56 protein-coding genes and 2 tRNA genes (1 of these 58 running past the window's edge) are annotated in these 56,432 nt (G+C 68.4%); 23 read left to right on the top strand and 35 right to left on the bottom strand.

Annotation, left to right across the window (positions count from 1 at the left end):
- Positions 1-27 carry the 3' portion of a GTP-binding protein gene (locus QL987_RS08150; RefSeq protein WP_290157122.1) on the top strand. The gene continues 960 nt to the left of window position 1, outside the view, so 27 of the gene's 987 nt are visible here — the last part of the coding sequence; the start codon falls outside the window, past its left edge; it ends in the stop codon at positions 25-27.
- A 103-nt stretch (positions 28-130) separates the two neighbouring features.
- On the opposite strand, the gene QL987_RS08145 is transcribed toward QL987_RS08150, so the two are convergent.
- The gene (locus tag QL987_RS08145) at positions 131-343 is read right to left on the bottom strand and encodes a hypothetical protein (protein WP_253465790.1); all 213 of its coding nucleotides are present in this window, start codon (positions 341-343) and stop codon (positions 131-133) included.
- Between the two features lie 205 nt (positions 344-548).
- Here QL987_RS08145 and QL987_RS08140 point away from each other — a divergent pair, with 205 nt between their 5' ends.
- Positions 549-956 carry a hypothetical protein gene (locus QL987_RS08140; RefSeq protein WP_253465793.1) on the top strand — a complete coding sequence of 136 codons (408 nt, stop codon included), beginning with the start codon at positions 549-551 and terminating at the stop codon, positions 954-956.
- 62 nt (positions 957-1,018) lie between these two features.
- Here QL987_RS08140 and QL987_RS08135 read toward each other — a convergent pair whose 3' ends face one another.
- The 3 genes from QL987_RS08135 to QL987_RS08125 form a co-directional block, all read right to left on the bottom strand.
- Positions 1,019-2,413 carry an MFS transporter gene (locus tag QL987_RS08135; RefSeq protein ID WP_290157120.1) on the bottom strand — a complete coding sequence of 465 codons (1,395 nt, stop codon included), beginning with the start codon at positions 2,411-2,413 and terminating at the stop codon, positions 1,019-1,021.
- Positions 2,410-2,964 (bottom strand): helix-turn-helix domain-containing protein, encoded by a 555-nt coding sequence (locus QL987_RS08130; protein WP_290157118.1) that lies wholly within the window; start codon positions 2,962-2,964, stop codon positions 2,410-2,412. The genes QL987_RS08135 and QL987_RS08130 overlap by 4 nt, the downstream gene beginning before the upstream one ends.
- A gap of 363 nt (positions 2,965-3,327) precedes the next feature.
- Complete coding sequence (locus tag QL987_RS08125) at positions 3,328-3,738, bottom strand: DUF3021 domain-containing protein (protein ID WP_290157117.1); 411 nt, start codon at positions 3,736-3,738, stop codon at positions 3,328-3,330.
- 234 nt (positions 3,739-3,972) lie between these two features.
- Here QL987_RS08125 and QL987_RS08120 point away from each other — a divergent pair, with 234 nt between their 5' ends.
- Entirely contained in the window at positions 3,973-4,407 is a 435-nt protein-coding gene (locus QL987_RS08120) for a GNAT family N-acetyltransferase (protein WP_290157116.1), read from the top strand.
- Between the two features lie 8 nt (positions 4,408-4,415).
- On the opposite strand, the gene QL987_RS08115 is transcribed toward QL987_RS08120, so the two are convergent.
- Both QL987_RS08115 and QL987_RS08110 read right to left on the bottom strand, forming a co-directional pair.
- Positions 4,416-4,937 (bottom strand): DUF4265 domain-containing protein, encoded by a 522-nt coding sequence (locus QL987_RS08115; protein ID WP_204607068.1) that lies wholly within the window; start codon positions 4,935-4,937, stop codon positions 4,416-4,418.
- A 112-nt stretch (positions 4,938-5,049) separates the two neighbouring features.
- Positions 5,050-5,301 (bottom strand): hypothetical protein, encoded by a 252-nt coding sequence (locus tag QL987_RS08110; protein WP_056124895.1) that lies wholly within the window; start codon positions 5,299-5,301, stop codon positions 5,050-5,052.
- A 182-nt stretch (positions 5,302-5,483) separates the two neighbouring features.
- On the opposite strand from QL987_RS08110, the gene QL987_RS08105 reads away from it, so the two are divergent.
- Entirely contained in the window at positions 5,484-6,002 is a 519-nt protein-coding gene (locus QL987_RS08105) for a hypothetical protein (RefSeq protein ID WP_290157112.1), read from the top strand.
- An 8-nt stretch (positions 6,003-6,010) separates the two neighbouring features.
- On the opposite strand, the gene QL987_RS08100 is transcribed toward QL987_RS08105, so the two are convergent.
- From QL987_RS08100 to QL987_RS08090, 3 genes are all read right to left on the bottom strand, one after another.
- Entirely contained in the window at positions 6,011-6,586 is a 576-nt protein-coding gene (locus tag QL987_RS08100; protein WP_290157111.1) for an AAA family ATPase, read from the bottom strand.
- On the bottom strand, positions 6,579-7,436 hold the full coding sequence (locus QL987_RS08095) for an alpha/beta hydrolase-fold protein (RefSeq protein WP_290157110.1): 858 nt from the start codon (positions 7,434-7,436) through the stop codon (positions 6,579-6,581). Before QL987_RS08095 ends, QL987_RS08100 begins: the two co-directional genes overlap by 8 nt.
- A gap of 142 nt (positions 7,437-7,578) precedes the next feature.
- Positions 7,579-8,229 (bottom strand): GNAT family protein, encoded by a 651-nt coding sequence (locus QL987_RS08090; RefSeq protein WP_140449157.1) that lies wholly within the window; start codon positions 8,227-8,229, stop codon positions 7,579-7,581.
- A 154-nt stretch (positions 8,230-8,383) separates the two neighbouring features.
- Here QL987_RS08090 and QL987_RS08085 point away from each other — a divergent pair, with 154 nt between their 5' ends.
- Positions 8,384-9,064, top strand: coding sequence for an HAD family hydrolase (locus tag QL987_RS08085; RefSeq protein WP_290157107.1), 681 nt, complete (start codon positions 8,384-8,386; stop codon positions 9,062-9,064).
- Positions 9,065-9,138: 74 nt separating this feature from the next.
- On the opposite strand, the gene QL987_RS08080 is transcribed toward QL987_RS08085, so the two are convergent.
- The gene (locus QL987_RS08080) at positions 9,139-9,663 is read right to left on the bottom strand and encodes a hypothetical protein (protein WP_290157106.1); all 525 of its coding nucleotides are present in this window, start codon (positions 9,661-9,663) and stop codon (positions 9,139-9,141) included.
- A gap of 180 nt (positions 9,664-9,843) precedes the next feature.
- Between QL987_RS08080 and QL987_RS08075 the strand changes: the two genes are divergently transcribed.
- Together QL987_RS08075 and QL987_RS08070 are read left to right on the top strand one after the other, a co-directional pair.
- Positions 9,844-10,143: a hypothetical protein gene (locus QL987_RS08075; protein ID WP_290157105.1), complete on the top strand. Its 300-nt coding sequence runs from the start codon at positions 9,844-9,846 to the stop codon at positions 10,141-10,143.
- 60 nt (positions 10,144-10,203) lie between these two features.
- Complete coding sequence (locus tag QL987_RS08070) at positions 10,204-10,671, top strand: GNAT family N-acetyltransferase (RefSeq protein ID WP_290157104.1); 468 nt, start codon at positions 10,204-10,206, stop codon at positions 10,669-10,671.
- Positions 10,672-10,715: 44 nt separating this feature from the next.
- Here the strand turns inward: QL987_RS08070 and QL987_RS08065 are convergent, their stop codons facing one another.
- The 17 genes from QL987_RS08065 to QL987_RS07985 form a co-directional block, all read right to left on the bottom strand.
- On the bottom strand, positions 10,716-10,862 hold the full coding sequence (locus QL987_RS08065; protein WP_290157103.1) for an LPXTG cell wall anchor domain-containing protein: 147 nt from the start codon (positions 10,860-10,862) through the stop codon (positions 10,716-10,718).
- 414 nt (positions 10,863-11,276) lie between these two features.
- The gene (gene dnaB / locus QL987_RS08060; protein ID WP_111075290.1) at positions 11,277-12,641 is read right to left on the bottom strand and encodes a replicative DNA helicase; all 1,365 of its coding nucleotides are present in this window, start codon (positions 12,639-12,641) and stop codon (positions 11,277-11,279) included.
- Positions 12,642-13,083: 442 nt separating this feature from the next.
- Positions 13,084-17,841, bottom strand: coding sequence for an FtsK/SpoIIIE domain-containing protein (locus tag QL987_RS08055; RefSeq protein WP_290157102.1), 4,758 nt, complete (start codon positions 17,839-17,841; stop codon positions 13,084-13,086).
- The gene (locus tag QL987_RS08050; RefSeq protein WP_290157100.1) at positions 17,841-18,779 is read right to left on the bottom strand and encodes a hypothetical protein; all 939 of its coding nucleotides are present in this window, start codon (positions 18,777-18,779) and stop codon (positions 17,841-17,843) included. The genes QL987_RS08055 and QL987_RS08050 overlap by 1 nt, the downstream gene beginning before the upstream one ends.
- The gene (locus tag QL987_RS08045) at positions 18,776-19,519 is read right to left on the bottom strand and encodes a hypothetical protein (RefSeq protein WP_290157099.1); all 744 of its coding nucleotides are present in this window, start codon (positions 19,517-19,519) and stop codon (positions 18,776-18,778) included. Before QL987_RS08045 ends, QL987_RS08050 begins: the two co-directional genes overlap by 4 nt.
- Entirely contained in the window at positions 19,516-20,121 is a 606-nt protein-coding gene (locus tag QL987_RS08040) for a hypothetical protein (RefSeq protein ID WP_290157098.1), read from the bottom strand. Before QL987_RS08040 ends, QL987_RS08045 begins: the two co-directional genes overlap by 4 nt.
- Before the next feature lie 10 nt (positions 20,122-20,131).
- Positions 20,132-21,781 carry a hypothetical protein gene (locus tag QL987_RS08035; protein WP_290157097.1) on the bottom strand — a complete coding sequence of 550 codons (1,650 nt, stop codon included), beginning with the start codon at positions 21,779-21,781 and terminating at the stop codon, positions 20,132-20,134.
- A complete protein-coding gene (locus QL987_RS08030; RefSeq protein ID WP_111075296.1) occupies positions 21,781-22,089 on the bottom strand; it encodes a hypothetical protein in 309 nt (102 codons plus the stop codon). The genes QL987_RS08035 and QL987_RS08030 overlap by 1 nt, the downstream gene beginning before the upstream one ends.
- 77 nt (positions 22,090-22,166) lie before the next feature.
- A complete protein-coding gene (locus tag QL987_RS08025; protein ID WP_111075297.1) occupies positions 22,167-22,460 on the bottom strand; it encodes a WXG100 family type VII secretion target in 294 nt (97 codons plus the stop codon).
- A 317-nt stretch (positions 22,461-22,777) separates the two neighbouring features.
- A complete protein-coding gene (locus tag QL987_RS08020; RefSeq protein ID WP_111075298.1) occupies positions 22,778-24,217 on the bottom strand; it encodes a hypothetical protein in 1,440 nt (479 codons plus the stop codon).
- Entirely contained in the window at positions 24,217-24,528 is a 312-nt protein-coding gene (locus QL987_RS08015) for a hypothetical protein (RefSeq protein WP_253465832.1), read from the bottom strand. Before QL987_RS08015 ends, QL987_RS08020 begins: the two co-directional genes overlap by 1 nt.
- Positions 24,529-24,603: 75 nt before the next feature.
- Entirely contained in the window at positions 24,604-24,897 is a 294-nt protein-coding gene (locus QL987_RS08010) for a WXG100 family type VII secretion target (protein WP_111075300.1), read from the bottom strand.
- A 228-nt stretch (positions 24,898-25,125) separates the two neighbouring features.
- Positions 25,126-25,578, bottom strand: coding sequence for a 50S ribosomal protein L9 (gene rplI, locus QL987_RS08005; RefSeq protein ID WP_166780573.1), 453 nt, complete (start codon positions 25,576-25,578; stop codon positions 25,126-25,128).
- Positions 25,579-25,592: 14 nt separating this feature from the next.
- Positions 25,593-25,850 carry a 30S ribosomal protein S18 gene (rpsR, locus tag QL987_RS08000; protein WP_056121021.1) on the bottom strand — a complete coding sequence of 86 codons (258 nt, stop codon included), beginning with the start codon at positions 25,848-25,850 and terminating at the stop codon, positions 25,593-25,595.
- Positions 25,851-25,897: 47 nt separating this feature from the next.
- Positions 25,898-26,488 (bottom strand): single-stranded DNA-binding protein, encoded by a 591-nt coding sequence (locus QL987_RS07995; protein WP_111075302.1) that lies wholly within the window; start codon positions 26,486-26,488, stop codon positions 25,898-25,900.
- Positions 26,489-26,491: 3 nt separating this feature from the next.
- Complete coding sequence (gene rpsF / locus QL987_RS07990) at positions 26,492-26,881, bottom strand: 30S ribosomal protein S6 (RefSeq protein ID WP_111075303.1); 390 nt, start codon at positions 26,879-26,881, stop codon at positions 26,492-26,494.
- A gap of 145 nt (positions 26,882-27,026) precedes the next feature.
- A complete protein-coding gene (locus tag QL987_RS07985; protein ID WP_111075402.1) occupies positions 27,027-28,460 on the bottom strand; it encodes a CCA tRNA nucleotidyltransferase in 1,434 nt (477 codons plus the stop codon).
- A gap of 110 nt (positions 28,461-28,570) precedes the next feature.
- Here QL987_RS07985 and QL987_RS07980 point away from each other — a divergent pair, with 110 nt between their 5' ends.
- The 6 genes from QL987_RS07980 to QL987_RS07955 all read left to right on the top strand — a co-directional run bounded on the left by QL987_RS07980 (position 28,571) and on the right by QL987_RS07955 (position 37,384).
- On the top strand, positions 28,571-32,782 hold the full coding sequence (locus QL987_RS07980) for a DUF6049 family protein (protein ID WP_290157096.1): 4,212 nt from the start codon (positions 28,571-28,573) through the stop codon (positions 32,780-32,782).
- Positions 32,783-32,861: 79 nt separating this feature from the next.
- The gene (gene trxB / locus QL987_RS07975) at positions 32,862-33,857 is read left to right on the top strand and encodes a thioredoxin-disulfide reductase (protein ID WP_111075305.1); all 996 of its coding nucleotides are present in this window, start codon (positions 32,862-32,864) and stop codon (positions 33,855-33,857) included.
- An 83-nt stretch (positions 33,858-33,940) separates the two neighbouring features.
- Complete coding sequence (gene trxA / locus QL987_RS07970; protein WP_110902894.1) at positions 33,941-34,267, top strand: thioredoxin; 327 nt, start codon at positions 33,941-33,943, stop codon at positions 34,265-34,267.
- Positions 34,268-34,487: 220 nt separating this feature from the next.
- Positions 34,488-35,789, top strand: coding sequence for a PLP-dependent aminotransferase family protein (locus QL987_RS07965; protein WP_290157095.1), 1,302 nt, complete (start codon positions 34,488-34,490; stop codon positions 35,787-35,789).
- Between the two features lie 45 nt (positions 35,790-35,834).
- A complete protein-coding gene (locus QL987_RS07960; protein WP_253465837.1) occupies positions 35,835-36,797 on the top strand; it encodes a D-alanine--D-alanine ligase in 963 nt (320 codons plus the stop codon).
- 137 nt (positions 36,798-36,934) lie between these two features.
- Positions 36,935-37,384 carry an RES family NAD+ phosphorylase gene (locus tag QL987_RS07955; RefSeq protein ID WP_290157094.1) on the top strand — a complete coding sequence of 150 codons (450 nt, stop codon included), beginning with the start codon at positions 36,935-36,937 and terminating at the stop codon, positions 37,382-37,384.
- A 1,576-nt stretch (positions 37,385-38,960) separates the two neighbouring features.
- Here the strand turns inward: QL987_RS07955 and QL987_RS07950 are convergent.
- The 8 genes from QL987_RS07950 to rpmH all read right to left on the bottom strand — a co-directional run bounded on the left by QL987_RS07950 (position 38,961) and on the right by rpmH (position 44,024).
- Positions 38,961-39,938: a ParB/RepB/Spo0J family partition protein gene (locus QL987_RS07950; RefSeq protein WP_253465843.1), complete on the bottom strand. Its 978-nt coding sequence runs from the start codon at positions 39,936-39,938 to the stop codon at positions 38,961-38,963.
- Positions 39,938-40,870, bottom strand: a complete 933-nt coding sequence (locus tag QL987_RS07945) for a ParA family protein (RefSeq protein ID WP_166780580.1) — start codon at positions 40,868-40,870, stop codon at positions 39,938-39,940. Before QL987_RS07945 ends, QL987_RS07950 begins: the two co-directional genes overlap by 1 nt.
- Positions 40,871-40,965: 95 nt before the next feature.
- Positions 40,966-41,628 carry a 16S rRNA (guanine(527)-N(7))-methyltransferase RsmG gene (gene rsmG, locus QL987_RS07940; RefSeq protein ID WP_290157093.1) on the bottom strand — a complete coding sequence of 221 codons (663 nt, stop codon included), beginning with the start codon at positions 41,626-41,628 and terminating at the stop codon, positions 40,966-40,968.
- Positions 41,625-42,176 carry a R3H domain-containing nucleic acid-binding protein gene (locus QL987_RS07935; protein WP_290157091.1) on the bottom strand — a complete coding sequence of 184 codons (552 nt, stop codon included), beginning with the start codon at positions 42,174-42,176 and terminating at the stop codon, positions 41,625-41,627. The genes rsmG and QL987_RS07935 overlap by 4 nt, the downstream gene beginning before the upstream one ends.
- Complete coding sequence (gene yidC / locus QL987_RS07930; protein WP_111075403.1) at positions 42,173-43,147, bottom strand: membrane protein insertase YidC; 975 nt, start codon at positions 43,145-43,147, stop codon at positions 42,173-42,175. Before yidC ends, QL987_RS07935 begins: the two co-directional genes overlap by 4 nt.
- Positions 43,148-43,155: 8 nt before the next feature.
- Positions 43,156-43,521, bottom strand: a complete 366-nt coding sequence (gene yidD, locus QL987_RS07925) for a membrane protein insertion efficiency factor YidD (protein ID WP_253465848.1) — start codon at positions 43,519-43,521, stop codon at positions 43,156-43,158.
- Positions 43,518-43,868: a ribonuclease P protein component gene (rnpA, locus tag QL987_RS07920; RefSeq protein ID WP_111075313.1), complete on the bottom strand. Its 351-nt coding sequence runs from the start codon at positions 43,866-43,868 to the stop codon at positions 43,518-43,520. The genes yidD and rnpA overlap by 4 nt, the downstream gene beginning before the upstream one ends.
- 18 nt (positions 43,869-43,886) lie before the next feature.
- Complete coding sequence (rpmH, locus tag QL987_RS07915; protein ID WP_043595303.1) at positions 43,887-44,024, bottom strand: 50S ribosomal protein L34; 138 nt, start codon at positions 44,022-44,024, stop codon at positions 43,887-43,889.
- Positions 44,025-44,501: 477 nt separating this feature from the next.
- Between rpmH and dnaA the strand changes: the two genes are divergently transcribed.
- The 10 genes from dnaA (at position 44,502) to QL987_RS07865 (ending at position 55,907) form a co-directional block, all read left to right on the top strand.
- Positions 44,502-45,953 (top strand): chromosomal replication initiator protein DnaA, encoded by a 1,452-nt coding sequence (gene dnaA, locus QL987_RS07910; RefSeq protein WP_253468018.1) that lies wholly within the window; start codon positions 44,502-44,504, stop codon positions 45,951-45,953.
- A gap of 456 nt (positions 45,954-46,409) precedes the next feature.
- Positions 46,410-47,570 carry a DNA polymerase III subunit beta gene (dnaN, locus tag QL987_RS07905; protein ID WP_111075315.1) on the top strand — a complete coding sequence of 387 codons (1,161 nt, stop codon included), beginning with the start codon at positions 46,410-46,412 and terminating at the stop codon, positions 47,568-47,570.
- Between the two features lie 70 nt (positions 47,571-47,640).
- Complete coding sequence (gene gnd, locus QL987_RS07900; protein ID WP_111075316.1) at positions 47,641-48,525, top strand: phosphogluconate dehydrogenase (NAD(+)-dependent, decarboxylating); 885 nt, start codon at positions 47,641-47,643, stop codon at positions 48,523-48,525.
- Positions 48,526-48,562: 37 nt separating this feature from the next.
- Positions 48,563-49,780 (top strand): DNA replication/repair protein RecF, encoded by a 1,218-nt coding sequence (gene recF / locus QL987_RS07895; protein WP_290157083.1) that lies wholly within the window; start codon positions 48,563-48,565, stop codon positions 49,778-49,780.
- Complete coding sequence (locus QL987_RS07890; RefSeq protein ID WP_204610591.1) at positions 49,780-50,280, top strand: DciA family protein; 501 nt, start codon at positions 49,780-49,782, stop codon at positions 50,278-50,280. The genes recF and QL987_RS07890 overlap by 1 nt, the downstream gene beginning before the upstream one ends.
- Before the next feature lie 133 nt (positions 50,281-50,413).
- Positions 50,414-52,435, top strand: coding sequence for a DNA topoisomerase (ATP-hydrolyzing) subunit B (gyrB, locus tag QL987_RS07885; protein WP_221849359.1), 2,022 nt, complete (start codon positions 50,414-50,416; stop codon positions 52,433-52,435).
- Between the two features lie 112 nt (positions 52,436-52,547).
- Positions 52,548-55,232, top strand: coding sequence for a DNA gyrase subunit A (gyrA, locus tag QL987_RS07880; protein WP_290157078.1), 2,685 nt, complete (start codon positions 52,548-52,550; stop codon positions 55,230-55,232).
- On the top strand, positions 55,225-55,632 hold the full coding sequence (locus tag QL987_RS07875; protein ID WP_110902908.1) for a DUF3566 domain-containing protein: 408 nt from the start codon (positions 55,225-55,227) through the stop codon (positions 55,630-55,632). The genes gyrA and QL987_RS07875 overlap by 8 nt, the downstream gene beginning before the upstream one ends.
- Before the next feature lie 72 nt (positions 55,633-55,704).
- Positions 55,705-55,781, top strand: a tRNA-Ile gene (locus tag QL987_RS07870).
- Positions 55,782-55,834: 53 nt separating this feature from the next.
- Positions 55,835-55,907: transfer RNA gene (locus QL987_RS07865), tRNA-Ala, on the top strand.
- Positions 55,908-56,432 lie beyond the last annotated feature (525 nt).

The following is a 56,432-nucleotide window of genomic DNA, read 5'->3' as shown; positions in this document are numbered from 1 at the left end:
CGGAGACTGTTGCGGCTCAGCCGGTGAGAGCTGTTCTCGAATGCCTACTTCAGACCGGACCAATGCGCGAAGTCGGAGTTCACGGCGCCGTACACGATCGAGGCGATGACCGGGTTGATCGCGAACGTGTTCAGCAAGTCGTCCCGGTGTCGTTGAACGTGAACGAGAAGTTCCCGGTGGAGCCGAGCGCTGACACCGAGTCCAAATTGTTTCCGAGCGTCGGGATCTTGCCGAAAGGCTCCAGCATGCTGGTTCCGCCGTTGTGACCGTGACGCTCGAGGATCCATTCACCTTGCTGCGCCATGGTCGAGACCTTCCCGGTCATGTCCTCCACACCTGACATGCATTTCTCCTCTGACTGCGAGCAGATGCCCCAGTACAACGCGTTCTGAGTCGCGCTGAAGGTGACGTAACGAGGACCTGATGCCTCTCCCCCGGAATCAGTCTCAACTCGACAAAACCACCGTGCACAAGGGGATGAAAATGCGACAATGCACAGGTATCACGTGGTGGGCTCCGAATAGTAGTTCTTGACGTACGGTCGACCTATGGAGTGGGGCAAGCGTGCAACCGCGGGCGGCATACTGGCCGTGTTCCTAGCGGGGAGCGTGACGGCATGCTCCGTCACAGGATGCAGCGGAAGCCGCCAATCGACCGCCAGCGTGGCGATCGACGCCACTGCGTGGGTCGATGCGCACCCCGGACACGTCCTTTCGGTCTGTCTCGACGATGTTTGTGCGGATACGGCAACGAAGAACACGGTCACCGCGCGGTCTTCCGAGCCGAACGGACACAAGTTCATGTTGACCGCCGCGGACACCACGACCAAGGCGGAAATCGGGAGGAAGTCGACGCGGCTGTTCGCTTCTCAGGACAAGACAGCTTGCGGTGACGTCACCTACCCGACCGGAACGATCCAGATCACCAGCAGAGGAGAGCTCAAGGTCCGCCGCTAAGGGCCCCGCCCCTCAGGAAACGATCGCTCGATGTTCCGATAGAGGATCGGTCACCGGACGATTCAGGAACGATCATTTCTGACTTGGTGCGCTGAGTTGCCCCGCTCCATCAATCGCCACGACCCGCCCGTCAGTGGTGTGAGGGTCGTCACGACGTAAGCCGCCGCGACGATGCCGAAGGCGACAGTGAGCCCGATCGTGTCGGCGGCGAGCCCGCCGAGCAGGGCGCCGAAGGGGACGCCAGCCCAGGCTCCCGCGTTGATGAGGCCGAAGACGCGGCCGCGCATGTGTTCGGGCACCCGCTCGAGTTCGACTGTCGCGAGGATCGGGTTGAGCGATCCTGCCGCCAGCCCTGCCAGCGCGGTCGCTGCGACGAGCACTGGCAGCGGTGCCCCGAGTGCGAACGCCAGACTTGACGGACCTCCGGCAAGTGTGAAGCACACCGCGAACGTCACCCGCCGTGGCACCCGGTGGGCGACGAAACCGAAGGCGACGTTGCCGAGGAGGGCGCAGCCGCCCATGGTCGCGACGAGGACCCCCAGCGCTGCCGCGCCCCCGAGGCGATCGTTGGCGTAGAGGGGCAGCAGGGTCGACCCACGAGCAGCGTCGAGCAAGTTCGTGACCAGCACCAATCCGACCAGGAGCCGCATCAGCGGGTCCTGCACGACGAAGCGAGCTCCTTCGATGAGGTCGGCCCAGAAGGACTCGCGCGGCGCACCCTCGACACCCGCTTCTGCTTCTGCCGCCTTGGCGTCGCGAGGGACGAACACCCATGTCAGTAACGCAGACACCGCGAAGGTCGCAGCATTGACGAACAGTGACCCGATCGGGCCGACGGCCGCCACGAGGAGGCCCGCCAGGGAGGCGCCGACGAGCTTCGCGAAGCGCTCCGACCCGTCGAGGAGACCGACACTGCGCTCGATGCGCACACCCGCCCGCTCGGTCAGGCCCGGCAGCATCACGCGGCGGGCGGTCTGGCCTGGGGTGTCGAGGAGGCCCCCCACGAACACAAGGGTCAGCAACGCCCAGAACGGCAGACCGACCGTCAGCGCCAACGCCGGCATCGCGAGGACGGAGGCGCCGCTCACGACGTCCGCCACGATCGCGGCCCGACGGTGGCCGACCCGGTCGACAACGACCCCGCCGAGCGGACCACCGATGATCACAGGTGCCGTGGCGAAGGCGGCGGCGACGCCGATCTCGACGCCGGAACCGCCGAGCGCGAGGACGTAGAAGGGGACCGCGAAGGCCGTGACAACGTTGCCCGTCTGCGAGACCGCGTGAGCGGCGACGAGGGCGAAGAGCGCTGTGCGAGCCGCGCGAGTCGACGTACCGGCGCCGCCGTCACCATCCTCGGCGGGCGCATCGCTCTGCGCGCTGTCATCGCGTTCAGTGCGCTCGTCGGGATCGCGACGGTCGAGAGCGACCGTCTCGGGGACCGGAGTGTCCTCGGTCACGCTCCCGCGCCTCCTGGGTACCGGTAGGCGTGGTAAGCGAGGACGACTGTCTCAGCCCCATCACCGGAGTCCGAGCTGTGCGCGGCGCCGACTTCCACCCAGCGGTCCACGACGGACTCGATTTCGGCACGCAGGGCGGCGAGCTCCGTCACGGTGAGGCGGATCGCACGGTCACCACCAGCCTCCGCCGCTACCCACTCCCTCGGCAGGCCCGGCCTCGCATCGACGTACTGGAGGTAGCGCGCCGCGTTCGCCTGGACGATCGACTTCTCGAGGGCGGTCGATGCACTGAGGCGAGCGGGGTCGTCGAGCACGTCGGCCGGCTCCCACGAGGTGAGGGGTGCCGTTGCCTGCCACCAGCGCTCGCGCCGGTCGTCGCTCTGCGGCTCTGCCGCCTGGATGAGGTCACTCGCGGCCAGCTTGGACAGGTGGTAGCTGACCGTGCCCGGGGCCTCGTCGACGACCTCTCCGAGCTGCGCTGCAGTCTGAGGACCTCGCTCGCGGAGCAATCCGAGGAGGCGCAAGCGGGTCGGGTGTGCCAACACCCGCATCGAAGCAGCTTCAGTGAGGGTCGAACGGGACGAGTCGTGTGATGCCATGGACCGAAGATACTTACACAATGGTCATTGCGCAATGACCATTGTCGGACCGCTGGTTCACTACTGGCTCACGCCAGAAGGGGCGCCTTCGCAGGAGATGGCAACCGCAACACCTCTGTGACGAGCGCGAGTAGGCGACTGGCTGGGCGATGACCACTGTCGCTCTGATGGGCAGTGGGCTTTGCGTTGGGCCGGTGTTCCTCCTGCCTCTCACGCGGCTCGGTGGATGTCGCACGGCCCGTTCAAGCCTTCGATGGAGGATCCCGGTCCGGACGACGCCGCGCGACAACGAGTCAACGTATGCCGAGCCGTCAGTCAGAGAGGCGATTGGAGGCGCGCGGCCTGGCGGCGCTCTATGAAGCGCATGATGAGGAACAGCGACAACCAAAGGACCATGCCCACGAGCGCGAACACCGCGACGACGAGGAGCACGCCGCCGACCGTGTCCAACGGGAACCAGCCGCTGAGCAGCAGCGCGGGGAGGACGGTGACGACCATCACAGCCAGGTGCGTCAGCGACTGCCGCCTCAGGGACCAACGGTCCACCTGGTAGATGACGGACGACGCAGACACGGCTGCGATGATCACGCCGACCGCGAGGGTGCTGCGACCATCCTCGGCCTGTCCGTCGTGGAAGAGGAACCCACCGATCGCGGACATCAACACGAGCGGGATCCCTCCCAGGAGGACGGCGCGCAGAGCGAGTCGCTGACGTGGTCGTTGCATGGTGCCCCCTCGTTCGCGCCCAGTCGACCACACATCAGCGTCCGCTCGTACGACCCCACCCGAAGGACGGCCCATCGTCCTGCAAACTGGTATCCGGTAGGGGATGGGCTACCGGAAGTCGGCGCGTGGGCGATCTCGGCGGCGAGAGCTGCGATTCGACCCGTCCCTCGTCAGGCGCTACGTGGCGCCCTCACGGGCAATGCCTCAGCTTGTCGCTCTTTCTAGAGTTGCAGCATGAACGTTGTGCTGCGCCCTAGCCTCCCCGAGGACATTGATTGGCTCGTTGAACTCCGAGCGGACGTGCTGCGTACGGATCTCCAGCGACTCGGCCGGTACGACGAGCACCGAGTGCGAGACCGCATGCGGCAGGGGTTCCGTTCAGAGTGGACCCGGGTCATCGTCGAGGGCAATGGCGACGTCGGCTCGATCAGCACACGCCCGGAAGGCTCCGTACGTTGGATTGAGCACTTCTACCTCGAACGTGGTCGACAAGGCGCAGGCATCGGCGGCAATGTCCTGCGGTCCGTGCTCGCGGAGCCGTGGGGAGGAGCGACTCGGCTGAACGTACTGCAGGGAAGCCCTGCCCGCCGCCTCTACGAGAGGCACGGTTTCGTGACAGACATCGAAGACGACGTTGATGTCTTCATGACGCTCAGCCCGTCTCGATAGCCGATCGGCTAACGGACGGAGCTGGCAGGGGTGCCGTCTTCCCACATCAGTGCTGTTGCCTGCTCCTCGTGGATGAGCAGGTCGCGGATCAGGGGCGCGTTCTCGACGGGGCAGGACAGGGCGATGAGGTTCTCCGAGATCGCGTCGACGAGACACCCGCGCTGGGCGTAGCGTCCTGCGATCGACCGCCACGCCGCGGCGAGGTCCGGATCTTCGCCGAGCCAGAGTCGGAAGGTGGCCTGGTTGCCGTGCTCGCTGACGCTCGTTGCCACGAGCGATCCTTCCGCGGATCTGACGGTGGCTACTGTGTCGTCGTAGTTCACGCCGTACACCCACGCGGGTACTGCACGAACCTGCACCAGGTCCGGCCCGATCGTCTTTGCGTTCAACGCTTCCCAGAACACGTCACCAGAGTCGGAGGGAAGCGCGAACCAGACTTCAGTGTCCGCGTCGGACGCCGATTGCGTCGGCACAAGCGAAGATCCCGCCCATTCGGCCGTCCGACTGGGGTGCTGCCGGTACTCGCTCATGGCGGCAATCTATCCTCGCCATGCACCCGACCGCACTCGGTTTCGGTCGACGACACCGCCCGACCTCGAGCCCGGTTGACGATCGTCTACCGGACGCGGCATAGACGTGGAATCAGTGGGCAGCGGTGTCGGCTTCGGCTGTTGGTGCTCGCCTGTGCTCCTGCTTGCGGGCGTAGTAGGCGGCGCTGAGTTGGACGATGGCGAGAACTGACCACGTGATCGCCATGAACGTGTGGAATCCGGACGGGTCGACGATGGCCAGAACGATCCAAATCACAGCCAGAGCGGCCCAGGTCCACGCAAGCCACGGGAGGGGCTTCCCAACGATTCGTTCGAGGATGCTGCGCCGCTTCGTCTCGGTCATGTACGTGACCTTATGGGATGGGTTCTAGCTGTCAGACGGTGTCCGGTAGCCGATCGGCTGGCGGGCGCTTCGAGGTTGGCCGGTGCTACCCCATTTCCAGCGGCCCCCGTCAATCCCTGACACCGATGACGCCAGAACGGGAGGGTGCAGGACGGAGCCATGTGCACGAGACTCTGTCCAGCATGATCACTTCACCTGCCGACCCCCAAGGCCGCCGTCGGCTAATCGGGCTCGTCGGGCTGACGCTCGTGACCGCGATGTCGCTTGCAGCCTGTTCCAGCCACGTGAAGGCTGTCGGCGACGAGAAGGCCTCCTCTGCTTGGATGGAGAGCGTCCAGGACCGATGGGCCGAACAGCCCGGCGAACTCGGCAGTGGTGCCGGCACGAACGATTCATCGAGTCGGCTCTCTCTCGGCGTCGCGGACGGCGGGACACCCGCGCACGTTCGTGTGTCCTTTGCGTGTCAAGGGCACGGAACGGTGTCGATGGCCGTATGGAGCAAGCGCTTGGTCAGCGGTGCCGAGAACGGGAAGCGGCTTGCATCACGCTCGATGCAATGTGGTCACGACGAAGACCTGTACGTCGCGACATCGAGCGCTTGGATCACCATCGGGTCGACCTCCGGGGACTCGAGCGTGAGCTGGTACGCCGCGGCCTATGCCGACCCGATTGGGGATCAAGTTGAAAGCAGCGTCCGCTAGCCGATCGGCTACCGGACGCTGCTGTCGGAGCTGACGATGGCGACCTGTTCGAGGATCGTCCGCATCGTCTGTTCACCAGTGAGGTCGGCGCTGTCGATCCACTGACCTTGATCACCGAAGCCTGCTCGCATGGTGGCGTCGAGCTCGCGGTAGCCATCGAAGTCGAACTGCTCCTCCGTGCTGCGTGCGGCGTTGCGGTCGTGGCAGGCTGCTTCGCCAGGGGCGAGGACGACCAACCGTGCGCGCTGCTGAGGGAGCTGCCGGAGGAGGCGATCGAGATGATCTCCGTCGGGAAGAACGCAATCGATGATCGTCGTGAAACCGCTCGCCGTGAAGTTGTGCGCCAGTGCCCCGAGATTGCGGTAGCAGAGCTCAACCTGTCGTTCTGCTTCGTCGGCGGGGTGGCCGAGTGGCCAGACCGCGCCGGAGACGATCATCGCGTTGAGGTCATCGGCACCGATCCGCACGGCACGAGGGAGCGCCGCGGCAACGAGACGGCTCACCGTCGACTTGCCGGCACCCGGCATCCCGGTCACGATCCAGGCCACCTCGTCGGCTGACGAGTCGAGTCCGCCTTCACGCATCGGTGCGACCCGCCGCCCAGAGCCAGCGCAGCGCATCGGGCAGCAGCACCCCGCCGTGGTTCGGGGAGTGCGACCCGTCGCCGACGACGAGCCGGAAGTCGGAGCCAGCTCTCGCGAGTGCGGACGCGGTGTCGAGGCTCTCGGCGAACCAGTTCGCCGCTCGCTCGTTCCAGTGCAGATCCCGGTGCGCAGCATGCAGGAACACACGTGTGGGTCGGCGCGGTTCGGTCGCGAGGAGCGTCGGGTACGGGTTCCCGCCCGGCATCTGCGCGAAGCTCGGGTTGAACGCGATGACCCTCCCGAACCCGTCGGGCCGAGTCCATGCTGCTGTCAGGGCGGCGTTGCCACCACTGCTGCCGCCGCAGATGCCACGGTTCATCGGATCAGCCAAAACGCCGTAGCGGGACTCGACCTCTGGTATGACCTCCTCCATCAGGAAGCTCGCGTAGGTGTCATCGAACGCGTCGTACTCGGCGTTCCGGTGCTTCGTCGGTACGCCGTCGACGTCCATCACGCCGGGGTCGACGAACACGCCGACCATCGGCGGAAGGACACCGTCGGCAGCGAGGTTGTCCAGCACGGTCCCAGCCCGCACCGCGCCGGCTGGATCGAGGTACCACCAGCCGTCGTTGAACACCATGACCGCGCACTCGGCATCAGCGAGATGTCCTGCGGGGCGATGAACCCAGACCTTTCGAGACGTCCCCGGGTACCGTTCGCTCGAGTCGAGGTGGAGTTCCTCGATCGTGCCGGAGGGTACGTCCGGCCGGACCGCTGAGTCGGGTCCGTACTCGTACGAGATGTCCTGCTGCTCGATCGGGAGAGCGGCGAACGGCACTGTCGGAGACACGAATCGACTCTAACGACCAACCTCACGAGCAGACAGCCGCCGTCATGCTCCGTCCCGCTAGCGTCCGGGCAATATCGGCTACCGGACGGTCATGGCTCCGCCAGCGAGCTCGCCCCGACCGCCGCTCCGCGGCGCGGTCGTCCTACGACGCAGTGATCCCGAGCTGTGCGAGAACGGGTTGATCGCCGATGGTCTGCAGGTTCCACTTCGGGCGCTTGAAGGCACCGCGGGAGAGTCGCACGCGCTGTTCGTCGACCGGTTGCCCGGACCGGGGCGATACCTGCGTGACCCCGTTCGGCTCGTAGCCGAGCTTGTACGAAACGGTCAGCGACGGGGTGTTCCAGGCCGCAGCACTTGACTCTGCCCATTCGGCACCCAGAGTGTCGAAGGCGAACAGCAGCAGGGCCGCGCGCATCTCGGTGCCGACGCCCTTGCCTTGGGCGCGTCGGGTCAGCCAGGAACCGGAGTTCACAGTCCGGCGGTCCCCGAAGTTGAACGCGGCGAGGTCCTGCGCCCCGATCACCTCGTCGTCAAGGATGACGGCGAATTGGATCGTCCAGTTCTGCGGCGAGACCTGGCGGAGGCTCCACTGATATGTCGCGAGGTTCCGCGGCAGCTCCTCCGGAGACGCATCGGTCCATGGGAAGCCAAACGGCATGCGGTCCGAGTTGTGGATGCCATCAAGAGCAGCCTGCGCCAGGGCAGGGAGGTCCTGGTCCCGCACCGGACGCAACACCAGCCGTGGGGTTCGGAGTTCGAGTCCGAACAACGGCCACAGCTTCTCCAGTTCCATACCGGGACGCTACCTGCGCCGGTCACCGCAGCGAGGCGTGTTACGCGCCCGGCCGCTGAGTAGCGACCCTCGCATCTGTCCTCTCGCAGCGCCCGGTGATCGATCGTCTATCGGACGCGATGCATCTGGCTTATCCAGCTCTTAGTCTGGGTGTGTGCCCGTCTTCCTCGACCTCGATAACACGCTTGTCGATCGTGATGGGGCGTTCAGCGCCTGGGCACGCCAGGCCGTGCCGGCATTCGGCGGAACCGCTTCGGATATCGACTGGTTGCTTGAAGCGGACGACGGCGGTTACACGGCTCGCTTCGATCTGGCTCGGATGCTCATTGAGCGACTTCAGCCGCGCCGACCCGACGCCGACGCCGACGCCGACGCCGAGGCTCTAGTTTCGTCGATGCGGGCCGGGATCGTCGAGCACCTTGTCTGTTATCCGGGAGTCCTGGACAGGCTTGACAAGCTGACGTGTCTCGGCCAGTCCCTGGTGGTTGTCACCAACGGCGAATCACAGCAGCAGCGGATGAAACTGGCACGGACCGGCTTGGACGAGGTGATCTCGGGAGTGGCCATCTCCGGGGAGCTTGGCTTCAAAAAGCCCGATCCGCGCATCTTCGATGCCGCTTACTCGGTCTCAAACGGTGAGGGGTTCGCATGGATGGTCGGTGATCACCCCGCCGCGGACATCGCGGGCGCTCGGGCGCTTGGCTGGGCGACGGCATGGGTCAGCCACGGACGAGTTTGGGGAGAGCGGTGGGTGCCATCAGCGATGGCAAAGGAACCTGCCGATGTTCTGGCTCTGGTCCACCAATCAATCGTCGCAGCCAGCGGGGCCCATTGAGGGATCGGCTTACGAGACGTGTCGGGGCGACAGTTCACCCTTCTCCCTGGGAGGCCGCCCGCTGGCTCACCAAGTCAGTGAGCGAGCGTCCCGTGATCTTTGTCACGTCGGGCCCTTCGCTTCGCTGCCCGACGGAAGGCCTTGAGCACGGCGCCGCACACAACCGTCGCAACGATGCCAATGACCGTGCCGCCGGTCGACCCGCTTCCGTAGTTAGACCAAGGCAGCCCGAGAGCCCGTTGCAGTGCAGGGCCCAGCACGAGTAACGCTCCGGCCGGCACGACGACGATGAGCAAGGCGCGGCGGCCGCTCCAAGCAGGATGAAGCAGAACGACCACGGCGGCCGCGGCGACGACCGCGAAAGCACCGTAGATCCACGATGCGCCAGACATCCGCCAGCCGTCGTGCGCGAACCAATCTTGGACTCCTCGGATGGTCCGTGCCCAAGCATGCTGACCTCGGCCATGTGTCGACGAGATGACAGGCAACGGCCACCCAATGATCGCGAGAACTCCGGCGATTGCGCTCGCGATTCCGAGCACGACCACCCCAAACCGCGACCCGGTTCCGGGCTCGACGTCGAAGTCGGAGATGCGCACTCCAAGGAGGCTATAGGGCGAGCGCGGCGATCGTTCCTACCAGGCACCCGCCCGGTAGCGGATCCCCGGGCGGACGGCACCAGTTAGTCTCATGGCTGGCGCAAGGAGCTTTCGAAAACGTTCATCGCGCTGGGGGCGCTCTGCGACCGGGACGTAATGGTGCGCTCGTATTGTGTCGGGATGAGTCAGGTCAGCGCGCCCGTACCCCTTCCTCGTGCCCTCGTTGTGATGGTATGGGTGCTCGCCGCTCTGTTCAACGTGGTGCTCGTGAGCTTCTTCGCCTTGTACTCAGTAGCCAATGACTGGGCAGCAGAACGATCGGAAGCGACTGGGGCATTCGATCCGTCACAATTACTCCCGCATGACGCGGCGCTGTGGTTGAGTGCCCACGCGGCGATCGTTCTACTCGTGATGCTCGACGTCGTGGGTATCGCGCTGTTGCTGCGCTCGCGCCGGAGGCGCCTCACCCTGTCTCAGTAGCGGATCGGTCAACGGACCTGCCTGTGGCCGTTGTGACCAATCGCGCGGATGATGTGCGACGTGCTCTCGATTCGACCGCGATCCAGTGATGACTGCCATCTGATCGTGTTGTGGGTGCCGGACGCCGAGGCGCTGTACCTCTTCGCCGGCCCCCGCCTGCGATGGCCTCTGACTCTCGACCAGCTCACGATGGACGAACGGAGCCCTGAACGAACGGCATGGGTAGCCGTCGACGCGGGTCGGGAACCGATCGGCCAGTTCGAACTCACGGTGCACGACGGCCATGCTCACCTCGGACGGGTTCTGCTCGATCCCACCGTGCGAGGCCGAGGCTTGGCCCATGACTTGGTGCGGCTTGCCGTCGCCCGAGCACGTGCACTCGGTGCGACCTCGATTGGCCTCAACGTCGTGATGGGCAACCGCCCGGCCGTACGGACGTACGAACGCGCGGGCTTCGTCGAGACCAGTCGACAGGATGCTGTCGGGTCTCTCGCGATGACACTGAATTTGGAGACCCCTGTCCGCTAGCCGATCCGCTACCGAACGAGACGCCCCAGTTCTCCGCGGGACAGTCAGCGCTTGCGGCGAAGAAACATGGTGACTCCGACAGCGACGATCGCCACGATCACGAGGACGAACGCCCACAGAGGAATCGTGGCGCCCGTCTTCGGACTGACAGCAGCGAGCATGGCGACCGCGGTGGCGACGAGTGCGTTCATTTGCTGAGACTAGAGGGCGACCGCGGTCTCGTAAGCCGGTCGTCCACCGGTACATGGCTGGCGGCGACAACCACGACAACTTGCCCGTGCCCTGCTTGACCTGGGGATTCCCGTATAGGTGTCCCGCGAAAATGCCCGGTGAAGGGGCGCTAAACGCTACATCGTTGACGCACCCGAGCAAGGGTGCGGCACTTCCAGTCGGTGAAGTCAGCGCGAGGGACCAGATCGCTGCGCGTTCCGCTCGAGCACGTCCCCGCAGAACGCCGTGTCCACCCCGACAGCAACTTAGCGCGCACGGCACGCTGCTCCTGACTCGCCGGGAGACGACCCCCGACCGAGGCAGCACCGAGGAACGCGCTCCGGCGACAGGTTGTACGCGGAGGAAACAAGTTGTTCTCGCCGCGACGAACTCCCCTACTGCGGCATGTCCACGAACCGCGAGAACATCCCGTGGAACGCCACGGTGATGGTGTCCGTCGGCCCGTTACGGTGCTTCGCCACGATCAGGTCCGCCTCCCCCTGACGCGGGTTGTCCTTCTCGTACGCAGACTCACGGTGCAGCAGGATGACCATGTCGGCGTCCTGCTCGATCGACCCGGACTCACGCAGGTCGGAGATCATCGGCTTCTTGTCGGCACGCTGCTCGGGTCCACGGTTCAGCTGGGACAGCGCGATGACGGGCACCTGCAGCTCCTTCGCCATGAGCTTGAGCGCACGCGAGAACTCCGAGACCTCTTGCTGGCGGCTCTCGACCTTCTTGCCCGAGGTCATCAGCTGCAGGTAGTCGATGACGACGAGCTTCAGGTTGTGCTGCTGCTTGAGTCGACGGCACTTGGCGCGGATCTCGACCAGAGTCATGTTGGGCGAGTCGTCGATGAAGAACGGGGCGTCATTGATGCGCCCGCGGGTCTGCGCGATGGTGGTCCAGTCGCGGGCGTCGACGGTGCCCTTGCGCATGTTCTGCAGGGGGACGCTGGACTCGGCGGACAGCAGGCGCATGGCGATCTCGGCGCGCCCCATCTCGAGCGAGAAGAACGCGGCGGTCTGGTTGTGCTTGAGCGCAGCCGAGCGGCACAGGTCGAGCGCCAGGGTCGACTTGCCCAGTGCGGGTCGTGCGGCGACGATGATCAGCTGTCCGGGGTGGAAGCCGTTGGTCAGGGCGTCCATCTGGGCGAAGCCGGTGGGGACGCCGGTCATCTGGCCGTCGCGGCCCTTGGCGGCTTCGATCTCGTCGATGGCGGTGCCGATGGCTTCGGTGAGGGGGACGTAGTCCTCGGTCTGCACGCCGCCGGCGACGTTGTAGACCTCGGCCTGGGCGCTGTTGACCAGGTCGGTGACCTCGCCTTCGCTGGCGTAGCCCATCTGGACGATGCGGGTGCCGGCTTCGACCAGGCGGCGCAGCACGGCCTTCTCGGCGACGATGGCGGCGTAGTATCCGGCGTTCGCTGCGGTCGGCACCATGCTGGTCAGGCTGTGCAGGTACTCGGCACCGCCACCACGGGACAGCAGGCCAGTCTTCGTCAGCTCGTCGGTGACGGCGATGACGTCGGTCGGCTCACCGTGGGAGTACAGCGACAGGATCGCGTCGAAGATGACCTCGTGCTTGGGGATGTAGAAGTCGACACCGCGGGCGGTCTCGATGACGTCGGCGACGGCGTCCTTCGACAGCATCATGCCGCCGATGGTCGACTGCTCCGCGAGCATGTCGTGCGGGGGAGTGCGGTCGTTGTTCCGCTCGGCGTACTCCCGGGGGGCCGGGTCCAGATGCGCGATCGACACACGTGCTCCTCAGTGTTTGGCGGTGCTGGCGGACGGCTCACTGAACCGCTCCCCACCGAGCAGTTCTACCCCGGGCGACCGACATCCCCGAGTCGCTGGCTCAAGCTACGGGTACGGAGTTATCCCCAGCAAACGGCCCTGTGGACAACTCTGTGGAGAGACCGTGGAACACGCCGGGCTCTTGTGTGGAGGGTTGTGCACTCAGCTGTGGACAACTCCCCTGGGGAACACACTTTCGACTGTTGACCAGGGCTTTCCTGTTCCACACCATGTGTGGAGAACTCGGCTTCAAGTGGGAGTCGAAGGTTCCCGTTCACTGCCCCCACTGTGCAGAACCGACTTGACAAACGGGCGCATCGTCCCGTTCCACTCGGCTGGCTCCCAGGTGGGCAGAGCGGGGCAGGACGTAACCAGCCAACCGTGTTTCGGGTGCCGGACCTGCTCAGCCGGCACGCGCCTCCAGGACGTCACCGACACCCGCCGACACGCCGCCATCCGCAGAAGACACGGCAGCAGAAGACACCGCGACGGACGGCTCCGCGACGGACGGCCCGGCGGCAGACGGCACGGCGACCGACCCGGTCCGGGTCGCCGCCGTGACCATCGGCACCTGCACGGTCGAGGCGATGCCCGTCCCGAGGTGCACGAGCGCCGTGCCGGGCTGCACCCGCGACGAGATCGACGACCGCGAGATCCGCACGCCCACCAGGTCACCGGCGAGCGTGTCCTGCGGGGACAGCAGCGCCCCACGGCGGTTCTTCTTCGCGTCCACCTGCCACCCGCCGAACCCGGCGGCCAGCCCGGTCGTGTTGCCGCCGAGCACCAGACCCTGCCCGTTGTCGGCCAGCCCGCGCACGAAGGTGCGGAGCTCGGCCTTCGCGGAGCAGTCGATGAGCAGCTCGCCGTCGTCGACGACGAGGACGACCCCGGGTCGGCCGAGCAGGTCCTCGACGTCCGACGCCGAGACGTCGTCGCCCGTGACGGTCGCCAGGACGCCGGGCAGACCGGCCAGGTCGCGCACGGCTCCTGGCCGCGGGGCGAACACAACGATCGGCGTCCCACCGGCCAGCAGCGAGCGCGCCATCGCGGCGACCATCGTCGAACGCCCGGCCCGCGAGGGGCCGGCCACGATGAAGGTGCCGCCGCCCTCGCGCAGGTCCACGGTCTGCAGCGACATGTCGTCCCCACCGATGCCGGTGACCGCGACCATCGGCGCCGGTGCGGGCGCCCCGTCGAGCTCGAGCGCGCCGTCGAGGTCCAGGTCCTTCGGCAGCGCGTCGACGCGGAACGGCCTGATGCGGGGGAGTCCGAGCGTCTCCTCGTCGGCCTTGACCCGCCGCGCAAGCGCCTGGACGGCCGCGGTCTGCCCCTGGCCCGACACGTCCTCACCCAGGGTCGCGAACTGCAGCTCGGTCCCGCTGTCGGCACGGAACCCGCGCCCCGGTGGGATGGTCGCCGGCAGCTGCCGGTGGTTGATCCCGCCGAGCGAGTAGTCCAGTCGGTCGGTCAGGCGCATCACGATCTTGTCGTCCGTCAGCGTCGACATCCGCGACGTCAGCAACGTGCGGTCGCCGGAGATGACGACGTGGATGCCCGCCCCGGTGCCGTCGCGCAGCAACGACTGGATCGCCTCGGTGAGGGACCCGCCGTCGACCTCGCCGAGCGTCGTGGTGAAGTTCTCCCACCGGTCGACCAGGACCAGCACGTGCGGAAGGCGGTCCGCCTCGGCGGCCAGCATCCGCTGCTCGGTGATGTTCGCGGCCCCGGCCGCGGCGATCACGTCGTGTCGTCGCGCCATCTCGCGGGTCAGGCGTTCGATCAGCCTGGAGGCGCGCTCCACCTGGGTGCGCTGGGCGACGGCCCCGCAGTGGGGCAGGGACTGCAACGACGCCAGGGCGCCGTTGCCGCAGTCGACGACGTACAGGTGCAGGTCGCTGGAGGCGATCGACCCGGCCGCGGAGGCGGCGAGGGTGCGGAGCGCCTGGGACCGGCCGGATCCCGGGGCACCGACGACGTAGAGGTGGCCGAAGCGCTCGAGGTCGACCGTCGCGGCACGCTGCTGCTGGGTGTCGGGCAGGTCCTCCAGGCCCCAGGCGAAGGTCAGACCCGAACCCCCGACGGAGGTTTCACTGACGTCAGCATGAGCAGAAGGGCCGGATGAGGAGCCGCCGACGGTCGCCGAGGCCACCGCGGACAGGGGGAGCAGCTCGGGCAACGGCGGCAGCCACGGCGAGTGCAGCGGACCGATGCCCATCTGCTCGCGGGCGTCCCGCATCGCCCCGACCAGGACGGACAGGTCGGTCGCTGCCGAACCCGGACCGGACTTCGACGGGCGCTCGGGCGGCGACATCGCGAAGTCCCGCCACTCCAGCACCCGGACGAACGGCAGGACCGCACTCGCGTCCGCTTCACCGGCCCACCGACCGCCGACGCGGGCGGACTGGAACGGCACGACCGACGAGTGCCCCAGTCGGGCGTATGCCCGTCCGGGCACGCTCTTCGGGATACGTGCCGCATCAGCCACGTCGATGACGTCGGTGCTCTCGCCGCCGTCCGTCATGCGGAGGGCGACACGCAGGTTCGTGTTCGCGCGGATGTCCGGACCGACCACACCGCCGGGGCGCTGGGTGGCCAGGATCAGGTGCACGCCGAGGGACCGACCGCGCTGGGCGATGCCGATCAACCCGGCGACGAAGTCGGGCAGCTCGGTGACCATGGCCGCGAACTCGTCGATCACCAGGACCAGTCGGGGCATCTGCTCGCCGGACCCACCGCGGGCCAGGTGGGCCTCGTGGTCCTCGATGTCCTTCGCCCCGGACGCGGCCAGGATGTGCTCGCGCCGGGTCAGTTCGGCGCGGAGCGACCGCAGGGCCCGCTCGACCAGGTGCTGGTCCAGGTCCGTGACCAGGCCGACGGTGTGCGGCAGGTCGGAGGCGACGCTGAAGGCCGCACCGCCCTTGTAGTCGACGAGCACGAAGGTCATTCGGTCCGGACGGTTCGCCGCCGCCAGCGAGGCCACCAGGGTCTGCAGGAACTCGGACTTGCCCGACCCGGTGGTGCCGGCGACGAGCCCGTGGGGGCCGTCCCGCACCAGGTCGAGCGCGAACGGCCCGTCGATGCCGACCCCCACGACCGCCGAGGTTGTGGGGGAGCCGGACCGCCAGCGCGAGGCCATCACGGAACCGCTCGGCTGCGGCAGGTCGAGCACGTCGAGCAGCCGGGCGCTGTCCGGTACCAGGCCGTCGCCGTCCGAGCCGGAGGTGTCGCGGAGCGGCGAGAGCGCACGGGCGACCTCGTCGAACCAGTCGTCCTCGATGCGGTCGGCCAGCACCAGGTCGACCGGCGCGGACATCTGGCGGCGGAGGACCAGCTGCGTCGGCGAGCGGTGCAGCACGGTGGCGACGCACTCCTCGGGCAGCTGCCACTCCTCTTCGTCGATGCAGATCAGCCGGATGCCCAGGGCCGGTCCGTCACGGAGCAGTCCGACCACACCGGGCATCGCACGGAGTCGGCGTGCACCGTCGAGCACGACGACGATCTCGGGCGAGAACCGACGCCGGCTGTTGACGTTCTTCTGTCGTTCGGCCCGACGCTCGGCCAGGATCTGCGTCAGCTCGGCCAGGCGGCGGCCGATGGTCTCGGCGTCCGACCCGACCAGGGCCAGCGCCTCCTGCCCGTCCGTCGGTCGCACGTGGGGGAGCCACACGGTCCACGCCCAGTCCGGCACGGCGGACTGCGCGGTCAGCACGACGAACTGCACCTCGCGCGGGGACTGCGTGACGGCGAGCTGGCCGAGCAGCCAGCGGCCGATCGAGCGGGGCCAGGTGCCGGGTCCGGCGATGCCGACGACGCCGACCTCGGCGAGCGGCACCGTCACGGGCACACCCCGGGTCCAGCGGGGTTCCTGGTCCAGGCGGTCCTGGTCGCGGTCGTCCTCGACGGTGACGGTGGAGGGCAGGTCCCCGATGCCGACCCGCACGTGCAGGTGGTCGGCGTCCGTCGGTCGGCGCTCCCACAGGCGCCGGGTCGGGGTCGTCGCGGTGATCCGCAGTGCGGCGGCGTCGAGGGAGTCCTCGCGGCGCTGGTCCCGCTCGGCCAGGACGGCTCCGGCCACGGCGTCCTCGATCGCCCGCACTCGGTCGGCGTGGTCGGCGAGGGCCTTGCGGTGGCTCTTCTTGCCGGTCTTCCGTGCGGTGATCGTCTGCCCGATCACCATGATCGGCGTCATGAACGCGAACAGCAGGTAGAACGGCGAGTGGAACACGGTCGCCATCACGATGCCGAACATCGCCGGCACGAACACCATGATCCACGGCAGAGCGGACCGCTGCGGCGGCACGGGCGGCTTCGGGATCCGGAACGACGTCGGACGCAGGGGCGGCAGCAGGCGGGGCGGCCGGTTGAAGTCGAGCTGGCCGGAGTCCGGCGGACGCAGCAGCATCCGGTCGACCACGGCGACCGGGCGGACGGTCAGCGCCGTCTCGGCAACCCGGAGGACCGCGCCCGGCTCCCACGCGGTCCACTCGTCGCCGACGTGCTCGCCGTCGACGGTGACCTCGGGCAGCGCGGACGGGTCGGTGTCGGGGTGGCCGGCGGCGGTGTCGACCGCCCCGGGCAGCAGCGCACCCGGCGGCAGGGACTCGAAGGACAGGGCTCCCGGAGCCGGGGCAACGGGCGGCAGCGCACCCGGCAGGGCGGCAGCGGGATCGCCGGACGTGCCGACGCCCTCCTGAGCGTCCCCGACGACCGCCGGGTCCGGCGACGACTCGGGTACGAAGGCCGGGGCGAGGCGGACGGTGACGGTCCCGTCGAAGGCGATCCGTGCCTCCAGGCCGGGCAGCCCCGCCGTCTCGGAACCGGTGAGCGTCTCGCTGTCCGGGGTGAACGCCAGGCGCACGGTCCCGACGCCGACCCGGACGCACCGGCCCGCGCCGACGCCACCGGCGACGAGCAGGTCGACCAGGCCCTGTCCGGCACCGGTGTCGGCATCGGCGCCGATGTGCAGGACAGCGCCGTCTACCAGGCCGCTGTCGGCGAAGCGCACGTCGGCGTCACCGGCCTCGGCGGGCAGGGGTGTCCCGCCGGTCCGACGCGACAACGCGTCGACGACGGAGCGCATGGTGGCGGATCCGGGTGCGTCGATGAGGACGTCCGAGCGCACGCCCGTGACGTCGTCGACGACGGTGACGACGACCTGCATCAGGCGCCGGCCGTCTGTGCCGGAGCGGTCTCGATCGGCGCTGCGGTCGGGGCGGCCTCGTCGACGACCGGCTCGGACAGCCCCAGGTCCATCCACCGGACCGACCCGAGTTCCGCCGAGGTCGAGGTACCGTCACGACGGCACTCGAGCGTCCAGCGCGCGAGCGGGCTCGGCTGCAGCGCGATGACGGCCCAGCGGCCGCTCGGCCGCTCGAGCAGCCGGACCAGTTCACGGCCGTCTGCGCCGCCCGGCAGGCTCTGGACGACCAGGAGGCCCGGGGTCGCGTCCGCCGCGACGGTCGCCACCGCCTCGGCCACCGACACGGAGGCCACGGTCCCGAACTCGTCGCCACGGATGCCGACCGTCAGCACCGGGGTCGTGCGCGACCACGGGTCGGTGCGGACCTGGTCGACGACCCGGCGGGCGATGGCGGTGCGGGCGGCACGGTCCCCACCCAGGGCGACGACCCCGCCGACCGCGGCCAGGTCGACCAGGACACTGCCGTCCTGGTCGGTGCCGAGACCGACGACCGTCGCGAACCGGACCGAGGCGTCCTCGGTCAGCGCGACGGCCTGCAGCGCCTGCATCGGTGCCGACCACGAGTGCCCGTCCGGGGTCGCGGTCCACGGCTCCGGCGGGGCGACGGTGGGGGCGGTCAGGTCGAGCCGCACGGTCGGGCCGATCGACGCCCGGACGAAGCCGGGGAACACGACGCCGGCCGTCCGGCACGAGGCCTCGACGCTCCGGAGCACGCGGTCGAGCGCCCATGCGGTGGCGTCGTCACGGCGGACCCGGTCGGCCCAGGCGATGGCGTCCGTCGCCCTCCGGCGGCGGAGCGCGACGATCACCGGCACCACGAAGGCCAGGGTCGCGACGAACAGCAGGGCCGCGCAGGTGAGCACCAGGTGGGACGCCGGGTGCAGGAAGTCCCAGCTCACGCCGTGCCACCGATCTCGGCCAGACGGAGCTCGAGCGGGGTCGGTTCGGCGTCGGGGACGTCGGTCCAGCGGAACGTGGTCATCATCGCGTCGAACAGCATCACCAGGGCGTCGGTGATCCGCTCGTCGGTACCGATGTCTGGGGTTTCGGCACCGGGCCCGGTCGGGTCCTGGTCCCTCGGGGCGCTGATCGCCGAGAACGACATCACCACCCAGCGGCCCGGACGGTGCGGCACCGGGATCGTGTAGACCACCTGACGGTCGTCGACCGCGGGCAGCTCGCCCGCCACCTCGTCCGGCACGGCCCGGCGGAGCTGCGTCTCGGTGCGGGCCGCGATGCCGCCGTCGACCTGGCGGAGGCCCGGGTCCTGCTGGTCGTGCCGGTCCGGCAGGGCGTCGGCGAGCAGCTCGGCGATGACCTCCTCCGGCGCCTGGTCGGACTCGTCGTCGACCTCGCTCTCGATGATCGACACCGGCGGCGTGAACCCATCGACGGGCTGCACCGGCAGGTAGACCGCGGTCGCGCCGTTGTCGCCCGCCTCGACGACGGTCGACATCAGGCGCTTCTGCATCTCCTGGCGGAGCGGTTCGGCACGGTCGCGCGGCAGCGAGTCCGGCAGTGCGCGGGCGATGACCTCGCGGACCGTGGCGGCGAGGACCTGCCGGTCCTCCTCACGCGCGGGCAGGCGGGCCCATCCCGGCGGGACGACCATCAGGAACGACGAGATCGGGGCGGTCATGCGGACACCTCGTTCCGGACGCGGCCGACCAGGGCGACGACCTCGGGAGCGAAGACCGGCACGACGTCGAGCTCCCGCGTCCGCCACAGCACCCGGGTGTCCACACCGTCCTGCCGTCGGACGGCGCACACCGTGGCCCAGATCACACCCTCGTCGTCCACGTCGAAGCGCGTCACGACCGGGCCCTCGCCGCCGACGTCCTCGGGCAGCTCGTCGACCGCCGGGGGATCCGACGGAGCGCCACCGGTCGCGCCGGCCAGCTCGAGCAGGTCCGGGCCGGACTCGTCCGCCACCCCGACCGAGACGATCACCGGCAGCGGCCACCGGTTCGGCACGGTCAGGGCCGCGACCAGACGCTCGTCGCCGTCGAGCGAGGCGCGGAACTCCAGCAGGGTGTCGACGGCGTGTTCCGGGTCCACCGACGGACCGTCAGCGAACAGCCGGTCGGGACCCTGCGCCTCCCGGTCGATGTCCGCGACCGCGTCGAACAGCGCCAGCACGTCGGCCCGCCAGGCGGGCGTCAGCTCGTCGGCGCCGGGGACCACCAGCCACTCCGGGGCGTCGACGTCGATCGTCGAGGTCAGGACGGGTACAGCGCTCATGGATTGGCTCTCAGATCGTGATCGGGTGCTTGAACTCGCCGTAGGACTCGGTCCACGGGCGCTGCTGGTCGTTGCCGATCATGGTGGGGTTGATGACGAGGCCGGTGATCGACCACGCCTTGCCCTGCGCACTCATGCCGCCGTTGACCCAGGTGTGCCACTTCGGCGCCGATGACCCGACGCCGGCGAAGCCGCGCGCACCCAGCCACTTGTCGATGTCCGCGCGGTTCAGCTGCCCGTCGATGCCGGCCAGACGTTCCGCCCACCCATCGAAGCCCCTCTTCGTGAACAGATCGGAACCGAACTGTTTCGAGATGGTGCTCCAGTCGTTCTTCGCGGTGGTACCGACCTGGCGCAGGTTCCACCAGTTCGGGTTGTCCGGGAACTTGCTCGTGAAGGCCCCGATGGCCCGGTCGACGTCCTTCATGTTCGCGGCGATCAGGTCATCGGCGCCGCGGACGAGCCCCGCTTCCTTCGCGATCTGCGTCTCGGCGGACTTGATGCCGCCCTGCAGCGCACCCTTCTGCTCGACCAGGGGCTCGAGGTTCCGCCGGAGCTGGTCGGAGATGGTCTTCGCCGCGCCGAGGCCCTTCGTCCCGACGTCCCGGAGCGCGTTCTGGGTGAAGCCGGACATCGCACCGTCGACGTGCTGCACGGCTCCGGTCTTGCCGCCGATCTGGGTCTTCAGGCTGTTGATCCGCTGGATCGCGTCGGATCGGAACTCCTTGAGGGGCGCCAGACGCTCGCCGAGCTTGGCGGTCATCGAGGTCTTGCCGGCCGAGAGCCCGCTCTTCACGGCGACCGACGTGGCCTTCGTGATGCCCGACCCGATCCCCAGCGTGGCGACACCGACGACGGCCATGACCAGGTCGAAGACGTTGCCCTCGCCCAGTGCGACGAGCCCGAGCTGGGCGACCAGCCCCACACCGGCGGCGACCGCACCCATGATCGCCAGGACGCCGACGCCCGGGATCAGGATCGCCAGCGCCGCCAGGGCGATGCCGATGTAGGTGAAGATCTTGACGATCAGCTTGAGCAGCTTCGAGAAGAACGCCTTGATCTTGTCGCCGAGCGTGTCGTGCAGTCCGTCATGCCACGACGCCCGGATCGTCGCGGCGGCAGCCTTGCCTGCGGCAGTGATGCCGTCGAGCGCCCGGTGCAGTCGGGCCTTCGCCGCGTCGGCGTCCCCCTGGGCGGCGGACGACGCCCGGCCCTTGGCGCTGACGGCGTCCTGCTCCTCGGTCGTCATCGGCGGGGCGTCCTGCGCGCGGTCCTTCGACGGGTCGGGCATCGACGCGGCACGGGTCCCGGCGGCGTCGGCCTCCTCGGCGTCCTGCAGAGCACCGGCGCTCTCGTCGAGGGCGTGCTGCAGTTCGGGCAGGTACGCCGTCAGGGCGTCCCTGATGGCGTCGTATCGGCCGGACATCTTCGTCAGCGAGGCGGCGACCTCCTTGCTCTTCTTCCGCACGGCGTCGGCCGTCGCGCCCTTGAACTGCGCGTCGTCGCCGTCACCGATGCGCCGGAGCACGTCGGCTTCCGAGGTGATCTCCTCGGCGATGGTCTTGTAGTACGTGACCAGTTCCTGCACCACGGGGACGTCGGCCACGACCGGGTCGGACGACTGGTCGAGCAGGGCCCAGTTCCCACCGCGGGCCGGCATCAGGCACCACCGTCGGTCGGGTGGGACTCGGTGGTGAGCTTCTCGGAGAGGTCGTGCTCGAGGTCGGTGAAGTTCTCGGTCGCCTTCTGCATCTTCTCGTGCAGGTCCTTGACGGCGCCCTTCATCTTGTTGCGGTGGATCTTCCAGTCGCCGGAGAAGTCGTGCATCGCCTTCTGCACGTCGTGCTGGCCGTAGACGTCGCTGAGCGCCCGGTCGTCGGACTTCTGGTGCTCGAGTTCGTCGGAGATGTGCTGCAGCTTGGTGGCCGAGTCCTCGAGGACGGCCGAGGTGATGATGAGGTCTGCCATGGTGCTCCCGATCAGTCGTGCCGGAGGTGAACGGGTCGGGGCCCCACCGAACGGCGGGGCCCCGGTCCGGAAGCGGACTACTTGATCGCGTTCGCCAGCTCGGAGTCCGTCTGCTGCAGGGCCTCGGCGGCCTTGTTGAGGTACGTGGACATGCCCTCGAGACCCTCGATGGTCTTCGTGGCACCGTCGTTGAACTCCTGGTACGAGTTGCCGAACGCGACGGAGGACTGGTCGGTCACGTAGCCGCCCGAGATGAGCGAGTCGACCAGCGACTTCAGCTCGCGGAGCTTCGAGGTGATGTCCTGCTCGCCGTTGACCAGACGGGTCGCGGCATCCTGCATCTCGCCGTAGGTGACGTTCAAGTTGGGCATTGCGTGCTCCTGTCAGTCGCATCGCACCCGGTCTCGCTCGGTCGGGTGCGCCCCCCGGATGAGGGACTGCCGAGAGGTTATTCCGGGTCGGTACGACCCGGCGGGGTACGTTTCCGCACCACCGTGCGATCGGCTGCTACACACCGATGTGCACATTCCAGCATGCCGGTCCGGCCCGCCTGGAGGATCGGGGGCGCGTCCGCAACGCCCGTCGCGCAGAATTGTCATGTCACCCGACAAACAATCTTCTCGCGTCCGGCGTGTCGCCCTGGTACGAAAAGCGCGCGGGTCCTCCCAACGGAGGACCCGCGCCCGGCTCAGAACCCGTGCGTGAGGGTCTTCGCCGCCTCGTTGTACCCGGGCAGACGCTGCTGGTCGGTGCCGAAGCCGGTCGGCTTGAGGCCCTGGCCGTACACGATCGTGTTGCCCCAGCTCGCGATCACCCGGCCGCCGGAGGCCCACTTGTGCCAGGCGGGCGTCGTCGCGATCTCGACGCCGTACTTCGACCACATCTCCTTCTGCATGGCCGCCATCTCGTGGTGACGGTCGACGCTGAACAGCCGCTCGGCACGCCAGTCGCCGCGCTTGAACACGTCGGCGATCTTCACCTTGTCCTCGGCCCAGAGCGTCTTGTTCGGGTGCCACCAGTTCGGCTTCTCGCGGAACTTGCCGATGCTGGTCAGGCTCTTCGCGTTGCCCAGCGCCTTCTGGGTCTCCGCGATCTCCTTCTGCACCGCACGCAGTGACGCCAGCCGCTCGGGGAAGCCCTTCGCGCCGTACCGCGGGTTGAACGCCCGCTCGAGCGCCGCAGACCGCGCCGTGCCGAGCTTCTCGAGCGAGGCGGTCGCGTTCTTCTGGAACCCCACCGAGCTCTTCGCGATGCCCGCGGTCTTCATCGTCGACACGGCCTTCGTCAGCGCACCACCGGCACCGACGAGCACGAGTCCGACGGCCGAGGTGATGACGTCCAGCCACGAGCCCTCACCCATGCCCGCCAGGGTGATGTTCGCCACGAGGACCACCGAGGCCGCGACCGCCGCCATGAACGTGAACATCCCGACGCCCGGGATGAGGATCGCCAGGGCAGCCAGCGCGATGCCGATGTACGTGAAGATCTTGACCAGGATCTTCAGCAGCTTCGAGAAGAACGCCTTGATCTTGTCGCCGAGGGTGTCGTGCAGCCCGTCGTCCCAGGCCGCCCGGATCGTCGTCGCGGCGGCCTTGCCGGCGCCGTTCAGCGCGTCGACCGATCGACGCAGGCGGGCGGTCGCGGCATCAGCGTCGGCCTTCGCACCCTCCACCGCCCGGTGCTTCGCGTCGATCTGCCCCTGCTCGTCGCTCGTGATCGCCGGTGCGTCCGAGGCCCGGTTCTGCGACGGGTCGGGCATCGAGCCAGCCCGACTGCCGGAGGCCTGGGCGTTCTCGGCGTCCTGCAGCGCGGCGGCGGACTCGGCGAGCCCCCGCTCGAGCTCCGGCAGGTACCCCTTCAGCGCGTCCCGGATCGCGTCGTAGCGTCCGGAGAGCTTCGTGAGGGAACCGGCCACCTCGCCGCTCTTCTTGCGGACCGCGTCGGCCGTCGCGCCCTTGAACTGGCTGTCGTCGCCGTCGCCGATGCTCTTGAGGACAGCTGCCTCGGAGGTGATCTCCTGCGCCATGGTCGAGTAGTAGGTCACGAGCTCCTGCACGACGGAGACGTCGGCCACCATCGGGTCCGACGCTTCGCCGACGAGGGCCCAGTTGCCACCACGGGCGGGCATCAGGCGGCCCCACCGTCGGTCGGCTGCGACTCGGTCGTCAGCTTCTCGGTCAGGTCGTGCTCGAGGTCGGTGAAGTTCTCGGTCGCCTTCTGCATCTTCTCGTGCAGGTCCTTGACGGCGCCCTTCATCTTGTTCCGGTGGATCTTCCAGTCGCCGGAGAAGTCGTGCATCGCCTTCTGCACGTCGTGCTGGCCGTACACATCGGTCAGGGCGCGGTCGTCCGACTTCTGGTGCTCGAGCTCGTCCGAGATGTGCTGCAACTTGGTGGTTGAGTCCTCGAGGACGGCTCTGGTGATGATGAGGTCTGCCATGGGTGCTCCCGATCGATGCCCGTGCCGGTGGAGGTGGACCGGGCGGCCCGTCGTCGGGCCGCCCGGTGTCCCGCGCTACTTGATGGCGTTGGCGAGCTCGGTGTCGGTCTGCTGCAGGGCCTCGGCGGCCTTGTTCAGGTACATCGACATGCCCTCGAGACCCTCGATGGTCTTCGTGGCACCGTCGTTGAACTCCTGGTACGAGTTGCCGAACGCGACCGAGGACTGGTCCGTGACGTACCCGCCGGAGATGAGCGAGTCGACGAGCGACTTCAGCTCACGGAGCTTCGAGGTGATGTCCTGCTCGCCGTTGACCAGGCGGGTGGCGGCATCCTGCATCTCGCCGTAGGTGACGTTCAAGTTGGGCATGTGGTGCTCCTGATCTCGATTTTCGTTCACCCCCGGTACTGGAGGCCTCGACGAACGTACCGAGCGGTCGACCCCCGGACGAGGGCCTTCAACTCCTGTTCACCGAGCGTTCGTCAGGAATGCGTTCCGTGACCCGCACCACGCGCCGGGGAACGCAGAAGGGCGGGCCTCCCACTGGGGGAGACCCGCCCTTCCGGCGGTGCTGGTGCTGCCGGAGCAGCGACCGGACTACTTCGCGGCGACGACCTTCAGCGAGATGGTCGCGACGATGTCCTCGCGCAGACGCACGGTGGCCTCGTGGTCACCGACGGTCTTGATGGTCGCGGGGACCTCGACCTTGCGCTTGTCGAGCGAGCCGACGCCCTGCGCCTGGACGGCGTCAGCGACGTCACCCGGGCGGACGGAGCCGAAGAGACGACCGTCCTTGCCGGCCTTGACCGACAGCTGGATGGTGGCGTTCTCGAGCTTCATCTTGAGGTCCTGTGCCTCTTCGATGGTGGCGAGCTCGCGTGCGGTGCGAGCAGCACGGATCGACTCGATCTGCTTCTCGCCGCCCTTCGACCACGACACGGCGAAGCCCTGCGGGATCAGGTAGTTGCGGGCGTAGCCGTTCTTGACGTCGACGACGTCACCGGCGGAACCGAGGCCAGAGACCTCGTGGGTGAGGATGAGCTTCGACATTCGTCGACCTCCGATCAGCGGCCGGAGCCGGCGTAGGGGAGGAGCGCCATCTCACGGGCGTTCTTCACGGCACGGGCGATGAGGCGCTGCTCCTGGACGGAGACGCCGGTGATGCGACGGGCGCGGATCTTGCCACGCTCCGAGATGAACTTGCGAAGGGTCGCAACGTCCTTGTAGTCGATGACGCCGACCTTGATCGCCTTCGCGGGAGCGGCGTTCTTGCCGCCCTTACCGCGAGGCTTCCGGCGGTCGCCGGTGCTCTTTCCAGCCATTGTGTGTCCTTAGAGAAGAAGAAGTTGTGTCGTCAGACCGCTGAGGATCAGAACGGGGTCTCGTCGTCGTAGGTGCCGCCGGGGGTGGACCACACGTCGTTCGACTGTGCGTTCCCGCCACCCTGCTGACCACCCTGCGGCGACCACGGGGCGTCGGACTGACCGCCACCGTTGCCACCGGACGCGCCACCGTTGTAGCCGCCGTTGCCACCGCCGGAGGAGTTGCCCCCACCGACCTGGCCACGGCCACCACCGGCGCCACCACCACTGCCACCCGGTGCACGGGTGATCTGGGCGGTCGCGTACCGCAGCGAGGGGCCGATCTCGTCGACCTCGAGCTCGATGCTCGTTCGCTGCTGACCCTCACGGTCCTGGTAGGAACGCTGACGGAGACGACCCTGCGCGATGACGCGCGAGCCCTTCGTCAGCGACCCCGCCACGTGCTCGGCGAACTCGCGCCACACACTCGCACGGAGGAACAGCGCGTCGCCGTCCTTCCACTCGTTCGCCTGACGGTCGAACGTGCGAGGAGTCGACGCGATGGTGAAGTTCGCCACGGCGAGCCCGTTCTGCGTGTACCGCAGCTCCGGGTCCGCGGTGAGGTTGCCCACCACCGTGATGACGGTTTCGCCGGCCACGGGCTACTCGGCGCTCGCGGTCGTGGCGGCCGAGGCCGACGCGTTGGCGGCCTTGCGGGCGGCACGGGCTTCGTCGCGCTGCTTCTGCGCGGCGACCTGGGCCATGCCCTCTTCGGCGCGGAGGACCTTGGTGCGCAGGACGGCCTCGGAGAGACCGAGCTGGCGGTCCAGCTCCTTGGCGGAGTCGGCGGACGACGTGAAGTTCACGACGGCGTAGATGCCCTCGGTCTTCTTCGCGATCTCGTAAGCGAGCCGGCGACGGCCCCAGACGTCCACGTTGTCGACGGTGCCACCGTCGTTGCGGATGACCGCGAGGAACTTGTCCAGGCTGGGAGCGACGGTGCGCTCATCGATCTCGGGGTCGAGGATCGCCATCAGTTCGTACTGGTGCATGCGGAACCCACCTCCTCTGGTCTCAGCGGCCCCGGGCAGTTCCCGGGACAGGAGGGTTGATGCATGTGCCCCGGCACGCAGAAGGCGCGCGAGACAACCTGCCCATCGTAGCGGACGGCCTGGAGGCGCGCCACCGTCGAGCGGATCAGCCCTCGTCGCGGGACGCCCACCAGGCGCGGAGTCGCGCTTCGGCGTCCTCGGGCCCGAGCGGGCCCTCGTCCATCCGCGCCTCGAGGAGGAAGCGGTACGCGTCGCCGACGGCGCGCCCCGGCGGGATGTCGAGGATCCGCATGATGTCGTCCCCGGAGAGGTCGGGACGCATGGAGTCGAGTTCTTCCTGCTCCGCGAGGACGGCGATCCGGGCCTCCAGGTCGTCGTACGCGAACCCGAGCCGGTCCGCCTTCCGACGGTTCCGGGTGGTGACGTCCGAGCGGGTGAGCTCGTGCAGCCGCTCGAGCTGGTCGCCGGCGTCACGGACGTAGCGGCGGACGGCCGCGTCGGTCCAGGCGCCCTCGGTGTAGCCGAAGAACCGCAGGTGCAGCTCGATCAGCCGCGAGACCGAGGCGATCGTGTCGTTGTCGAAGCGCAGGGCCCGCAGCCGCTTCTTCGCCAGCTTCGAGCCGACCAGGTCGTGGTGGTGGAAGCTGACGGCGCCGCCCGGCTCGAGCTTCCGGGTCGCCGGCTTGCCGATGTCGTGCAGCAGTGCGGCCAGGCGCAGGACGGTGTCGGGGGCCTCGCCGGGGTGCCGCTCGGCCTCGTACCCGATCGCCTGGGTCAGGACGGTGAGCGAGTGCTCGTACACGTCCTTGTGGTGGTGGTGCTCGTCGATCTCGAGCTTCATCGCGGGGAGCTCGGGCAGGACCAGCTCGGCGATGCCGGAGTCGACCAGCAGCCGGATGCCCTCGACCGGGTCGTTCGTGTTCAGCAGCTTCACGAGCTCGTCCCGCACGCGCTCGGCGGAGATGTTCTCGATCGAGTCGGCGAGGTCCGTCATCGCGTCACGGACGTCGTCGGACACGGTGAAGCCGAGCTGGGCCGTGAACCGGGCGGCGCGCATCATCCGGAGCGGGTCGTCGCGGAAGGACACCCGGGCCGCCTGCGGGGTCGCCAGGCGCTGCGCGAGCAGGTCCTCGACACCGCCGTGCACGTCGACGAGTTCGCGCTGGGGGAGTCGGAGCGCCATCGCGTTGACGGTGAAGTCGCGGCGGAGCAGGTCGGCCTCGATGGTGTCACCGAACGTGACCTCGGGCTTGCGGGTCTCGCCGTCGTAGACGTCACTGCGGTACGTGGTGATCTCGACCTGCTCGCCGCGGACCATGGCGGCGATGGTGCCGAACTGGCGCCCGACGTCCCAGGTGTTGCTGGCGAGGGGCTCGACGATCGCCAGGACGGCGTCCGGGCGGGCGTCCGTCGTGAAGTCGAGGTCGGTCACCGGACGGCCGAGGAAGGCGTCGCGGACGGGCCCGCCGACGAGGGCGAGCTCGTGACCGGCAGCGGCGAACGCCCGTGCGAGGACGTCGACGGTGTCGGTGGCGGCGAGTGCGTCGAGTCGCTCGACGGCCTGGGCTACGGACTGCATGACGCCCACGATCATCCCAGATAGTGGGCCGGAGCACCTGCGCGCTCGCCTGCTGTCATGGTCGTGGCTCATACACTCGTCGTGGCCCGCTCCGACCAGGGCCCTCCCACATGCAGATTCTCCGTACCGTGCTCACCGCCGCCGCGTCCGCCCTGGTCGCCACCGGTCTGGTCATCGCGCCCGCCGCGGTGGACGTCGCCGACGCCGCCACCACCTCGAAGCCCGCGACGCCGGCCGCGGCCCAGGCCGGCACCACGTCGGTCCAGGTGACGCCGTCCGGAAGCGGGGTGATGAACCTCGGTGACGACCTCTCGCTGTCCGTCACTGTGACGAACGACACCGACTCGGCACTGCCCGCGGGCCGCGCGGACCTGGACATCATCCGGCCGGTCGTGGGCACACGCGACATCCTCACCGACTGGATCAACGACACCTCCCCGGACGGTTGGCCCGGCGATCGGATGGACCAGGTGACGATCCCGGAGGTCCCGGCGCACCGATCCGTCACGGTCGACTCGATCTCGGTGCCGTTCGCCGACGTCCGTCTCGGCACGCTCAACCCCTTCGGCGCCCGACGCATCGCGGCCTCGTACATCGCCGGCTCGACCCTCGCCGTCGGACGCTCCGCCTTCACCTGGAACCCCGGACCCGACCCCGCGCCGGTCGACGTCGCGGTGGCGATGCCCGTCACGGTGCCGGCGACCGACGACGGTCTGCTCAGCGCCAACGCCCTGGCCGCCGACACCGCCGTCGACGGCACCCTCACCCAGCAGCTCGACGCGGCCGAGGGCCACAGTGTCGCCCTCGCAGTCGACCCGCGCATCATCGCGTCCATCCGGATCCTCGGCGACGACGCCCCGACCTCGGCGACCGCCTGGCTCGAGCGGCTGGAGGGCCTCCGGAACGAGAAGTTCCCGCTGTCCTACGCCGACGCCGACGTGACGGGGCTGCGCCAGGCCGGGCTGTCGGGCATCGCGGCGCCGATCTCCTTCGACCAGGCCATCGCCGCCGCCGTCGACGCCGACCGGTTCCCCGGGGCCACCCCGAGCCCGACCACCACTCCGGAGCCGACCGACCAGGCGACGGACCCGGCGCAGGACCCCACCGACGGCGCGGGGTCGACCACCCAGACCCCGGGCGACACCGCGACCGAGCCGACCGACACCGCCACCACGGACGCCGCCGACGGCACCGGGAACACCGACGAGACCGACCCCGCCACCATCCCCACCTCGGCCTCGCTGGTGTCCTTCCCCTGGACCGTCGACACCGTTGCCTGGCCGGTCGAGGGCACCGTCTCCGCCGACGACCTCCCCGCCCTCCGCACCGCCGGGTACACCTCGACGATCCTGTCCAGCGGCAACACCTCGGCCGGCCAGGACACCACGGTCGCCGCGGCCGAGCAGGTCTCCTCCACCAAGGCCCTCGTCGCCGACCAGGGGATGTCCGACCTGCTGCGCCAGGCCGCCGACGCGAAGTCCGCACGTGCAACCGACCGCGCGATGGCAACCCTCCGCGCGACCCTCGCCACCGTCGCCGTCCAGGGCAGCGCCACCGGCCCGGTCCTGCTGACCCTCGACCGGTCCTGGCCGACCGACTCCGCGCGTCTGGACCAGGCGCTGGACGCCCTCGAGGACACCGCCTGGATCTCGCCGACGGACTTCTCCACCGTCGTCGACGCCAAGCCCGGGTCGCTGACCCTGCAGAGCAAGGACGACGGCTCCGACCGGCTCACGGTCCTCCGCCGCCTGGTCCGCTCCGAGCAGGCCCTCGTCGGCTTCGCCAGCGCCGTCGCCGACCCGGTCGAGGTCACCGCCCCGGCCCGTCTGCGCACCCTCGCCGCGGCGTCGAACGCCTGGCGTGCGGACACCGACGGACTCACGACCGTCGTGGACGGCATCACCGCGGACGACCAGAAGACCATCGCCAGCGTCGGCATCGTGAACTCGAGTGACATCACACTGCTCGGCGACCGGTCCTCGCTGCCGATCTCGGTGCGGAACCGGTCCGACTGGCCGGTCACGGTGTTCCTGACCGTCACGCCGTCGAACTCGTTCCTGCGCATCGAACGGAACGCGGTCGAGGTCACGATCCAACCCCGCTCCTCGACCCGCACCACGTTCCCGGTGCAGTCGGTCGCGAACGGCAAGGTCGCCCTGTCGATGGCGCTGACGAGCGCGAGCGGTGCCCGCATCGCCACCCCCGCGACGGTCGAGATCAACGTGCAGGCGCAGTGGGAGACCGTCATCACGGCCCTCGCCGCGATCGCCGTCGTCGTCGTCTTCGGCCTGGGGATCCTCCGCAACGTCCGCCGCCGTCTGCGTCGCCGCAACGGCGAACCGGAACCGGAGGAGGACGACGACCCCAACCGGCCCCTCGAGGTCCAGCCCCCCGGGCCCGGCGAGCCCCCGGTGGACGCCGACGCCACACCGTCGGCCGACGCCTCCCGGCCTGCCGACGCCTCCCGGTCGGCTGACCTCGCCCAGCCTGGAGGCCCGACCACCGTCCCCGGCGCCGCCTCCGCGATCGCCGCGGCCAGCTCCGGCACCGACACCGTCGGTGGGGACGGCGACCGTCTCGAGGACGCGATCGCGCGTGCCGGGGTCGAGTCGAGCCTCCCGTCCGACCACCGCCCCGAGGAGCCGACCATCAGCACCACCCAGCCCAGCGCCGAGGTCGACGCCGAGCAGGGCGAGGGGCGTGGCCTCGGCCGGGCCAGCGCCATGCTCGCGGCGGGGACGATGATCTCGCGCCTGCTCGGGTTCGCGAAGACGTTCGTGCTCGCCTACGCGATCGGCCAGACGAACTCGCCGTCGGCCGACGCGTTCGCGGTCTCGAATCAGCTGCCGAACAACATCTACGCGCTCATCGCCGGTGGCCTGCTGTCCGCCGTGCTCATCCCGCAGATCGTGCGCTCGATGTCCCAGAACAGCGACGGCGGCCGTGCCTACGTCAACAAGATCGTCACGCTCGGCGGCTCGGCCTTCATCGTCATCACGATCGTCGCGACCTCGCTCGCACCGTTCCTGGTGCGGCTGTACTCCTCGCAGGCACACGACGGCAAGGGCTTCTCGCCCGCCACCACCGACCTGGCCGTGGCGTTCGCGTTCTGGTGCCTGCCGCAGATCCTCTTCTACGCGATCTACTCACTGCTCGGTGAGGTCCTGAACGCCAAGCAGGTCTTCGGTCCGTTCACCTGGGCACCGCTCATCAACAACGTCATCGCGATCTCGGGCCTCGTCGTCTTCATCGCGCTGTTCGGCAACCGTGCCGTGAACTCCGGTACGGACGACTGGACACCGCTGAAGATCGCCGTCCTCGCCGGCAGCGCATCGCTCGGGGTGCTCGCGCAGGCCGCCTTCCTGCCGTTCTTCTGGAAGCGTGCCGGCTTGACCTTCCGCCCCGACTTCCGGTGGCGTGGCGTCGGCCTGAAGGCCACCGGCACCGCCGCGGGCTGGCTGTTCGCGATGATCCTCGTCACGCAGCTCGCCGGCATCGTGCAGTCGCGCGTCGCCTCGCTCGGCTCCGGGAACGCCGGCAACGCCGTGCTGCAGAACGCCTGGCTGCTGTTCATGCTGCCGCACTCGATCATCGCCGTGTCGATCGCCACCGCGTACTTCACGCGCATGAGCCACGACGCCGAACGGGGGGACCTGGCGGCCGTCCGACGGAACCTGTCGCTGTCGCTCCGGATCGTCGGGCTGTTCACCGTGTTCTCGTCGGTGGCACTGATGGTCGTCGCGGTGCCGTTCGGACGGATGTTCTCGAACACCTTCGACGGGGCGCTGTCGATCGGCGCGGTCCTGCTCGCCTACATGCCGGGCCTGGTGCTGTTCAGCATGCTCTTCATCATCCAGCGGGTGTTCTGGGCGATGCACGACCACCGGACGCCGTTCCTCATGCAGCTCGTGCAGTCCGGGCTGTTCGTCATCGGGGCCCTCGCCGTCACGACCCTGCCCGGCGACGTCATCGGCCTCGCCGTCGCCGCCTGCACCACCGTCGCCGGGTCCGCCCAGACCGTCGTGGCACTCGTCATCGTCCGTCGTCGTCTCGACGGCATCGAAGGACCGATCGTCACGCGCTCGCACCTGCAGTTCGTCGTCGCGGCGGTCGTCGCCGGTGCCGTCGGCCTGGTCGTCGTGAACTTCTTCGGTGCCTTCAGCGAAGACGGCTTCGCGATGGCGGACTTCACCGGTGCGGCGATCACCGTCGTGCTCGGCGGGGTCGTCATGGTCGCGGTCTACTTCGGCGGTCTGGTGATCCTGCGGAACGCCGAGATCCGCAGTGCCGTGGACCTCGTCCGCGCACGCCTCGGACGCTGACCGCACAGCCAGGCCGCGGGAATGGCGCGCCGGTACCATTGGTTGACCCGGTCAGCAAGCAACGGAAGGGCAATCACGCATGCGCGAGCTCATCATCATCGGTTCCGGTCCTGCCGGGTTCACGGCCGGCATCTACGCCGCGCGCGCTGAGCTGAAGCCGCTCATCGTCGCCTCGAGTGTCGAGACCGGCGGTGAACTCACCAAGACCACCGAGGTCGAGAACTTCCCGGGCTTCCCCGAGGGCGTCCAGGGCCCCGACCTCATGATCAAGATGCAGGAACAGGCCGAGAAGTTCGGTGCCGAGGTCCTGTACGACGACGCCGTCTCGGTCGACCTCACCGGTCAGGTCAAGAAGGTCACGGTCGGCTCCGGCGAGACGTACGAGGCCCTCACGGTCATCTACGCCACGGGTTCGGCGTACCGCCACCTGGGCCTCCCCGACGAAGAGCGCCTGTCCGGCCACGGCGTCTCCTGGTGCGCAACGTGCGACGGCTTCTTCTTCCGTCAGAAGAACATCGCCGTCGTCGGCGGTGGCGACTCCGCGATGGAAGAGGCCACGTTCCTCACCCGCTTCGCCGACAAGGTGACGGTCATCCACCGCAAGGACTCGCTGCGTGCGTCGAAGATCATGCAGGACCGCGCGATGAACGACCCGAAGATCGAGTTCGCCTGGAACAAGGAGGTCACCGGCATCACGGGTGACTCCGCGGTCGATGGCGTCACGCTCAAGGACACCGTCACCGGGGAAGAGTCCTCGCTCGCCCTCGACGGCCTGTTCATCGCGATCGGCAACGACCCGCGCACGCACCTGGTCCACGGCCAGCTCGAGATCGCTCCCGAGGGCACGCTCGCGGTCGAGGGTCGCACCTCCCGCGCCGTCGGCGTCCCGGGTGTCTTCATCGCCGGCGACGTGCTCGACCCGACGTACCGCCAGGCGATCACCGCCGCCGGTTCCGGTGCGGTCGCAGCGCTCGACGCCGAGAAGTACCTGGCCGACCTCGACCACGACCTGACCGACCAAGCCGAGGGTGTCACCCCGGCCGAGGCGATCATCGACGTCACCGCCCGGGTCTGACCCCGGCCCTGCACGCCACGGGAATGCGCATCGCTGCGTCCCCGTTCACCACACCGAACCGACTTCCCGTCGAAGGAGCAAACATGTCCAGCGCAAAGGCAGTGACCGACGCCACGTTCGAGGCCGAAGTCCTCAAGTCCGACAAGACGATCCTCGTCGACTTCTGGGCTGAGTGGTGCGGCCCGTGTCGCGCGGTCTCGCCGATCCTCGACCAGATCGCCGCGGAGCACGCCGACAAGATCGAGATCGTCAAGCTCAACGTCGACGACAACCCCCAGTCGGCCATGAACTACCAGATCACGTCGATCCCGGCGATGAAGGTGTTCAAGGGCGGCGAGGTCGTCAAGACCGTCATCGGCGCCAAGCCGAAGCCGGCCCTCGAGGCCGACCTCGCGGACTTCCTCGCGTAGGGATCCGCCACACAGACGCGGACGCCCCGCCCTCCATTCCATCGGAGGGCGGGGCGTCCGTCTGTCTGGAGGCCCGCCCACCGTCCGCCGCCCTGCTGACGCTGGATGGGCCTCCAGGCCGGCAACAGGCCACGGATCGCCGATCGGCCTGTGACGCGGAGCGACGGACGCCCGGCTGCATGTCGTACTGTGGCGAGAACGACCGAGTGGAGGAAACTCGATGACGAACGGCAACAGTCTCGACCCCTGGTACGACTCCTACGCCCAGCGCACCGCCGGGCTGAGCGCCTCCGAGGTCCGAGCTCTGTTCGCCGTCGCGTCGAGGCCCGAGGTGGTCTCGCTCGCCGGCGGCATGCCCTTCGTCTCCGCGCTGCCGCGTGAGCTCGTGACCGGCTCACTCGACCGAGTGATGGCCGAGGACGCCGCGATGGCGCTGCAGTACGGCGGCGGACAGGGCCTGCGGTCCCTCCGCGAGCACATCGTCAACGTGATGTCCCTCGAGGGCATCCGCGCCAGCGCCGAGGACGTCGTGGTGACCACGGGGTCGCAGCACGCCCTGGACCTCGTCACACGCCTGTTCATCGACCCGGGCGACGTCGTCCTGGCCGAGTCCCCGTCATACGTGGGCGCCATCGGTGTGTTCCGCTCGTACCAGGCCGAGACGGTCCACGTGGCGACCGACGAGCTCGGTCTGGTCCCGGAGGCCCTGCGCGAGACGATCGCCCGTCTGCGGGCCGCTGGCAAGCGGATGAAGTTCCTCTACACGATCCCGAACTTCCACAACCCCGCGGGCGTCACGATGAGCCGGGAGCGCCGCATCGAGGTGCTCGACATCTGCCGCTCGAACAACATCCTGGTGCTCGAGGACAACCCCTACGGACTGCTCTGGTTCGACGAGCCCGCGCCGCAGGCGATCCGCTCGATCGACGACGAGGGTGTGGTCTACCTCGGCTCGTTCTCGAAGACCCTCGCGCCCGGGTTCCGCGTCGGGTGGGCCCTCGCGCCGCACGCCATCCGCGAGAAGCTCGTGCTCGCCAACGAATCCGCCGTCCTCGCCCCGAACTCGTTCGGGCAGTACGTGGTGAACGCGTACCTCGACGCCGCGGACTGGAAGGGTCAGGTCGACACCTTCCGCGGCATCTACGCCGAACGCCGGGACGCCATGCTCTCGGCACTGGGGGAGTTCCTGCCCGACCTCAGCTGGACGGTCCCGAACGGTGGGTTCTTCATCTGGCTCACCTTGCCGGAGTCGCTCGACTCGAAGGGCATGCTGCCCCGGGCCGTGAAGGAGCTGGTCGCTTACACCCCGGGCACCGCCTTCTTCGCCGACGGCCGCGGCGCCGGCAACATCCGCCTGTCGTTCTGCTACCCCACGCCGGAGCAGATCCGCGTCGGCGTGAAGCGGCTGGCATCGGTCGTGAACGACGAGCTCGAACTGGTCGAGACCTTCGGGTCCGCCAGCCGGTCGAGCACGTCGGTGAGCACAACGTCGGTCAGCTCACCGCAGCCGAACATGCCCTGATCAGGCTTTTCCATCGTTCCACCCCGTCCGTAGAGGATCCCGCCCATGGCTGAGTTCGCCCGCCGTCACGTCGTCGTCGTCGCCGGGGGGATCTCCCACGAACGGGACATCTCGCTGCGCTCCGGTCGTCGAGTCGCGGACTCGTTGACCGGGTACGGGTGGCAGGTCGATCTCCGCGACGCAGACGCATCCCTCCTCCCCGCACTCGCGGCAGACCGACCGGACGTCGTCTGGCCGGCACTGCACGGCGCCTCCGGCGAAGACGGCGCGCTTCGCGGCATCCTGGAGGCCCTCGACATCCCGTACGTCGGCTCACGCTCGACGTCCGCTCGCCTGGCATGGGACAAGCCCACAGCCTCTGCGCTCGTGTCCCGCGCGGGCGTCCGGACGCCGCGCTCGATCACGCTGTCGCACGACGTCTTCCGCGAACTCGGGGCCGTCGGGGTCCTGCAGGCCATCGCCTCCGAGCACCCGGTGCCGCTCGCGGTGAAGCCGGCCCGGGGTGGCAGCGCGCAGGGCGTCACCCTCGTCGAGAACGTCGAGGACCTGCCGCGGGCGATGGTTGCCGCCTACACGTACTGCGAGGACGCGGTCGTCGAACAGCTGATCCGCGGGACTGAGATCGCCGTCGGGATCATCGACACCGGGGACGGGCCACTGGCACTGTCGCCGGTGGAGATCGTGCCGCGCAACGGGTTCTACGGGTACGAGGCTCGGTACAACGCGGGGGAGACGACGTTCTTCACCCCCGCACGGCTGAGCGAGGAGCAGTCACACGCTGCCTCTGCTGCTGCGATCCTGGCGCACCGGGCCCTCGGGCTACGGCACGTGTCTCGCGTGGACATCATCATCGACGGGGCTGGGACGCCGTGGTTCCTCGAGGCGAACGTGCTGCCTGGGCTCACCGAGACATCGCTCGTGCCGCAGGCGCTCTCGGCGTCGGGCTTCGATCTCGGGTGGACCTACGCCGAGCTCGCTGAGCAGGCCATCCGCGACCACTCGGCCTGAGGTCGGTAGCCAGTCGGGTCCCTCTCCTTCCAGAGGGTGATGCGCTCCTGGTTGACTCCGTGGATTGTTCCACGTGGAACATCGTCGCTGGATCGCTACCCGGCGCTGGACGGGCCTCCCGGTGGCATCCTGAGCGTGTGGCAGACGCCGAATGGACCTTCACGACGACGATCCGGGGCTCGTTCTTCAGAGCCGTCAACCCTGCCTTCCGCGAGCTCGCCCTCGCCGGATCACGTTCAGCCGGCCGCTACTCGCCGGCACACGAGCCCACGCTTTACTTGAGTTCGTCGATCGCCGGGGTCAACGCTGCGATGATCGCGCACCGAGGGGCGCGAGCAGAGCGGCTCGACGTCGTCCAGGTGGAGGTCGAGGCGCAGGGGGTCATCGATCTGCGCGACACCGAGGTACTGCGAGCGATCGGCATCGACCTGGCTGACGCGGTCGCTCCGTGGCAGGGCGACGTCGCTGCCGGTCGGTCTCCGCGTTCGTGGGCCGTGCGGGACCGCGCTCTCGAGGTCGGCGCCGCGGGTCTCATCGATCCGTCTCGCCGGGCCCCGGGCCAGTGGCATCTCGTGCTGTTCCGGTAGAACGACAGTGACGCGCCGACAGTGCGGCTGTCTAAAACCGACGCGGTCAGATCTCGGTGATGCCGCGAAAGCTGCGCGCGCACCCACCAGATCCGAGAGTTCGGGGAGCGATGCAGCGCGGCCCGGCGCCGGTAACTGTCGCCTGATCGACGCGCTGCCGCTCCAGCACCTGGACACGCAGCCGCAACCACTCAGCGAATAGTCCGCTCGGGAACTCGGCATCTCGGGGACTGAGGGCAAGGGAGCTCGTCGACTGGGGGACCGGGGCGCTCGGGCAATCGGGCAACCTGGGAAGCGGACGAACGGGTAACCGGGGACTTGGGCTGCCGTGCGTTGGGGTAGTCAGGCAATCGGCGCTCAGGGCGCCGGGCTCAGGGCTCTCGCACACGGGAAACCGGACCGGGCAGACGTCCACGCGGAAACGCGGCCATGCGGGAAGGTGGGAACGGGGGAACGCGGGGTCGCGGAAACGTGGAAACGCGGCCACGGGCCACGGGGCCACGCGGGAAGGCAAGTACGCGGGCAGGCGGGCAGGCGGGTACGCGGACACGCGGGCAGGCGGGTACGCGGGCACGCGGAAACGCGGAAACGCGGAAACGTGGAAACGCGGCCACAGGGCCACGCGGGAACGAGGGCACCCGGGTACGCGGGATCCCGGGCACGCGGGATCGCGTGGCCCTTCAGCGAGCACGGCGCTGTGGGGCGCTGTTGATCGATCCCGCGAGCCCCTGAGCATTCGGTCACTCTGCCGTCGGACCACGAGCCCATGAGCCCACGAGCGCCCAAGTACCCGGCCGCACCAGCGCACCAGTGCAGGATCACCGGCTCCCGTCGTGAACCGTCACCGCCACTTGCGCGCCGCTGCATCATCACCGGACAGCCGGTAGCCGATAGGCAAGATCACACGAACGGTCTCCCTCAGGACGGCACCGCGGGAGGCGGCGGGTCCCTTGTGGTTTCACGTGGAACATCGTCAAGCAGACCCGGCAACCCGTAGAAACCCAGAGACGGTCGAGCCACGGAGGACCCCGACGATGCGAGCTTCCTGGCTCGGTCCGCCGCGACAGACCCTCCCCTCAGCGAATCGATGGCGTCACCACCAACCCTGTCCTCCCAAGGCCTGGCAAGCACTGACCCAGCCCAGTGGAAGACAGTTCTCTCCCCACGGTGAGCGCGGCACCCGACGGCGAGGCGACGGCTACCTCCCGCGATCGAGTCGTTGTTCCACGTGGAACATCGCTAATTGTCCGTCTGAGCACCTCTGCTCCGGGAAGCGACTCAGCGACACTGACGGCGACAGAGCGGCAAGGAGGCGAACCGGCCCACCGGTTGCATCCCGCCGAACGCCGAAGGCTTACGAGCATGGCGATTCGGACGCCCGACTGCCGAGACAGCGCCGGGCGCTCAGTCCTCGGACCGGAGGCGAGCCAATGGACCCCGCCTAGACGGCCGAGAGGGACCCAGGAAGCGCTTCTGATGCCCCCAGAGGCCCCCGGGACCGACAGGGTGGCGTCAGTACCCACCTGCGCGATCTCGAGCGCTCAGACGGGCGCACAGCGCTCGCGCCGAACAAGTCTCAGCCAGCGACGTCCTGGATGCCGAGTTCCCCGAGGATCCGGGACAGATCGTCGGGGTTGGCGAAGTCGATGGTGACCGAACCCTTGCGGGCACCGACCGCGATCTTCACCCGGGTGTTCAACCGATCCCCAAGGCGTTCGGCCATGTCGTTGAAGTGGACCTGGCGCTTCGACGGAGCCGCCGGAGTCTTGGCGGGCGTCTTCGTGGAGAGCTGTTGCGCGATCGCTTCGGCAGCGCGAACGGAGAGGTCTTCGTTGACGATCTTCTCCGCCAGGTACTCCATCGCCTCGGCGTCCGGGGCCGCGAGGATCGCGCGAGCATGCCCTGCAGAGAGGACACCCGCGGCGACGCGACGCTGAACGGGGGAGGGCAGCCGAAGCAGCCGGATGGTGTTCGTGATCTGCGGACGCGACCGACCGATCCGCTGCCCGAGCTGCTCCTGCGTGATGCCGAAGTCGGCGAGGAGCTGCTGGTACGCCGACGCCTCTTCCAGCGGGTTCAGCTGGGCGCGGTGCAGGTTCTCCAGAAGCGCGTCCCGGAGCATCGCGTCGTCCGGCGTCTCCTTGACGATCGCCGGGATCGTCGCAAGCCCGAGTTCCTTCGTGGCGCGGAGTCGTCGCTCACCCATGATGAGCTCGTACTGCGGCGCAGTCCCGGCAGCACCAGCGATCGGTCGCACCACGATCGGCTGCAGCAGACCGATCTCACGGATGGAGTGCACGAGCTCCTGCAGCTCTTCCTCGCGGAACTCCTTGCGCGGCTGCTGGGCGTTCGGCACGATGTCGAGCGGGTTGAGGTTCGCCAGCCGTGCACCCGGCACGGCCAGCAGCTCTTCTGCCGTGCCGCCGCCGGTCGCCTCCTGCGCCGAGGTCCCGCCCGACGGGAAGAAGACGTCGACGGGCCGTTCCTGCTGCTCGTTCGTGGTGGGGATCAGCGCGCCGATGCCGCGCCCGAGTCCGGTCCGCTTGGGTGCCATCAGGCCTTTGCTCCTCGTTCTGCGATCTCGGCCGCGGCCTCCAGGTAGGAGAGCGAGCCGGTGGAGTTGACGTCGTACGACACCACACTCTGCCCGTAGCTGGGCGCTTCACTGACCCGGACCGACCTCGGGATCATCGCCTGCAGCACCTGGTCGCCGAAGTGGGTCCGGACCTCGTTGGCGACCTGGTTCGCCAGGTTCGTCCGCCCGTCGTACATGGTCAGCAGGATCGTCGACACGGCCAGGTGCGGATTGAGGTGCCGCTCGATGAGCTCGATGTTCCGCAGCAGCTGGCTGAGACCCTCGAGCGCGTAGTACTCGCACTGGATCGGGATGAGGACTTCCTTGGCCGCGACGAAGGCGTTGATCGTCAGCAGGCCCAGGGACGGCGGGCAGTCGATGAAGACGTAGTGGAACGGTTCCTCGACCGAAGCGAGGTACTCGTCCAATGCGGTGCGGAGACGCTGCTCGCGGGCCACGAGCGAGACCAGCTCGATCTCGGCGCCTGCCAGATGGATGGTCGCCGGCACGCACCAAAGCGTCTCGGATTCGGGGGAGCGCTGCACGGTGTCCGCCATCGGGGCCTCGTCGACGATGACGTCGTAGATGCTGGCAACCTCCGCCTGGTGGTCGATGCCGAGCGCGGTGGACGCATTGCCCTGCGGATCGAGGTCGATCACCAGGACGCGCGCCCCACCGTGCGCCAGGGCAGCGGCGAGGTTCACCGTGGTGGTGGTCTTGCCGACGCCACCCTTCTGGTTCGACACCGTGAAGACACGGGTCTTCTCCGGTAACGGGAACTGCTGCGTCGCGATCGCGCGCCGGCGTCGATTGAGGTCGGCGATCTCGCGCGCGAGGGGTGTCGACGCATCGTAGTCAGTGGACGAACTCAACGAGTGCCTCTTCCCCGGTCTGTGTTTCACGTGGAACATCGGGCGGTCGGCACGGCCGTCGCCCCTCGACGCGCTCCGCTGTGCAGCCGTGGGAACACGCTACGACGGAACCCGATCAGACCGGATCGGTGGCGTCAGTCAACTGTAGCCCGGAAGACGCGCGTGGTCTCCTCGACCACTCCGACTCCGAGCTCGAGGACCTCGACGTCTTCCAGACGGTTGCGGAGGATCACCTTGCGGGCCGCGGTGACCTCGTCGTCGACACGCGCACCCTTCATGAGGATGAGCTGTCCACCGGAGCGCACGAGCGGCACCGTCAGCGGGATGAGCTTCGAGAGCGCACTCACCGCACGTGCCGTCACCTGGTCCAGCACGAGAGCGTCCGCCGCGTCCTCCGCACGGGCCCGCACGACGGTGACGTTCTCGAGCTCGAGGCGGTCAGCCTCGGCACGGAGCCAGTCGGTCCGACGCTCCATCGGCTCGATCAGCGTCATGGAGACGTCCGGTCGCGCGATCGCCAAGACCAGGCCCGGCAGGCCAGCTCCGGACCCGACGTCACCGACAGAAGCTCCGGCGTGGAGCAGCGGTGCCACGAGCGCAGAGTTGAGGATGTGTCGGGTCCACAACCGCGGGAGCTCGAGTGGGCCGATCAGCCCGAGCTCCTCCCCGCGGCGGGCGAGCTCGTCGGCGAACGACCGGGCACCGTCGATCTGGTCACCGAAGAGCGACGCGGCGACGGCCGGCTCGGCCTCCAGGACAGGAGGCTCCGAACCGGCCGTGACGTGGGCGTCCGTCATCGCGTGATGACGGTGTGACGGTCACGACCCTCACCCTCGGACTCCGAGTGGAAGCCCTTCTCGGCGACCAGGTCGTGCACGAGCTTGCGCTCGTAGGACGACATCGGGGGCAGTGCTGCCGTCGTCGAACCGGCTTCGATGCGTTCGACGGCGGTGTCGACCAACCGCTGCAGTTCCGTCGCACGGGCGTCGCGGGATCCACCGATGTCCAGGATGAGTCGACTGAACTCTCCGGTCTCGGCCTGCACCGCGATGCGAGTCAGCTCCTGGAGGGCCGTGACCGTGTCCGGCTTCGCGAGCACGCGCAGGGCGGCTCCGTCGTCCGTGACGGTCAGGTACACACGTCCGGCGCGCTCCTCGATCTCGATGTCTCCGTCGAGGTCGCAGATGTCGAGCAGCTCTTCGATGTAGTCGGCAGCGATGTCCGCTTCGTCGCGGCTCTCGTCGTCACCGTCCACGTCATCGCCGTCGACCGTCGCGTCGGTGGGGGCGAGGTGCTGCTCGTCGTCCGTCGTGTCGACGACCGCAGCGGTCTCCTGCTCGCTCACTTGGTCTTCCCGTTCTTCTTGGCGCGCGACTTGCCGACCGGCTGCTGGCGCTGGTTGTTCACACGTGCTTCGACCTCGGCCATGGAGGCACCGGTCCCGGCCTCGGTGAGGACACCGGTCGTCGCGGGGGTTCCGCGGCGCTGGGCCTTCTTGGCGAGACGGACCTCACGGGCGAGGGCTGCCTCGGAGCCCGGCGTCGGCATGCTGCGGATGACGAAGTACTGCTGCGCCATCGTCCAGAGGTTGGAGGCCAGCCAGTAGAACATGACGCCGAGGGGGAACGACAGACCCGAGATCACGAAGACCAGGGGAAGCACGTACAGCATCATCTTCTGCTGGCGGTACATCGGAGACTCCTTGGTCTCCGGCGACATGTTCTTGGCGACGAGCTGCAGCTGGGTGATGAACTGCGAGGCGGTCATCACGACGATCATGATGCCCGCGATGATGCGGACTTCCCAGCCGGACGCGTTCGTGAACGTCTCGTGCAGGGGGGCTCCGAAGAGCGATGCGTTGCCGAACGACTTGGCGAGGTCGCCGGTGAGCAGGCCGATGCCCGTCTTGTTGATCTGCGCCTCGTGCAGCACCGAGTACAGCGAGAAGAAGATCGGCATCTGGATGAGCAGCGGCAGGCAGGAGCTCAGCGGGTTCGTCCCGGTCTCCTTGTACAGCGCCATGGTCTCGCGGGACATGGCCTCGCGCGAGAACTGGTCCTTCTTGCCCTTGTACTTGTCCTGGATCTTCTTCAGCTGGGGCGCGACCTCGAGCATCCGTCGCTGCGACTTGATCTGTCGCACGAAGATGGGGATCAGCGCGGCCCGGACCACGAAGGTCAGGAAGATGATCGACAGCACCCACGTGATGCCCGCAGAGGGGTCCATCCCGAGGTTCTCGAAGACCCAGTGGAAGCCGACCAGGATCGCGGACACCACCCATTTGAGTGGCCAGAGGATCGTACCGATGAGGTCCATGGGGACGGTCACGCCTTTCGAGTGCGCTGGGGGAGCAGCACCGGACGGACCGTGCCGGCCGAGGTCTGCTGTTGCTGCGGGATCGGCGCGAGGACGAACCCGAACCGACTGACGGTGAAGGGGCGGCGACGTTCCCTGACGTCGTCGATCCCGCCGGCTGCCCACGGGTTGCACCGAGCGATGCGCCAAGCGCCCATCGCCGATCCGCGGACCACGCCGTACTGCTGGATCGCCTCGAGCGCGTAGCGCGAGCACGAGGGGTGGTACCGACAGACGTTGCCGTAGAGCGGTGAGATCACCGCACGGTAGGCCCGGAGCACCACGACGCACGCGTTGCGTGGGAGCAACGCGACGACCCAGAGGAACCGGTTCATGCTGCCTTCTCCACACCGCGCGCGAAGGAGCGCGTGATGTCTTCGAGCAGGGTAGGCCATGCGGCCTGCGCGGCGGCTGGCAGTGCACGCACCACCACGTCGTACCCGAGCGGCGCGCTCGGGAGGACCCCGTGCGCGATCGCCTTCAGACGGCGACGCACGAGGTTGCGCGTCACCGCGTTCCCGACGGTCTTCGCCACGATGAACCCGAACCTGGTGGGACCAGGATCGTCATCGAGGCGACGGACCACCGACACGACGGCGTGTGCCGTGGCGCTTCTGCGACCACGACGCACGACCATCCGGTAGTCGTCGCCTCGGACGATGCGGTTGGCTCGGGCCAACACGACGAGGACCCCCGCGGATCAGGCGGAGAGCTCGGTGCGCCCCTTGCCGCGGCGTGCGGCGAGGATGGCGCGGCCGGCGCGGGTGCGCATGCGGGCACGGAAGCCGTGCTTCTTGGCGCGGCGGCGGTTGTTCGGCTGGAAGGTGCGCTTGCTCATGATGATCTCCACACGGCTGCTCGCGGCGAGCCGTCACGTATGCGTTGGTTGACACGGAAGGCGCGACCGAACGGCCGCAGTCAACTGGACAACGGTACGTGACGAGGGCTGCCAGGTCAAACACCCCTGGACCCGCGCGGCCGCGGTGACCACGGCCTCCCGATTCTCCACACTGGGGAGAACTTCCGTTGGGTACCACGCGCTCCGGTCCTTTACAGTTGTGTCACCGCACCGCCGGAAGCCCGGTAGTACGGGGGAGTACCCCCTCGACCACCGTCCGCGCGGCCGTGGAGCAGACTGTGGACAACCCTGTGGGAAGCTCGACGGGGAACGGCGCCCAGAACACCGTGCCGATCGCCTCCGGCCATCCAGGAGGCGCGGGTCGGCCCCGGCGTGGCTCGTACCGAACCCGGACCTTCTGCGCCCGCAGAGTGACGCACCCGAGCAGTGAGACCAGGAGACGAGCACGCCATGACGATGCCGGCCGACCCCGTCCAGGACCTCTGGTCGTCAGTGCTCGGGATCCTCGCCGACGACGACCGGATCACGCCGCAGCTGCACGGGTTCCTGAACCTCGTCGAGCCGAAGGGCGTCCTCGCCGGGACGCTCTACCTCGAGGTCCCGAACGACCTGACCCGCGGCATGCTCGAGCAGCGCATCCGGGTGCCCATCACCGAGGCCGTCGCGCGCATCGGGGACGACTCGGTGGCCAACTTCGCGATCACCGTGAACCCCGACATGGCCTCCGAGCCGCGGGTCGACGCCGTCGCCGTGCCCTCCTACGCCGAGCCGGTGCAGGAGCACGTGCCGCAGACCGCCGCACCGCGCCAGTACATCGAGGCGCCGTTCGTCCCGAGCCCGGTGGACTCGCCCGGCACCGGTGGCCGTCCGGAATCCCGGCTCAACCCGAAGTACAACTTCGACAACTTCGTCATCGGTGCCTCCAACCGCTTCGCGCACGCGGCGGCGGTCGCGGTGGCCGAGGCGCCGGCGAAGGCCTACAACCCGCTCTTCATCTACGGCGACTCGGGCCTCGGCAAGACGCACCTGCTGCACGCCATCGGGCACTACGCCGAGAGCCTCTACCCGGGGATCCGCGTCCGCTACGTGTCGAGTGAGGAGTTCACGAACGACTTCATCAACTCGATCGCGAACAACCGGTCGAACCAGTTCCAGCAGCGGTACCGCGACATCGACATCCTGCTGATCGACGACATCCAGTTCCTGCAGGGCAAGGACTCCACGCAAGAGGCGTTCTTCCACACGTTCAACACGCTGCACGACCACAACAAGCAGGTCGTCATCACCTCGGACGTCGCGCCGAAGCACCTCACCGGGTTCGAGGACCGGATGCGCAGCCGCTTCGAGTGGGGTCTCATCACGGACGTCCAGGCGCCCGACCTCGAGACGCGCATCGCGATCCTCCGCAAGAAGGCGCAGTCCGACCACCTGCAGGTGCCGGACGACATCATGGAGTTCATCGCGTCCAAGGTGTCGAGCAACATCCGCGAGCTCGAGGGCACCCTGATCCGGGTGACCGCGTTCGCGAGCCTCAACCGGACGGCCGTCGACATGGCGCTGGTGCAGACGGTCCTCAAGGACCTGATCACGCTGGATGAGGACAACGTCATCGCGCCGACGGACATCATCAACCACACCGCGGAGTACTTCAAGCTCTCGGTCGACGACCTCTACGGCTCGTCCCGGTCGCAGGCGATCGCCACGGCTCGCCAGATCGCGATGTACCTGTGCCGGGAGCTCACGAGCCTGTCGCTGCCGAAGATCGGTCAGCTGTTCGGCAACCGCGACCACACGACCGTGATGTACGCCAACAAGAAGATCGCGGAGCTCATGAAGGAGCGTCGCTCGATCTACAACCAGGTCACCGAACTGACGAGCCGGATCAAGCAGGACCGTCGGTACCGGTAGCGCGCACCAGCCCGCCACCCCCCGTCCAGGAGGCCCGTCCCACACCCGGGATCGGCGTCCTTCTGCGCGCGTCCACCATCTGAGACGGTTCCATGCGGCGGATTCCCCACAGTGTGGAAAGCCTGTGGATAACTGTGGAGGACACGCCGCCCGCTTGTACACAGCTGGAGAGGTGCCTGTGGAAACTGGGGAGAGAAGTGGATAGATGAACTTTGCTCATCCAGAGGTCGCTCACACGCCACCAACAAGTCACACGGTTGTAGTTCCCAGTCGGGGAGCGGCATCCCCAGAGTTGTCCACAGTGTGCACAGGCGTTAAGACCATTACTCCTCTCTTCTCTCTCCTTCTCCCTGGGCCAACCTCTGGGGACGGCGAATGACACGGATCGGTGGTCTGCCGCCGCTGTGCCACAATGGGGGCCGCCGGGCAGTCAACCGATCGACAGGGGTCCACGCCGTGAAGTTCGAGGTCAACCGGGACGTCTTCTCCGAAGCCGTCTCCTTCGCGGTGAAGCTCCTCCCTCAGCGAACGACCCTGCCGATCCTGTCCGGTGTGTTGATCCACGCCGACGGCGATCGTCTGACGCTGTCGTCGTTCGACTACGAGGTCTCGGCACAGACCTCGATCGCCGCGCAGATCGACGACCCGGGCACGGTGCTCGTCTCCGGCCGGCTCCTCAACGACATCGCGAGCCGACTGCCGAACGCCCCGGTGAGCTTCTCGACCGAAGACTCCCGCATCACGGTCACCTGCGGCTCGGCGCACTTCACGCTGCTGTCGATGCCCGTCGAGGAGTACCCGACCCTCCCCGAGATCGGTCCGCAGACCGGCGTCATCCCGGGCGACTCGTTCTCCGAAGCCGTCTCGCAGGTGGCCGTCGCCGCCAGCCGTGACGACGTCACCCCGGTCATCACCGGCGTCCAGCTCGAGGTCGGCGAGCACGACGTCTCGCTCATCGCCACGGACCGCTACCGCGTCGCCGTTCGCACGATCCAGTGGGACTCGGGCCGCGCCGGCGACGACGGCGACGCAGCCACGACCCTCCACGCCCTCGTCCCGGCCCGCACCCTGCAGGAAGTCGGCCGCACCTTCGGGTCGGCCACGACCGTCTCGGTCTCGATCAGCGGCGGCTCGGACCGCGAGCTCATCGCGTTCCACGCCGACGACAAGACCGTGACGTCGCTGCTCATCAAGGGCAACTACCCGCCGGTTCGCCGGCTCTTCCCCGAGGCGGTCCAGGACCACGCGGTGATCAACACCGCGGAACTGGTCGAAGCCGTCCGACGGGTCTCCCTCGTCCTGGAGCGCGAAGCCGCACTCCGGTTCTCCTTCACGGTCGACGGGCTCACGCTCGAGGCGATCGGTTCCGAACAAGCGCAGGCGTCAGAGTCGATCGATGCGTTGCTGACCGGTGAGGAAACGGTTGTCTCCCTGAAACCGGCCTTCCTCCTGGACGGGTTGAATGCAGTGCACTCCGAGTTCGTCCGGATCTCCTTCACCAAGACGGAGAACCCGAACAAGCCGGGCCCGGTGTTGATCACCGGACAGTCCTCGCGAGAGGAACCGGCCACGGACGGATACCGGTACCTGCTGCAGCCCAACCTGCTGCTGCGCTGAGCGCAACAGACATCCAGCGCTGGCGGGTGGAAACCAGCACCAGCGCGACATCGACGAAGAAGAGGAAATCATGCAGATCGGTCTTGTCGGCCTCGGGAAGATGGGCAACAACATGCGTGCGCGTCTGCGCAACGCAGGGATCGACGTCGTCGGGTACGACGCCAACCCCGCCGTCTCGGACGTCCCCGACCTCGGCGCACTCGCCAAGGCCCTCTCCGGCCCGCGTCTGGTCTGGGTCATGGTCCCGCACGGGAAGATCACCGACGACGTCATCACCGACCTCGCCGAGGTCCTCGAGCCGGGCGACCTCGTCATCGACGGCGGCAACTCGAAGTGGCTCGACGACGAGATCCACGCCAAGCAGCTGGACGCCAAGGGCATCCGCTACATGGACGTCGGCGTCTCGGGCGGTGTCTGGGGCAAGGACAACGGCTACGGCATGATGGCCGGCGGCGACGCGGCCGACGTCGAGCGCGCCATGCCCGTCTTCGACGCACTCCGTCCCGAGGGCCCGCGCGAAGAGGGCTTCTCGCACGCCGGCGGCATCGGCGCGGGCCACTACGCGAAGATGGTCCACAACGGCATCGAGTACGCGATCATGCAGGCGTACGGCGAGGGCTACGAGCTCCTCGAGGCGAAGGACATCATCACGGACGTCCCCGCCGTCTTCGCCGGATGGCAGCGCGGCACCGTCGTGCGCTCCTGGCTGCTCGACCTCCTCGTCCTCGCGATCAACGAGGACCCGAAGCTCGACGCGCTCGAGGGCTACGTCGACGACTCCGGCGAGGGTCGGTGGACCCTCGAAGAGGGCATCGAGCTCGCGGTGCCGATGCCGGCGCTCTCCGCGGCCATGTTCGCGCGCTTCGTCTCGCGTCAGGGCAGCGCGTCCCCGACGATGAAGGCCGTCGCCGCACTCCGCAACCAGTTCGGCGGCCACGCCGTCAAGAAGGCGTAGTCGGTCGAGGTAACCCCCTCGACCCGTCTCGGCCCGCGTGCACGTCGACCATCTCCAGCTCTCCGACTTCCGGAACTACCGGGAGGCGGACGTCGACTTCGCACGCGGGCCGAACCTGTTCGTCGGCCGCAACGGCCAGGGCAAGACCAACCTCGTCGAGTCCATCGCGTACCTCTCGACCCTCGGGTCGCACCGGGTGCCGACCGACGCCGCCCTCGTCCGGCAGGGTTGCGACTCCGCGATCGTCCGCGCCCGACTGGCGCATGAAGACCGGAGCATCCTCGCCGAGGTGCAGATCAACCGGACCGGCTCGAACCGCGCGCAGGTGAACCGCTCGGCGATCAAGCCCCGCGAGCTCCCGCGCTACTGCACGAGCGTGCTCTTCGCACCGGAGGACCTCGCCCTCGTCCGGGGCGAACCGTCCGGCCGCCGTCGGATGATCGACGAGCTCCTGGTCCAGATCGCGCCGCGGATGCAGGGCGTGCTGGCCGACTACGACCGGACGCTCCGGCAGCGGAACACCCTGCTGAAATCGGCGCGGGCGACCGGTGCGAAAGCCGGGGCCCTCTCGACGCTCGACGTCTGGGACGACCGGCTCGTCGAGTTCGGTGCCGAGATCATCGCGGCCCGCGACCACCTCACCCGGCGCCTCGCCCCGTTCGTGACCGAGTCGTACGCGACCGTCGCGGGCGAGCGGCACCAGGCGTCGATCGCCGGCGTGCTGAGTGTCCGGGGTGCCGACCCCGAGGACGCGGCCGCGACCGACCCGGTGCTCGGTACCCCGGAGGAGCCGGTCTCGATCGCGTCCGCGGCCGAGGCGTTCCGCGGTGCCCTCGAGCGTCGTCGACGCGACGAACTCGACCGCGGCCTGACCCTGACCGGCCCGCACCGCGACGACGTCCTCTTCGAGCTGAACGGGTTACCGGCCCGGGGATACGCCAGTCACGGCGAGTCCTGGTCCTTCGCGCTGGCGGTGCAGCTGGCTTCGGCGACGATCCTCCGCGCAGAGTCCGCGCTCGGCGACCCGATCATCATCCTCGACGACGTGTTCGCCGAACTCGACGAGTCGCGCCGGGAACGCCTGGCCGGAGCGGTCGCGGACTACGAGCAGGTCCTCATCACCGCGGCGGTGCACGGCGACGTCCCGGGCCAGCTCGCCGCCCACACCGTGCGGATCGAAGCCGGCACGATCGTGACCGACGAGACGGACGCTGACCGGGCCTCCCGTCCGGATCCGACCCCGGCGGCGTCCTGATGCCCGCGCCCCGGAAGCCCGCCGAACCGTCCCGCGTCTACCAGCACTTCAAGGCGGTCTTCGGCGACCCGTCGAAGCGCGGGCTCGACGCGCGCCGACGCCGAGCCGCCGGGCAGGACCCGGACTCGGTGCCCTACGGCAAGGGACGCGAGCCCACCGGACTCGGCGACGTGATGGGCGCGCTCACCGCCGAACTCGGCTGGACCGAGCCGCTGGCACGCTCGGAACTGTTCGTGGACTGGCCGAGCGTGGTCGGCGACGAGCTCGCGAAGCACTCCACCCCGGTGACGATCGAGGACGGCGCCCTCGTCATCCGGTGTGACTCGACGGCCTGGGCGACGCAGCTCCGGCTCATGCGCGGGACGGTCACGACGACCATCGCCCAGCGGTACCCGGCGGCGGGCGTCGAGTCGATCCGGGTTTCCGGGCCCGACGCCCCCACATGGAAACGCGGCCTCAGGTCGGTCCAGGGGCGCGGCCCTCGCGATACCTACGGTTGACCAGACGAAATCATCCATCCGTCTGAGATTCGTCGCTCTGTGGGGCGTACGGCCCCCGGACCCGGGCCTCGCTGCGGTAGACTGGGGAGTGCAGTGTGCGGGCGTTCCGCGCGCAGGCAGGAGCACTCCCGACATGACATCTGAATCTGACGACGACCAGCGAGACCCGCAGAGTGACGAGGCCCAGCCGCAGGAGCAGGCCCCGCAGAGCGAACCATCGTACGGCGCAGACCAGATCCAGGTGCTCGAGGGCCTCGAAGCCGTCCGCAAGCGCCCGGGCATGTACATCGGGTCAACGGGCCCACGTGGTCTCCACCACCTGGTGCAGGAGATCGTCGACAACTCCGTCGACGAAGCCCTCGCCGGCTACTGCGACACGATCAACGTCACCATCCGTGAAGACGGCGGCGTCCGCGTCGTCGACAACGGCCGTGGCATCCCCGTCGACATCCACCCCAACGAGGGCATCTCGACGGTCGAGCTCGTCCTGACCGTGCTGCACGCCGGCGGCAAGTTCGGCGGTGGCGGGTACGCGGTCTCCGGTGGTCTGCACGGTGTCGGTTCCTCCGTCGTGAACGCGCTCTCGAGCGAACTCGACGTCGAGGTCCGTCGTCAGGGACACGTCTGGCGCCAGAGCTACACCGACGGTGTCCCGGTGTCGCCGCTGTCCCAGGACGAAGCGTCCGACGAGACCGGCACCACGATCACCTTCTGGCCGAACGCCGAGATCTTCGAGTCGGTCGAGTTCGACTACGAGACCCTGCGCACCCGCTTCCAGCAGATGGCCTTCCTCAACAAGGGCCTGCGCATCACGCTCGTCGACGAGCGCACCCCGGCCGAGGGTGAAGAGGCCCGCAAGGACTCCTTCCGCTACGAGCGCGGTCTCGCCGACTACGTCGAGTACCTCAACGCCCAGAAGAAGGCCGACCTGGTCCACCCGGACGTCATCGGCTTCGAGTCCGAGGACCCGGAGCGCAAGATCGCGCTCGAGGTCGCGATGCAGTGGAACACCTCCTACCAGGAGAGCGTCCACACCTTCGCGAACACGATCAACACGCACGAGGGCGGCACCCACGAAGAGGGCTTCCGCTCCGCACTGACGTACCTGGTGAACAAGTACGCCCGCGAAGCGAAGATCATCAAGGAGAAGGACGACAACCTCACGGGTGACGACATCCGCGAAGGGCTCACCGCCGTCATCTCCATCAAGCTCGGCGAACCGCAGTTCGAGGGCCAGACGAAGACCAAGCTCGGCAACACCGAGGCCAAGGGCTTCGTGCAGCGCGTCGTCGGTGCCGAGCTCACGCACTGGTTCGAGAGCAACCCGACGCAGGCGCGCGACGTCGTGCGCAAGGCGATCCAGGCCTCCCAGGCGCGCCTCGCCGCCCGCAAGGCGCGCGAGACCACGCGGCGCAAGGGCCTGCTCGAGTCGGGCGGCATGCCCGGCAAGCTCAAGGACTGCCAGTCGAAGGACCCGACCCTGTCGGAGATCTTCATGGTGGAGGGCGACTCCGCCGGTGGTTCCGCCGTGCAGGGCCGCAACCCGATGACGCAGGCGATCCTGCCGTTGCGCGGCAAGATCCTGAACGTCGAGAAGGCCCGGCTCGACCGCGCCCTCGCCAACCAGGAGATCCAGTCGATGATCACGGCGTTCGGCGCCGGCATCGGCGAGGACTTCGACCCGGACAAGGCCCGGTACCACAAGATCGTGCTGATGGCCGATGCCGACGTCGACGGCCAGCACATCACCACGCTGCTGCTCACGCTGCTGTTCCGCTACATGCGCCCGCTGATCGAGCGCGGCTACGTGTACCTCGCGCAGCCGCCGCTGTACCGCCTGAAGTGGACGAACGCGGCCGACCAGTACGTGTTCAGTGACCGGGAGCGCGACGCCATGCTGCAGGCCGGCATCGCCGCGGGCAAGCGCATCCCCAAGGACAACGGGATCCAGCGCTACAAGGGCCTCGGCGAGATGGACTACAAGGAGCTGTGGGACACCACGATGAACCCGGACACCCGGACGCTCCTGCAGGTCACGCTCGAGGACGCCGCCGCGGTGGACAGCGTGTTCGCCACGCTCATGGGTGAGGACGTCGACGCCCGTCGCCAGTTCATCCAGCAGAACGCGAAGGACGTCCGCTTCTTGGACATCTAGGCCGGGAGGCGCGGCGTGAGCCGCGTCGACCCGACCCGACCCCTCGTGGTCGCGCCCGGCGCGACCAACGGACGACGAGCCTCCAGGCTGTCAAGGAAGGCAACGCAAGCACATGGCTGACGACAACGAGAACGGCGCCGACGAGCCCGAGATCGTGCACGGCGACAGCGGGGACATCGTCGTCTCCGGTGACCGCATCTCGCAGGTCGACCTGCAGCTCGAGATGCAGCGCTCGTACCTCGACTACGCGATGTCCGTCATCGTCGGTCGTGCTCTGCCGGAGGTCCGCGACGGCCTCAAGCCGGTGCACCGCCGCGTGATCTACGCGATGTACGACGGTGGCTACCGTCCGGACCGGGCCTTCTCGAAGTGCTCGCGTGTGGTCGGCGACGTGATGGGGCAGTTCCACCCGCACGGTGACAGCGCGATCTACGACGCCCTGGTGCGCCTCGTGCAGCCGTGGTCGCTGCGGTACCCGCTCGCGCTCGGCCAGGGCAACTTCGGTTCGCCCGGCAACGACGGCGCCGCGGCCCCGCGGTACACCGAGACCAAGATGGCCCCGCTCGCCCTCGAGATGGTGCGGGACATCGAGGAAGAGACCGTCGACTTCCAGGACAACTACGACGGTCGCACCCAGGAGCCGTCGATCCTGCCGGCCCGGTTCCCGAACCTGCTCGTCAACGGCTCCGTCGGCATCGCGGTCGGCATGGCCACGAACATCCCGCCGCACAACCTCCGCGAGGTCGCTTCCGGTGCGGTCTGGGCGCTCGAGCACCCCGACGCCACGCGTGAAGAGCTGCTCGAAGCGCTGATGCAGCGCATCAAGGGCCCGGACTTCCCGACCGGCGCGCAGATCCTCGGCACCCGCGGGATCGTCGACGCCTACCGGACCGGTCGCGGGTCGATCACGATGCGCGCCGTCGTCAGCGTCGAGGAGATCCAGGGCCGCACCTGCCTGGTCGTCACCGAACTGCCGTACCAGGTCAACCCGGACAACCTGGCGATCAAGATCGCCGAGCTCGTCAAGGACGGCCGTCTCGCCGGCGTCGCCGACATCCGCGACGAGACCTCGGGTCGTACCGGGCAGCGCCTGGTCATCGTGCTGAAGCGTGACGCGGTCGCCAAGGTCGTGCTCAACAACCTGTACAAGCACACCCAGCTGCAGGAGAACTTCGGCGCGAACATGCTCGCGATCGTCGACGGGGTGCCTCGGACCCTGGCGCTCGACGGGTTCATCAGCGCGTGGGTCGACCACCAGGTCGAGGTCATCGTCCGCCGCACCCAGTTCCGTCTGCGCGAAGCCGAGAAGCGTGCGCACATCCTGCGCGGCTACCTGGCCGCGCTCGACGCCCTCGACGAGGTCATCGCGCTCATCCGCCGGTCGCCCGACGTCGAGGAGGCCCGCAACGGCCTGATGGAGCTGCTCTCCGTCGACGAGATCCAGGCACGCGCGATCCTCGAACTCCAGCTGCGTCGTCTGGCCGCCCTCGAGCGCCAGAAGATCCACGAGGAGGCCGAGGCCCTCGAGCTGAAGATCGCCGACTTCGAGGACATCCTCGCCCGACCGGAGCGCCAGCGCACGATCATCATCGATGAGCTCACCGAGATCGTCGACCGCTTCGGGGACGACCGTCGCACCGAGATCATGCTCGGCTTCGACGGCGACATGAGCATGGAAGACCTCATCCCCGAGGAAGAGGTCGTCGTCACCATCACGCGCGGTGGGTACGTCAAGCGCACCCGCAGCGACCAGTACCGCTCGCAGCACCGCGGCGGCCGTGGTGTCCGTGGCGCCCAGCTCCGTGCGGACGACGTCGTCGACCACTTCTTCGTCACCACGACGCACCACTGGCTGCTGTTCCTCACCGACCAGGGCCGCGTCTACCGGGCGAAGGCGTACGAGCTGCAGGAAGCCGGGCGTGACGCCAAGGGCCAGCACTCGGCGAACCTCCTGGCCATGCAGCCGGACGAGAAGATCCAGCAGGTCCTCGACATCCGCGACTACGAGGCGGCGCAGTACCTGGTGCTCGCCACCGAGCAGGGTCTCGTGAAGAAGACGGCGCTCACCGAGTACGACACCAACCGCACCGGCGGCATCATCGCGATCAACCTCCGCGAGGGCGACAAGCTCCGGTCCGCACTGCTCGTCGACGAGCACGACGACCTGCTCCTGGTGTCGCGCCACGGCATGTCGCTGCGCTTCACCGCGACGAACGACACGCTCCGCCCGATGGGTCGCTCGACCTCCGGCGTGAAGGGCATGTCCTTCCGCGGGGACGACTCGCTGCTGTCGGCATCGGTCGTCTCGGACGACGGCTTCGTCTGGGTGATGACCGAGGGCGGCTACGCCAAGCGCACCTCGGTCGACCAGTACCGCATCCAGGGTCGTGGTGGTCTCGGCATCAAGGTGGCCCGTCTGGCCGCCGATCGAGGCGACCTGGTCGGTGCCCTGATCGTCGGTGAGGACGACGAGGTGCTCGTCGTGCTGCAATCGGGCAAGGTGGTAAGGTCTGCCGTGGCCGAGGTCCCAGCCAAGGGCCGGGACACGATGGGGGTCGTCTTCGCGAGGTTCGCGGAGAACGACCGGATCATCGCTGTGGCCCGAAACAGTGAGCGGAACCTGGACGACCAGGAGGACGCCGAGATCGAGCCTGCAGGCCCGGTCGAGACCGTCAGCCCGGACGACGCGGTCGCCGACGCCGCCGACGCAGAGCTCGTGGAGGAAGTCTCCACCGACGCACTGCCCACCGACGCCGCGCCTGTCGAGGCCGGAGAGGACGAGTCAAGCAATGAGTAGTGTCGCCGAGAAGCTCCAGCGGAAGGCGAAGCGGCCCGTCGGGACTCGTCAGGTCCGTCTGCGCCTGGTCTACGTCGACTTCTGGTCGATGGTGAAGCTGTCCTTCCTCATCGCCCTGGCCGGCTCGATCGTGATCGTCGTCGCCACGGCGCTGGTGTGGGTCATCCTCAACCAGACCGGTGTGTTCGACCAGATCGACAGCCTGTTGAAGGACGTCACCGGTCAGAACAGTTACTCGATCATGGACCAGTTCTCGCTGGGCCAGGTCCTCGGGTTCTCGATCGTCGTCGGCATCCTCAACGTGGTCGTCGGGACCGTGCTCGGCGCGATCGTCAGCGTCCTGTACAACCTCAGCGTGCGGATCACGGGCGGCGTGCTCGTGGGCTTCACCAACAACTGACCCGGTCCGGGTGGGCCGACTCGCTCGATTTCGCTCCGGCGCGATCGTGGGGTAGGCTTTCATCCGGTCTGAGGGGCTATAGCTCAGGCGGTTAGAGCGCTTCGCTGATAACGAAGAGGTCCAAGGTTCAAGTCCTTGTAGCCCCACCACAATTCAACTCCCGCGTCGGAAGTCTCGGCGTTGCGGCCCGTTCGGTCGCTTCGGGGCCTTAGCTCAGTTGGTAGAGCGCTGCCTTTGCAAGGCAGATGTCAGGAGTTCGAATCTCCTAGGCTCCACTCGAGAAGCCCCTGGTTGCGACTGTGTCGCTGCCCAGGGGCTTCGTTCTTTGCCCATACGCGCCGCCGCCCCTGCGGCGCGTATGGGTCGCCGGCGTGGCCGTTGAGCGCTGCCCGGGTTCGGCGTGCTCGCCGTCGATCGGCCGACTTGCCGTGGGTCTCGCGTCGAGAGGTCACGAGTCGTCGGTTGGCGGGCCTCCAAGCGACGGTTCGTGACCGGTCGGCGGATCTCCTGCGGGGTGTCGTGGCCGGTCGAGCGGCGGCTGGTGGCCGAGGTCGCAGGACGTGCCGTGTGGTGGTCGCCGAGGTCGCCCGAACTGCCGGGGCCGGCGACCTGCGGCGGCAGGTTGTACGACGTCGGCGGGTGGGTGGCGGCGTGTTGTGCGACCTCGACGCCGGGAGGTGGCGCGTTGCCGAGGTCGCAGGACCTGCCGTGTGACGGTCGTCGAGGTCGCGCGATCTGCCGGGGCCGGCGACGTGCGGCGGCACGTTGTGCGACGTCGGCGGGTGGGAAGCGGCGTGTTG

The sequence above is a fragment of the Curtobacterium sp. APC 4022 genome (assembly GCF_030407555.1).
GTDB lineage: Bacteria > Actinomycetota > Actinomycetes > Actinomycetales > Microbacteriaceae > Curtobacterium.
Note: the sequence above shows the minus strand (reverse complement) of the source record. Positions and strands in the feature narration are given on the sequence as shown.

Bases quoted from the DNA above. Each gene is read 5' to 3' on its own strand.
- QL987_RS07945 (WP_166780580.1), bottom strand. From the start codon at position 40,870: ATGTTCCACGTGAAACACAGACCGGGGAAGAGGCACTCGTTGAGTTCG.
- QL987_RS07950 (WP_253465843.1), bottom strand. From the start codon at position 39,938: ATGGCACCCAAGCGGACCGGACTCGGGCGCGGCATCGGCGCGCTGATC.
- QL987_RS08140 (WP_253465793.1), top strand. From the start codon at position 549: ATGGAGTGGGGCAAGCGTGCAACCGCGGGCGGCATACTGGCCGTGTTC.
- QL987_RS07980 (WP_290157096.1), top strand. From the start codon at position 28,571: ATGCAGATTCTCCGTACCGTGCTCACCGCCGCCGCGTCCGCCCTGGTC.
- gyrA (WP_290157078.1), top strand. From the start codon at position 52,548: ATGGCTGACGACAACGAGAACGGCGCCGACGAGCCCGAGATCGTGCAC.
- trxA (WP_110902894.1), top strand. From the start codon at position 33,941: ATGTCCAGCGCAAAGGCAGTGACCGACGCCACGTTCGAGGCCGAAGTC.
- rpsR (WP_056121021.1), bottom strand. From the start codon at position 25,850: ATGGCTGGAAAGAGCACCGGCGACCGCCGGAAGCCTCGCGGTAAGGGC.
- QL987_RS08090 (WP_140449157.1), bottom strand. From the start codon at position 8,229: ATGGAACTGGAGAAGCTGTGGCCGTTGTTCGGACTCGAACTCCGAACC.
- rpsF (WP_111075303.1), bottom strand. From the start codon at position 26,881: ATGCACCAGTACGAACTGATGGCGATCCTCGACCCCGAGATCGATGAG.
- QL987_RS08045 (WP_290157099.1), bottom strand. From the start codon at position 19,519: ATGACCGCCCCGATCTCGTCGTTCCTGATGGTCGTCCCGCCGGGATGG.
- QL987_RS08055 (WP_290157102.1), bottom strand. From the start codon at position 17,841: ATGCAGGTCGTCGTCACCGTCGTCGACGACGTCACGGGCGTGCGCTCG.
- QL987_RS08130 (WP_290157118.1), bottom strand. From the start codon at position 2,964: ATGCGGGTGTTGGCACACCCGACCCGCTTGCGCCTCCTCGGATTGCTC.
- QL987_RS08100 (WP_290157111.1), bottom strand. From the start codon at position 6,586: ATGCGTGAAGGCGGACTCGACTCGTCAGCCGACGAGGTGGCCTGGATC.
- gnd (WP_111075316.1), top strand. From the start codon at position 47,641: ATGCAGATCGGTCTTGTCGGCCTCGGGAAGATGGGCAACAACATGCGT.
- QL987_RS07985 (WP_111075402.1), bottom strand. From the start codon at position 28,460: ATGCAGTCCGTAGCCCAGGCCGTCGAGCGACTCGACGCACTCGCCGCC.
- QL987_RS08015 (WP_253465832.1), bottom strand. From the start codon at position 24,528: ATGGCAGACCTCATCATCACCAGAGCCGTCCTCGAGGACTCAACCACC.
- QL987_RS08075 (WP_290157105.1), top strand. From the start codon at position 9,844: ATGAGTCAGGTCAGCGCGCCCGTACCCCTTCCTCGTGCCCTCGTTGTG.
- QL987_RS08105 (WP_290157112.1), top strand. From the start codon at position 5,484: ATGATCACTTCACCTGCCGACCCCCAAGGCCGCCGTCGGCTAATCGGG.
- trxB (WP_111075305.1), top strand. From the start codon at position 32,862: ATGCGCGAGCTCATCATCATCGGTTCCGGTCCTGCCGGGTTCACGGCC.
- QL987_RS07890 (WP_204610591.1), top strand. From the start codon at position 49,780: ATGCCCGCGCCCCGGAAGCCCGCCGAACCGTCCCGCGTCTACCAGCAC.
- QL987_RS07965 (WP_290157095.1), top strand. From the start codon at position 34,488: ATGACGAACGGCAACAGTCTCGACCCCTGGTACGACTCCTACGCCCAG.
- yidC (WP_111075403.1), bottom strand. From the start codon at position 43,147: ATGGACCTCATCGGTACGATCCTCTGGCCACTCAAATGGGTGGTGTCC.
- gyrB (WP_221849359.1), top strand. From the start codon at position 50,414: ATGACATCTGAATCTGACGACGACCAGCGAGACCCGCAGAGTGACGAG.
- QL987_RS08040 (WP_290157098.1), bottom strand. From the start codon at position 20,121: ATGAGCGCTGTACCCGTCCTGACCTCGACGATCGACGTCGACGCCCCG.
- QL987_RS08035 (WP_290157097.1), bottom strand. From the start codon at position 21,781: ATGCCGGCCCGCGGTGGGAACTGGGCCCTGCTCGACCAGTCGTCCGAC.
- QL987_RS08030 (WP_111075296.1), bottom strand. From the start codon at position 22,089: ATGGCAGACCTCATCATCACCTCGGCCGTCCTCGAGGACTCGGCCACC.
- QL987_RS08020 (WP_111075298.1), bottom strand. From the start codon at position 24,217: ATGCCCGCCCGTGGTGGCAACTGGGCCCTCGTCGGCGAAGCGTCGGAC.
- dnaA (WP_253468018.1), top strand. From the start codon at position 44,502: ATGCCGGCCGACCCCGTCCAGGACCTCTGGTCGTCAGTGCTCGGGATC.
- yidD (WP_253465848.1), bottom strand. From the start codon at position 43,521: ATGAACCGGTTCCTCTGGGTCGTCGCGTTGCTCCCACGCAACGCGTGC.
- QL987_RS07875 (WP_110902908.1), top strand. From the start codon at position 55,225: ATGAGTAGTGTCGCCGAGAAGCTCCAGCGGAAGGCGAAGCGGCCCGTC.
- rplI (WP_166780573.1), bottom strand. From the start codon at position 25,578: ATGTCGAAGCTCATCCTCACCCACGAGGTCTCTGGCCTCGGTTCCGCC.
- QL987_RS08145 (WP_253465790.1), bottom strand. From the start codon at position 343: ATGTCAGGTGTGGAGGACATGACCGGGAAGGTCTCGACCATGGCGCAG.
- QL987_RS08065 (WP_290157103.1), bottom strand. From the start codon at position 10,862: ATGAACGCACTCGTCGCCACCGCGGTCGCCATGCTCGCTGCTGTCAGT.
- QL987_RS08125 (WP_290157117.1), bottom strand. From the start codon at position 3,738: ATGCAACGACCACGTCAGCGACTCGCTCTGCGCGCCGTCCTCCTGGGA.
- QL987_RS08115 (WP_204607068.1), bottom strand. From the start codon at position 4,937: ATGAGCGAGTACCGGCAGCACCCCAGTCGGACGGCCGAATGGGCGGGA.
- rpmH (WP_043595303.1), bottom strand. From the start codon at position 44,024: ATGAGCAAGCGCACCTTCCAGCCGAACAACCGCCGCCGCGCCAAGAAG.
- QL987_RS08120 (WP_290157116.1), top strand. From the start codon at position 3,973: ATGAACGTTGTGCTGCGCCCTAGCCTCCCCGAGGACATTGATTGGCTC.
- QL987_RS07960 (WP_253465837.1), top strand. From the start codon at position 35,835: ATGGCTGAGTTCGCCCGCCGTCACGTCGTCGTCGTCGCCGGGGGGATC.
- QL987_RS08110 (WP_056124895.1), bottom strand. From the start codon at position 5,301: ATGACCGAGACGAAGCGGCGCAGCATCCTCGAACGAATCGTTGGGAAG.
- QL987_RS08010 (WP_111075300.1), bottom strand. From the start codon at position 24,897: ATGCCCAACTTGAACGTCACCTACGGCGAGATGCAGGATGCCGCCACC.
- QL987_RS08025 (WP_111075297.1), bottom strand. From the start codon at position 22,460: ATGCCCAACTTGAACGTCACCTACGGCGAGATGCAGGATGCCGCGACC.
- rsmG (WP_290157093.1), bottom strand. From the start codon at position 41,628: ATGACGGACGCCCACGTCACGGCCGGTTCGGAGCCTCCTGTCCTGGAG.